Origin of the sequence: Flavobacterium fragile (assembly GCF_023634865.1) — a bacterium.
In the GTDB taxonomy this organism is placed as follows: Bacteria; Bacteroidota; Bacteroidia; order Flavobacteriales; family Flavobacteriaceae; genus Flavobacterium; species Flavobacterium fragile.
Genome location: NZ_JAMLJN010000003.1, coordinates 230,687 through 279,649, shown reverse-complemented (window position 1 = coordinate 279,649; position 48,963 = coordinate 230,687). Strand labels below are relative to the sequence as shown.

Sequence of the window (48,963 nt, the reverse complement as noted above, 5' to 3'; positions counted from 1 at the left end):
GAAGAACAACTTCCATTATTTGCTGAAACTACATAAGAAGTGCCAAAAGTCATTCCTGAAATTAATCCTGTTGAATCAACAGTTGGTCCTACTGGTGTAAAGTTATAGGTTAAACCTGTAACATAATTAGTAATAGTCGCAAATCCATTAGCTGAACATGTCGGAGCAGTAACTGAAATAGTAGGAACCGCTGGTGTTACTAACATTGGATTATTAACAAAACTATTTGAAACTAGTGAAGTACATGATGAAGCATTCGTACTCGTTACTTGATAACTAGTACCTAAAACCATTCCTTGAACCAATCCCGAAGCATTAATTGTCGGTCCTGCTGGTGTAAACGTATAAGTTAAAGTAGCATCATAATTTGTAATAGTACTAAATCCATCTGCTGCACATGTAGGTGCTGTAACACTTACTGTAGGTGCAACTGGTGTTGGTAAAATCGAATTAACAACAAATGAAGAAGAATCAGTCGAAGAACAACTTCCATTATTTGCTGAAACTACATAAGAAGTGCCAAAAGTCATTCCTGAAATTAATCCTGTTGAATCAACAGTTGGTCCTACTGGTGTAAAGTTATAGGTTAAACCTGTAACATAATTAGTAATAGTCGCAAATCCATTAGCTGAACATGTCGGAGCAGTAACTGAAATAGTAGGAACTAAAGGAATACTTAAAGTAGCCGTGTTAGAAAATGAACTTGAAGCTTGTGAAGTACATGTGCCGTTACCTGCAGTAACTGTATAAGATGTTCCGAAAGTCATTCCAGAAATTAATCCTGTAGAATCTATTGTCGGTCCTGCTGGTGTAAACGTATAAGTTAAAGTAGCATCATAATTTATTATAGTACTAAATCCATCTGCTGTACATGTAGGTGCTGTCATCGTAATCAATGGTATTGCAGGTGTTGGTTGAACAACTACAGTAGCTGTATTAGTTAAGACAATATCACAAGTACCTAATTCTATCTCTATTAAATTTATTGTTACATTCGATGTAGCTGCAAGTATGGTAACTGTAGCAGATCCTGAAGAACTATCTAAATTTGCAATTTGAACCGAACCACCATCGATGCTGTATAATACAATCGCACCAGGAGTACCTACTAAAGTAAATACAGCATCTTGACCAATACAAATAGGTCCATTTGCAGCTAAGGAAGTAAAAGTTGGGTTTGGATTAACTACTATAGAACCCGTTAAAGTTAAATTTGGTGTACAACCAACTGTTTCAACGGTGTAATTAAATGTTCCTGTTTGTGTCGGATTCCCACTTATTGTTAAAACACCTGCAGTGTAAGAAGAAGACAAACCAGATGGTAAACCTGTAACGTTTGCATTAGTTGCATCTCCAGATGTTTGATAAGTAATATTGACTATTGGATCATTTAAGCATAAATTTTGAGATGATGTAGCTGGAGCTGATGTTAAATCCAAATCACATGTTGCAGGTACACAATCTACATAAAATTCAACTATATCAAAAACACTGCAAGGTCCTGCACTAATATTAATACCTATGAAAGTGTCATCTGCAGGCGAAAAATTTGCTGGATCTGTAATTATATCCCCATTTTCATCGTAATAAACAAAAGTAAAACTAGCTGGGTCAAATGGGGCCACTAAACTAGCTTGATAAGATAATAAATTAAAAACAGGATCACACTCTCCAGCAGCACCTGAAAATGGACCAATTGAATTAAAAGGCACAGCTCCAATAAATTGAACAATAATATCATCAGTAGCCACATCAGAACATCCAGGCCTAGTAACACTCACTGTCCATGTTCCACTTTGATTAACAGTCGTTGTATTTGTTGTTGTTGTATATTGAAGTACACCATTAAGATACCAAGAGTAAACTGGAGAACCAGGAGTAGTAGGTGGATTTAAAAACGTTGCAGTTAGGGTAACACTTGTTGTAGCCCCACATAAATATCTATCTGGTCCTAAAGTAACACCACACACAATTTCACAACTTAATGCCCCTGCTCCTCCAGATTGATTAAGAGTGTAAGTACCCGCTTGGTTTGAATAATTTGTTACCAATAACATATAATATTGACCAACTACTGCGTTAGGTATATTAACAGTTTCAGTAGCAGAAGCTGAATAACTACAATCGACAACATTATTAGGCCCTGAATATCCTGGAGAATATAATGACAAATTATTACAAATATTAGTCAAAGAATTAAATGGTCCCCATAAAATAAAATCCACATCAATTGGATTCCCATTACTATTTCTAATTTGAGATAATGTCATGTCAATGTTTCCTGAAGTACCAACCTGTAGATAAAACCAAGCAGGATTAGGAGTACTTCCTAAACACCCTAAATTGCCAAAACTAGGTACGCTTGTAGTGTTATTAAATGGCCCCTGATTTCCAGAACACATTGCTTGCGCATTAGCACATGTAGATGATTGAGCAAACAAATTAGATAATCCAGAAAGCAATAGGAATGATAGTATTAATAATTTCTTCATCTTAATTTATTTTAGGAATGAAAAATATGACCAATCAGAAACTTGAATTCCGTTAGTACCTTGAAGTATAATTCGCCATTTAAAACATTTAGCCATCAAATCTAAATGAATCAAATCGTGACTTCCTTTAATTTTAAAATTTTCTTTATTAAGAATTGTGAACTGGGATTTAAAATCAGAAGCATTTTCTCCATTAAAACAGTCATAAATGGTAACTAATTCTATAGCTACATATTTACCTTTTAAATCAATTTTCGAAAAATCCCATGAAATCTTTGCATTATCTATAAAATCAAGTTTGGTGTCTTGATGTTTTTCTAATTTAATTACTTCTAAAATTGAAGACATTGAATGATTTTTTGTTTGCGAAAAACTAAGTTGAAACAAAAAAATCATAACAAATAGTAAATTTTTTTTCATTATTGATTGTTTGAAAGTTAATATTGTAAAAAACAAATTTAACAAAAATTTAAAACGAAATACTTTTTTTCCAACAATTAACATTAAAAAATATTTTTTAAACTTTATTACTTATCTTTGCAAGACTTAAAAAAATTGCAAAAAAAATCATAAAACATGGAACAAAACCAGGATTTTCAGAACGAAATAGGAAACGACCATATTGCAACAAGTGCACAAACTCCATTAAGAGATGATGCATTTTCTATTTCTGATGATCAGAAAATTGAATTGATTAAAAAAGACGTAGAAAATATCTTAAACACTCTTGGACTAGATTTAACTGACGACAGTTTAAAAGGAACACCAAATAGAGTTGCAAAAATGTTTGTCAAAGAAATTTTTGGTGGTCTAAATCCAAATAAAAAACCTAGTTCATCCACATTTGATAACAAATACAAATATGGTGAAATGTTGGTTGAAAAAAACATTGTAGTATATTCAACATGTGAACATCATTTATTACCAATTGTTGGACGTGCTCATGTAGCCTACATTTCTAATGGAACCGTAGTTGGTTTATCTAAAATGAACCGAATTGTTGATTACTATGCTAAACGCCCTCAAGTTCAAGAGCGATTAACCATTCAAATTGTACAAGAATTACAAAAAGTTTTAGGCACTGAAAATGTTGCTTGCGTTATAGATGCGAAACATTTATGTGTCAATTCTAGAGGCATTCGCGATATTGAAAGTAGTACCGTTACCGCAGAATTTGGAGGGAAATTTAAAGAAGATAAAGTTCGTAGAGAATTTTTAGATTACATTAAATTAGACACTCAATTCTAATTAAAATTTACAAAAATAAATTCTAAAATTTAATTAAAATCTAAACATAGACCAATCACAAAATGGAATTATATAAAAATCAAACGTTAAAAATATACAATACACTTTCCGGCGAGAAAGAAACCTTTACTCCTATTCATGAAGGAAATATTGGAATGTATGTTTGCGGTCCAACAGTGTACAGTAATGTGCACTTAGGAAACGTTCGTACCTTTATGTCGTTTGATGTGATTTTTAGATATTTATTACATTTAGGCTACAAAGTTAGATACGTTAGAAACATTACCGATGCTGGACATTTAACAGATGATGGTGATGTAGATAACGACCGTTTTGTAAAACAATCGCGCTTGGAGAAATTAGAACCTATGGAAATCGTACAGAAATATACGGTAGATTTTCACAAGGTTTTGGATACTTTTAATTTTCTTCCGCCAACGATTGAACCAACTGCAACGGGACATATTTTAGAGCAAATCGAGTTAACTCAAAAATTGATTGATACTGGATTTGCTTACGAAAGTAATGGTTCGGTTTATTTTGACGTGTTTGCTTACAACCAAAAAGGAATGAATTATGGCGAATTGAGTAACCGTAACATCGAAGAACTTTTTGCAAATACACGCGATTTAGACGGACAAAACGAAAAGAAAAATCCACAAGATTTTGCCCTTTGGAAAAATGCTTCTCCAGCACACATTATGCGTTGGAATTCACCTTGGGGTGAAGGTTTTCCAGGTTGGCATTTAGAGTGTACAGCTATGAGTACGAAATACTTGGGCGAAACATTTGATATTCACGGAGGGGGAATGGATTTGAAATTCCCGCATCATGAGTGTGAAGTAGCACAAGGAAAAGCTTGTAACGGACATTCGCCAGTGAATTTTTGGATGCACACTAATATGTTAACCATGAACGGTTTGCGCATGAGTAAATCAACTGGAAATTACATTCTTCCGATGGAATTAGTTACAGGTGAAAATACGTTTTTTGAAAAACCATTTGCACCAAATATTGTACGTTTTTGTTTCTTACAAGCGCATTATAGAAGTGTTTTAGACATTTCAAACGATGCGATGTTAGCTAGTGAAAAAGGCTATTCTCGTTTGATGGAATCTTACAAGCTAATCCAGATGTTGAAAGCAAGTAAAATTTCTACTTTAGATATTGCAACTTGGAAAAAAAGTTGTTATGATGCAATGAATGACGATTTCAATACACCAATTTTAATTGCACAATTGTTTGAAGGCGCACGTTACATCAACTTGGTAAACGACGGAAAAGAAACGTTAACTACTGAAGATATTCAACTATTAGAAAATACGATTTCAAGTTTCTTGTTTGATGTGTTAGGAATTAGTAACGAAGCATCTGGAAATTCAAATACAACTGAAAAATTAAGTGGCGTAGTCGAAATGTTAATAGGCATGCGAAACGAAGCTAGAGCGAATAAAAATTTTGCTTTATCGGATCAAATTCGTGACCAGTTATTGGCTTTAGGCATTCAATTAAAAGACGGAAAAGAAGGAACTAGTTTTACCTTTTAACAATACAAAGAATCTCAATTGAGATTCTTTTTTTTAATAAAAACCATGTGTAGCCAACATAAATTGAAATATCCAAAAACACTAAAACAATGGGTAATTTATCCATTTGTTTTATTGGTTCGATTTTATCAGGTTGGTATATCTCCTTTCACACCAGCAACATGTCGTTTTGAACCAACGTGTTCCACTTATACCATTCAAGCGTTGCAGAAACATGGCTTGTTTAAAGGCGGTTGGTTGGCTCTGAAACGAATTTTTAGTTGCCATCCTTGGGGAAGAAACGGTTATGATCCGGTACCATAATTTTTATAAAGTTTAATGGAAATTTTTGGAGTTTATTCTTTAGAATCGGGATACACAAAGCACCTCTCTTTACTTATTTTAAAAATTATTTAAATTTATTAAATCTGTATTCCTAAAATTGAATTTTGAACTTGAAGTTGTTCTTGCACTTGAAAATTTCTTATCGGAATTTTAACAAGTTTCCCAATAATAATATTTATTTTTACACTTTAATCAGAAACAAAAATTATGATTCACGCACTTAATATGGTTTGGAATCCTTCAGAAGGAATTGATTTAGGATTTTTCATGTTACGTTTTTATAGCCTAACATGGGTTTTAGCTTTTGGTTTAGGTTGGTATATTATGAAACCTATTTTTATTAGAGAAAACGAATCAGTAGAATCTTTAGACAAATTATTCGTATACACTTTAGTAGCCACAATGCTTGGAGCTCGATTGGGACACGTAATTTTTTATCAACCCGAATTATTTCAACAAGATCCATTGAGTATTTTATTACCAATTAGTACCAAACCTTCACTACATTTTACAGGTTTTGCTGGATTAGCAAGTCATGGCGCAGCTATTGGGATTATAATCACCATGTTGTATATTCAAAAAAGAGTAATCAAACGATCTTTTTTATGGATTTTAGACCGAATCGTAATTCCTGTATCTTTAGGTGCGATTTTTATTCGCTTAGGAAATTTCTTTAACTCAGAAATAGTAGGAACTGAAACTACTTCAGCTTTCGGAATTAAGTTTTTAAGAGACAAGTATAGTGCAAGCGACGCAATGCAAATAACACAAATTGGCGATAAAAACGAGGCTTACAATAGTATTGCTACAAACCCTCAATTTGCGGAATATTTAGCTGCTGTAACTCCAAAACACCCTGCACAATTATACGAAGCTATCTGTTATGTTTTTGTTTTCGCTATTCTAATGTTTTTATATTGGAAAACCGAAGCAAGAAATAAAGCGGGATATTTATTTGGACTATTCTTAATTCTACTTTGGTCGATTCGTTTTGTAGTGGAATTTGTAAAAGAAAGTCAAGGCGGATTTGAGCAATATCCAATTTTTAATGCACTTTCAACTGGACAATGGTTGAGTATTCCTTTTATAATTATTGGAATTTACTTTGTTTGGAAAGCAAAAGAAGTTAAAGAATAATAAAAAATTATATTCAAAAAAAGGCGGTTAGAAATTCTAACCGCCTTTTTTATTTTAGCTTTTCTATTACAATTCCAACACCGAGAACATTTGGTAAATAAGGACCTGCAAACTTACTTTTGACCGACACTATATATTTCCCTTTTTCAAGATTTTCAAACGTTTTTATAGTTTGAAACACATCACAAATATCATCAGCACAATCGCCTAAATCCTTTCCTGAATCATCAATAAGTTTTATAGCAACTGGAAGTATTTCTGTTTTACCATCAGGAGCTGTAATTTCGACTTCTAAAGGCACTTCTTTAAATTGAAACCCAATTATATGACCAAAATGTAGTTTTAAATCATAAACACCCTCAGGTTGCGTATTTTCAAATTCAAATACTCTAACATCCGATGTAACCCAACGATTGTTATCAAAATTGGAATCAAAATCATCATGGATTATGTTTTTATTACATGATAACAGTGCAAAAGCAATCAAAATGAATTTTGTTTTCATTGTTCTTTATTTAAAATAAAAAAACGTAAAATTTTAAATAAAATTACATTCATTCTTATAAAAAAAAAAGCTGTTCATTTCTGAACAGCTTTGTATCTAAAAAAATAGCAAATTAAGATTGCTCATGTAATCTTTCAATTTCTTCTCTATCTGCTTTAGGCATAGTGTCAACTAAAATTGGTGTAGCTAGGAATAAAGATGAATAAGTTCCAACTCCAATACCAATTAACATCGCAAATATGAAACCACGAATAGACTCACCTCCAAAAACGAACATGATTAATAATACCATAATCATAGTTAAAGATGTATTGATAGTTCTAGACATTGTAGTATTTACTGAGTCGTTAACAATTTTATAGAAATCACCTTTTGTTTTCCCAGCAATAAACTCACGAATTCTATCAAATACAATTACGGTGTCATTCATAGAATAACCAATAACAGTTAAGATTGCAGCAATAAAGTGCTGATCCATTTCCATATGGAAAGGCATGAATTTATAACATAATGAATAAATACCAATTACAAAGATAACGTCATGTAATACTGCAGCAATAGCTCCTAATGAATATTGCCACTTACGGAAAGAAACAACAAGATATAAACCTACAACAATCATTGCTCCAATTACTGCCCAAAAAGAATTTGTTTTAATATCTGCAGAAATGGTTGGACTTACCTTTGAACCATATAAAACTCCATGAACTTTACCTGGATAAAGATTAATGAATTTTTCATAAGTTATACCCTCATTGAAGTATTTTTTTAAAGCATTAAATAACTTTTCATTTACCTCTTTATCTACTTCTAAACCTTCTTCTTTAATTTTATATTTAGTTGTAATCTTTAATTGATTACCATCACCAAAAACTTTTGCTTCTACTGGAATTCCAAATTCACTTGAAAGTTCTTCTGATACAACTGAAGACTCTACAGGTTTCTCAAACTTTATTTGATATGTTCTACCTCCAACAAAATCAGTTCCTTCATCTAATCCATTTACAAAAAGAGAAGCCACACTCACGATAACTACAATTGAAGAAAAAACGTAAGCATATTTTTTTGATTTTATATAATCTAAATTAAACTTCGTAAACCAATTTTTGGTTAATGGGGTAGTAAAACTTAATTGCTTGTTTTTCGCAATATCTCTGTCAATAAAAATTCTAGCAATAAAAATTGAAGTAAATAAAGAAGTTAAAATACCAATTAACAATGTTAAGGCAAAACCTTGAATAGGTCCAGTACCAAAAACAAATAATATAATACCAGTTAAAATATGAGTAACGTTAGCATCTACAATAGAACGCATTGCACCTTTCCAACCATAAGATAATTTAGTAACTTCTTCTAATGATTTACCTAATCTTAGTTCTTCTTTGGCTCTTTCATAAATAATGATGTTAGCATCTACTGCAGTACCTAATGTTAATACAATACCTGCAATACCTGGTAATGTTAAAACAAAACCAAAACTTGCCATAACACCAAACAAGAATAACACATTTAATAATAAAGCAACGTTTGCATACCAACCCGCTCTACCATAATAGAATACCATCCAAAAACAAACTAATAAGAAAGCAACTACAGAAGAGATAATACCTGCGTCAATTGCCTTTTGACCTAATGATGGTCCAACTTCTGCAGACTGAATAATTTCAGCAGCAGCAGGAAGTTTACCAGCTCTTAAAACGTTGGCTAAGTCTTTAGTTTCATCGATTGTAAAATTACCAGAAATTTCAGATTGACCACCTGTAATAGCACCTTTACTTACACCTGGTGCAGAATAAACTACGTCATCCAAAACAATCGCAATAGCGTTTCCTTCTTGAGAAACAGCGCCTGTAATTTGCTCCCATTTTCTAGCCCCATTACCGTTCATTTGCATAGAAACAGCTGGTTTACCAAATTGGTCAAAAGTATCTTTTGCATCAACTATAACACCTCCACTCAAAGGAGCTACGTTATCTCTAGTCCCTTTTAAAGCATATAAATCTGTAAATTCAGGAGTTTTTGCATTAGTTTTACCCCACACAAATTTTACGTTAGCCAAATTTGCTGGCAATAGTGCTTTAATATCTGCTCTTTTAAAGTAAGCATTAATAACAGCAGTATCTTTAATTCTAAAAGTACCTATATGAGGGGCGCCTTGTTGACCAGGAGCTACCATTTTACCTAAGAATGGACTGTTCTTCGCAGCAGTTGTATCGGCTTTATCTGTTAATAATGAATCGATTCCTGTAGTTTTAGTTGGAGTAGCTTTTGCAACAACTTCAGTTTTCTTTAATGCTTCTTCAACAGACATTAAATATTGGCCAACTTCTTCAATTTTGTATGTCTCCCAAAATTCTAATTGAGCTGTACCTTGTAATAATTTTTTAATACGATCTACATCTTTAGCACCAGGTAATTCAACTAGAATTCTTCCTGAGTTCCCTAACATTTGAATGTTTGGTTGAGTAACTCCAAATTGATCAATACGTTTTCTTAATACTTCAAAAGCACTTTGAACAGATTCTTGTGTTTTGGTTTTAATGATAGACTCAACTTGTTTGTTCGTCATATCAAATTTAATAACATCATCTAAGTTTTTGTTACCAAAAACATCTGCTGCTGCTAATTTGATATTCGCTTTATTTGCTTCAATAAAAAAAGCATCAATGTAATCTTGATTTCCTTGTTGATTTAATTTTGCATCTGAAAGTGCTTTGTTAAAAGCAGGATTTTTAGTGTCATTCGCTAAACCTTTCAAAATATCTTTAACCGAAATTTGAAGAATAACGTTAATTCCTCCTTCTAAGTCAAGACCTTTGTTTAATTGATTCTGTCTAACATCTTCAAATGTGTGACCAAGAAATACTTTTTCTTTAGCAATTGAATCTAAATATGCAATTTCTTTTTTAGAATCTCCTTTTGCAAACGCTTTTGCATCTTCTTCGATACCGCTTGCAACAAAAGTAAAAGAAAGCTGGTAGATACACACTACAGCAAAAATAATTGCGAAAAATTTAATAAGTCCTCTATTCTGCATTAGTCTAAAATTTATTTATTCTATTTTATAAAAACGGACAAATATATAATTTAGAATAGGATTTAGCAATTTTATTTTAAAATTAAAAATTCTTTTTGTAAATGCATTTGTATAAAATTTTAATCTGCACTAAGAATGAATAAGTTACATGATAAAAAAAAATTAATTTTGTGTACTAAAAAATAATAAAATATTGATTAAAATCTTAAATTTTAGAAATAAAGAGCCGTAAAATAAAAAAAACCGCCAATTTCTTGACGGTTTTAAATTTACCATTTAAACAATTATAAAACTGATTTCAAATCAGCATTCATATTTCGAACTGCTTCTGCACTTTTAGCAAATAATGCTTTTTCAGCATCATTTAACTGTACATCAACAATTTTTTCAACACCATTTTTACCTATAATACAAGGAACTCCCATACAAATATCTTCTTGTCCATACTCACCTTCTAGTAAAACTGAACACGGAATCATACGTTTTTGATCGTTTAAGATACTATCCACTAAATACGCTACAGAAGCTCCTGGCGCATACCAAGCAGAAGTTCCCAATAAACCTGTCAAAGTAGCTCCACCTACCATAGTATCAGCAGCAACTTTGTCTAACTCAGCTTGAGATAAGAAATTAGAAACTGGCACTCCATTGTAAGATGCTAAACGAGTTAAAGGAATCATTGTAGTATCACCGTGACCTCCAATTACCATACCTTGAACATCATTAGCCGGTTTGTCTAAGGCTTTAGATAAGAAATATTTGAAACGAGAACTATCTAAAGCTCCACCCATTCCAATTACTCTATTTTTAGGTAATCCAGTAGCTTTTAATGTTAAATACGTCATTGTATCCATTGGATTTGACACAACTACGATAATTGCGTTTGGTGAATGTGTTAAAACATTGTCTGCAACCGATTTTACGATTCCTGCATTAATTCCGATTAATTCTTCACGAGTCATTCCTGGTTTTCTTGGAATTCCTGATGTAATTACTACCACATCACTTCCCGCAGTCTTTGAATAATCTCCAGTTGTTCCGCTTAATTGTGTGTTGAATACAGTTGTTGTAGCACATTGCATAATATCCATAGCTTTACCTTCAGCAAAACCTTCTTTAATGTCTACTAATACTACTTCGCTTGCAATTCCTCTGTACGAAATAACATCTGCACATGTTGCGCCAACGTTACCCGCACCAACTATTGTTACTTTCATTTTGTTGTGTATATAAAATTGTTAATTAAAATTGATATTGAACTCCAATATTTCCATTTACAAATTTACCAAAAGCAATTGAACTTTGCAGATAAATTTTGCTTATTTGATATCTACCCGAAATTTCTCCCAAAATATTAGTTTTATCTCTTGAAATTCGCTTTAAAAGTCCATTAATCACCTCTTGTACAGGAATTACATCTTCAATAGCTCCGCGCTCTCCTTTTACCAAATACTCAAAAGAACTACTATTCACTATCAAATTACCGATTATCTCAAAACGATCAAACTCTTTAGAAGCATTCAATTGAAAATGATAGGTATCTACCAAACTATTTAAGTTGTTGATTCCTAAATTTCCATAAGCAGTATTAATATCTAAAAAATCAAAACTAATATCTTCTTTAGAATAAATTGCTGCAACTGAAAGATTTATCTTTTTAGCTTCAACTTTTGGAAAATAATGGCTAAAATTATGTTTCAAACCTAAACCATACACCTGATAATCCCCTTTCTTCAGTTTTACTTTTGATGAATATCTGGCAATAAATTCAAAGCCATAAGGCAATCCAACACTTCCTTGTAAATAAGGATAAGCTATTGCTTCCTGATCAATACCCTTTGGAGTTTTTAAACGCACTTGATCACCTCCTAAATTTCCAATCAAATACACATAACTTCCATTTCCTAATGCCGTTGGAACTATAGCTGATGTCCCGTTTTCAATTTGAAAAAACTGAAAATCTTGATTTTGAATCTGAAAACTTCTATCTGATTTGGGAACAAAAAACACATTTGTATGCAAACCTAAATTCACACTCCATAACTTTTGCTTTTTTGGAGATGTAATCCAAGTAGAAGAAGCTTGGTAGACGGCAGCATCAGTTGCTGGAATTATGTATTTCTCTGAATACAAAAGGGCATCTGACAACAGATACCCTATTTGTTCTATTTCTTGAGAGGATTGAGCCTTACTTTTCTGCGTAAAAAAGAAAGCCATAATCAATCCTAATATGAAAACTATATTACGCATCAATTTTAGCGTAAGCAGCGTTTTTCTCAATAAATTCTCTACGAGGCGGTACTTCATCACCCATTAACATAGAGAAGATTCTATCTGCTTCTGACAAACTATCGATTGTTACTTGACGCAATGTTCTGAATTCAGGATTCATAGTGGTTTCCCATAACTGCTCAGCATTCATCTCCCCAAGACCTTTGTAACGTTGAATTGCAGCACTTCCACCCATTCTTTCGTTAGCTAAATCACGTTGATCATCATTCCAAGCGTATTCTTTTTTATTTCCTTTCTTAACCATATATAAAGGAGGAGTTGCAATGTAAACGTGTCCGTTCTCGATTAACTCTTTCATATATCTAAAGAAGAATGTTAAAATCAAAGTAGCAATGTGAGAACCATCGACATCGGCATCACACATTATCACTACTTTGTGGTATCTTAATTTACTTAAATTTAAAGCTTTACTATCTTCTTCCGTTCCAACAGTTACTCCTAATGCAGTAAAAATATTACGAATTTCTTCGTTTTCAAACACCTTATGTTGCATCGCTTTTTCTACGTTCAAAATCTTACCTCGTAATGGTAAAATTGCTTGAAACGCTCTATCACGACCTTGCTTTGCAGTTCCTCCTGCCGAATCTCCCTCTACAAGGAAAATCTCGCATCTTGCTGGATCTTGCTCTGAACAATCAGATAGTTTACCTGGTAAACCTCCACCGCCCATTACGGTTTTACGTTGCACCATTTCACGAGCTTTCTTAGCTGCATGACGAGCCTGAGCTGCTAAAATTACTTTTTGAACAATGATTTTAGCATCGTTTGGATTTTCTTCCAAATAATTTTCAAGCATTTCCGCAACCGCTTGTGAAACTGGAGAAACCACTTCTCTATTTCCAAGTTTAGTTTTCGTTTGACCTTCAAATTGTGGCTCTTGTACTTTTACCGAAATAATAGCCGTTAAACCTTCACGGAAGTCATCTCCTGAAATTTCAAACTTCAATTTATCTAACAATCCAGAAGCATCTGCATATTTTTTCAACGTACGAGTTAATCCCATTCGGAAACCTTGTAAGTGTGTTCCTCCTTCGTGAGTATTAATATTATTTACGTAAGAAAAAATGTTCTCTGTATAACTTTCGTTATAAATCAAAGCCACCTCAACTGGAATTTCGCCTTTTTCGTTTTCCATTGAAATTACGTGACCAATAATTGGTACGCGATTGCCATCTAAAAACTTAACAAATTCTTTTAAACCTTCTTGAGAATGAAAAGTTTCGGATCTTGGTTGCCCTTTATCATCAATATCACGTTTGTCAGTTAAAGTGATAGTAATTCCTTTATTCAAAAAAGAAAGTTCACGTAAACGAGCCGCTAACGTATCGTAAGAATACTCTAATGTTTGCGTAAAAATAGTTCCATCAGGTTTGAAAGTAACAATTGTACCTCTCTTTTCAGTAGTACCAATTTGCTTTACAGGATATAGTGCTTTTCCTTTTTCGTATTCTTGTTCGTAGATTTTACCTTCTCTATGAACCGTTGCTCTCAAATGATCTGAAAGTGCATTAACACACGAAACACCAACTCCGTGAAGACCTCCAGAAACTTTATACGAATCTTTATCAAACTTACCTCCTGCTCCAATTTTAGTCATTACAACCTCAAGAGCAGAAACCCCTTCTTTTTTGTGAATATCAACTGGAATCCCACGTCCGTTATCTTCAACAGAAATAGAATTATCTTCATTAATTGCCACATGAATAGTATCACAATGTCCCGCTAAAGCCTCATCGATTGAGTTATCTACAACTTCATAAACCAAATGGTGTAATCCACGAACACCTGTATCACCAATATACATGGACGGACGCATTCTTACGTGCTCCATTCCTTCTAACGCCTGAATACTATCCGCCGAATAATTACTTTTTTTATTTTCTTCGCTCATAATATTATGTATAAATAACATGTTTTGTATTCACAAATATAAGGAAATAGAAAAAAAGGGCATAGAAGAACTACAAGATTAACCCCTTAAGTTATCAACATTTGTTAATTTTAAATGAAAATCGCTTAAATCGAATAAAAAGTGCCTTATTTCAGTTTTTTGATATTTTTTCAATACAGCAAAAATAAAAAAAACTAAAAAAATACTTTAAAACGAATTTAAAAAGGGTTTTTATTTTAACAAAATCATGAATTTTCAAAAATTTTCGTCATATTTCAGTCAGTTAACTTGAAATTTATACATCTACGTTAATGCAAGCAGCATATACTTTTCCACTTTCATATATTTTTTTTTCTTGCCATTTTAAAATCCATTTAAGAATCTATTGTGTGGCACTTTCTTATGAAAAATACCTGCGGAATAAACTTTTACTACCCGTTGGTTAAGATCAAAAATTTAAAATAACAAGCTTATTTGGGTAGAAAACAATATAAAAACCACTCGATTGAGTGGTTTGAGAGTATTGCATTAACAATCAGAGCACTTCATGTATGGTAAAGGAATTTCCATTTACAACAATAACATCCAAAGGCTTTTTTCCCATTAATTCACTCCCTAAAGGCGATTGTGGTGAAATTGATAAAATAGTTACACCATCAATAGTAATTTTTGGCAACGCGGCACTGACAAATAATTGCATCGAATTAACTTTCACATAACTTCCTAAGGTAACAGTAGAAACATTTTTTGAAACATCTATCTTTTCGATAATTTCTTTAAAAACTATAGATTCTTTTAATTTATTAGTCAATTTTTCTTGTTCTAAATGCATCATCGACAAAGCAGTTTCATGCTTATCTCCAGCCGAACCTTTTGCATCGTTTTGCGCATCATCAGACAAACCTGATATCATATCTTGATACACATCGATCTTGTCTTGTAATAACAATAAATGTTGTTGTTTTATTTTTTGTTTAATTGTCATGATTAAAAATTAACTACAAAGAATACTAGTTAAACAATAAGAATTTAAACTTTTTGCACTTTATGGTTAAATATTAAAAATCAAACTTGTAATTAGCGCCCAACAACACCTGAATTCCTTGTACTGGGAAATTTGCCCAACGGTTGTATTGTTGATTGGCTAAGTTGTTTCCTTTTAAGAAAGCAGTTAATCTTGCGTTGTATTTATAGCCTACGTGCGCATTCAAATCAAAATAACTATCTAAAGTTACTTCTGTTGTATTGAAAGTTCCAGGATTAATTGTTAAATCCTCTTGAATGGAAATTAAATCTTTTCTTTCGCCAACGAAAAATACATTCGCTCCTGCATACCATTTTTCGTTGATATCAAAATCTACGGTTGAACCAATTTTTAATTGTGGTAAGTTCCACGCTTCTGCTTGTGTATCGGTTGAATAATTGTTGTAGGTTCCATTGATTCCGAAAGTTACATTTTTAGAGAAATCAGCTTTTAATTCCCCGAAAATACTTAGCGTGTTTAAATCGTCATACACCACTCCGAATGAATTTCCGTAAGCATAACCTTCTGTATTTGTTGATATAACATCAAATCTATTATTCAAAAATAAAGCTCTATTAGCTTGATTTTTATTCGAAGCTCTCACGTTGAAAGCCACTGAATTCGCTAATTTACCTTTCAAGCCAATATAAATATCAAATTGATTGTCGGTTGGAGCAATGAATAATGTGGGTGACACGAATGGATTTTGATCTACGAAATCAGCATACGAATTTTGCTCTAAACCTCCTTCTGCTCCAGCATAGGCTACCAAAATATCACCTACTAACTTATATGAAGCTTTAATATTGGGATAAATATAAATACTTTTTTTATCTTTTGATTCTCCAATAACATCTCTTTTGTAAATAGAATAGAAAATACTCGCTCCAAATTGAACTGACAAATCATCTTTCTGGTATAAAATACTTGGACTCATACCAAAATTTAAAGAAGAATATGTAAAGGGTGAATTGATAACGTCTATACGTCTTTCAAAACTTCCACCAACATAATCCACTACAAAATCTGCCTTTACTTTTTGATTCATCACATCGAAATCAAAATTAGGCTTAATGAAAAATCGATTTTCTCCAGAATCAAATCCATCAGAAAAACGTTTGAATTGCATGCTAGCATCTCTGAAAACACCATCTTTGATACTCATTTTTCCGCCTAAAACAATGGTATTATAAGTTTGTTTCGAATCGATACTATTAACTACAGATTCTGTAAAAATGGAATAATTTGGTAAACCATACCAATTATATATTTGATTTTTTACACCTAAATCTACATTCCAACTCATATCGCGCTCACGCACTCCGTACGTTACATCTAAGCTAGTATTGGCATATTTATCATCTAAAACCAAATCTTTAATTCCGCCTTGAGACGACAAATGACGCAACATTCCACCCACATAACTAGTTCTACTTAAGTTTTGTGTAATGAATAATTCCGCATTGATGGTTGGGTAATTTCCGAAACCTAAAGTTGCGTAATTGTTGTATAATTTTTCTTTTTCTGTTTTATCTACTCCTGCAGCTTTCCCTTTTGCTGGCGTAAATGTGGAAGCTACTGGAAACGAAAAAATGTTGTATTGAATTGGTTCCTTTTTTTGTTCTGCTTCGTCCTCCAAAACAGGTGTTTCTTTTACTTTGAAAGCATCTGAAATAGTGGGTGTATAAGGTTTGACAATGTTTACCACTTCTGAACCAATGTTTTCATCTTTTACTTGGGCAAAAGAAAATTGGATTCCGAATACGACTAAAACTATGGCGATTATATTTAATTTCTTCATGTTCTATATTTTTAAATGAGATACTGAAATATGTTCAGTATGACAATGAAATATGATTATTAATTTGTGATGGATGAATTACGTTTTGCTTCTTCTCCTTTGATGAAATCCAATTCTTTTTGAGCTTCTTCGATTACATCTTTATATTCTTGGAAGTTTTCAATTACACTTTCTAAAATGTAAGTTGCTTGGAAACTATCTTTTAATCCGTAGAAGTTTTTCGCCATAATTACCAAACTCTTCGCTCCAAAATATTTATATCCAGAGTAATCTTTAGCAATTTTTTGTACCACAACATTTGATGGTTCAAACTTGCCTTCTTTGTTTTTGAAATACGCATCGTAATACAAAGCTTCGGCTGCTAATTCTCCTTTTGCGATTTTTTGCAATTTAGCATACGCTTCTTTCGCTTTAGCTTCGTCATTTGTTTTGATTGCAGAACGCGCTACAATAATTTGAGCATCACTCTTAATTCTATCGTCGATTTTGTCGTTTTTCAACACTTTATCGGCATAAATAACGGCATTAGTGAAATCTTGTTTTTCGTAGTACGATTTCATCAAATTAGATTGCGCATAAGTAATGTTTTGTGGAAAATCAGCTTCTGTTTCCAAACGTTTTAAAACCGGAATTGCATTATCATAATTCTTAGCTTTCAAATGTACTTGACACAAACGTGCTAAGGCTTGCTCCGTAAATTCGCTTCTTGGTTTTGAAACAACAAATTCATAATGTTTCACTGAATTTACTTCCAAATTATCCGCAAAATACAATTGTGCTAAATAGAAATTCGCTTTTAATGCATGCAATCCGTTTGGAAATTTACTTACATAACTTGAAAATCCTGAAATCGCTTGTTTGGTGTTGTTTTGTAAGTATTGTTTTTCGGCAGATTCGTAAGTATCATTATCTAAATCAGCATCTGAAACTTCTACAAACGACAAGGTTTTTACCCAAGCCGCATATTCATCCACTTGACCTTTATCTACATAAATCAAACGCGCTGTTGAAACCGCTTCAATTGATTCGGGTGAATTTGGATATTCGGCTACTACTTTTTTGAATTTCGTTAACGCTAAATCTTCTTTGTTCGAATTATAGTAAATCAAACCTTGCTTTAAAATCGCTTTTGCTACATATGAACTCGATTTATAACCATTGATTAATCTATCGTAAGTGGTAATTCCTTTTTCGTTTTGGTTTTGATTCACGTAAGTATTTCCTAATTCATACAAAGCATCATCTGCATATTGCGAATTAGGAAACGTTTTTGAGAATTTCTCTAAATCTTCAATTTTACGATCTGGTTTGCTTACAAATCCGTAACTAATTCCTTTTTGGAACGCTGCGTAATCAGCATCAACACTTTTCATATCGATAGCTTTGTTGTACGCATCCATTGCTGGCCAATATTTTGCTGCCATGAAATTACAATCACCTAATCTCAAATACGCATCCGTTAAACGAACTCTGTCATCTTTAGAAAATTTGGTGTAAGCATCGAAATATTGAATCGCATTCTCATATTCTTTCAACTTGAAATACGAATACGCTAAGTTGTAATTCGCATTCTTAAATTCAGGCGTATTTGAAGCCTCTGATGAATTTAAAAACTGTTTGAAACTTAATTTTGCTTCTTCAAATTGATCTAAATTATATTCAGTTTCAGCTTTCCAAAAAGTAGCTCTTGCGGTGAATTTCGCATCTTTATTTTCGGCTAACGATTTTTTAAATAAAGCATAAGCCCCTTTGTAATCGCCATCGGTGTACAATTCTAAACCTCTGTAAAACGTTACTTTTTGATACGCTAATTTGTTTTCTGGAGATTTATTTTTTTCCAATAAAACTAATGCTTCTTTATAATTTTTTGAAGTGATATACGAACTAATCAATAACGTATTAATTTCCGATTTATACGGAGTATTTGGATATTTTGCCAAATAAGCATTCATGACTTCCGGAACCGATTTGTATGGATTTCCGATTTCGTAACTTAATTTTGCATAATTCAAATACGCATCTTCTTGAATTTTTAAATCAAATTCCATTTCAGAAGCTGTTTTGAATGCATTTAATGCTTGTTGCTTTTTATCAGTTTTCAAATAACTTTCTGCTAAATGATAGTAGGCGTTTTGGGCAACACCATCATTTCCACCAATGATTTTATTGAATTGTGAAATTGCGTTTTCGTAATCTTTTTGTTGGTAATACGTGTAACCTAATTGGTAAAAATCGGTATTGGTCCATTTTCCTTTTTTACCATTATAAGCCAATAAATAAGGAAGTGCTTTGTCGTATTGTTTTAGGTTGAAATAACTTTCTCCTATGATTTTCGACAATTCACTTTTCTCTTCTCCTTTCGATTTTGGCATTTGTTCTAAACCTAAATCGATAGCCTTTTGGAAATTTCCAAGTTTGAAATTCATATCAGCTTGAAAATAACCCATTTTTTCTTTGTATTTATCTTGGTCAGAAACCTGCTCAAAATATTGATTTGCACTTTTGTAATCATCGGTTTCATACGACATGTAACCTAAATAATATTTCGCCTGACTTCCAAAAGTCTTCGAATTCACTACTTGATTGAAGTATTTTGTAGCTTCTTTTGTGTTTTTAGCCGTGAAATACGCATACCCTTTCTGGAAATTATACTTTTCTCTTTCGGCTAGCGACATATTATTCGAATCTGCTTTATCGAACCATTCTAATGATTTTGGATAATTTCCTTGATCAAAATAGTAATGCGCTACTTCAATATATGCTTGATTTGTTTTCGTACTCGTCGGATAATCTTCTACAAAACTTTCTACCAAAACATCAGCTCCCATTTGATCCAAACGAATCGCACAATTGGCAATATAGTAAGCACAATCCGATGCTACTTCCATATTATCGGTTTTCGATTTTACTTTGTCGAATAGAATTTGGGCTGCTTGATATTGCTTGTCTTTGTACAATTCTACTGCGCGATTAAACTCGGTTAATTCGTGCGTGTATACAGAAGATTGTTGGGCTAAAAGTGTTCCTGAAAAGAACACCATTAAAAAAGAAAGTTTTAAATACTTTATCATGTGATTCGTTATTTATAAGTTCCAAATATAAGGCTTATTGTAAGTATTAACGAAGGTTCTTAACATATTATTGTACAATTTTTGAACATAGTTTTTAACCAAATACAATAATTTTTACCGAATTTGGTTTAAAATTTTGAATCGGAAGTTTAAGTTATTACTTTTACATTTTAAAATCCAATTTATATATGTCGCAATCAGTTCTATCCTTAAAAAATGTAACGATTTATCAAGATAAAAATCCTGTTTTAACCGATGTGAATATCGATGTGAAACATGGAGAGTTTATTTATTTAATTGGTAGAACCGGATCAGGTAAAAGTAGTTTCCTTAAGACACTTTATGCCGATTTAACTTTAACTGAAGGAGAAGGCAGTGTGGTTGATTACGATTTAAGAACATTAAAAGAAAATGACATTCCATATTTAAGAAGAAAATTAGGAGTTGTTTTCCAAGATTTTAAATTACTTTCTGACCGAAGTGTAAAAGAAAATCTTTTGTTTGTTTTAAAAGCAACAGGTTGGTCAGAACAAGAAGAAATGGATGTTAAAATTGAAGAAGTTCTGGATAAAGTTGGGATGAAAGGTTTTGCTCATAAAATGCCACACCAATTATCTGGAGGAGAACAACAGCGCGTAGGTATTGCCAGAGCTTTATTAAATGATCCTGAATTGATTTTAGCAGACGAACCTACAGGAAATCTTGACCCACAAACTAGCGTGGAAGTTATGGAAGTACTAAGAAAAATCAATGAAAATGGGAAAACCATTTTAATGGCGACTCACGATTACGCCTTGGTTTTAAAATATCCTACTAAAACATTAAAGTTTGAAGGTGGAAAAATGTTTGAAGTAGTTCAAAGAACAGTGTAAATGTTATCGGTTTTAATAACGATATACCATTACAATCTTTTACCATTAGTAAAAGAAATTCATCAACAATGCCTTGATTTAGGGATCGATTTTGAAATTTTAACGCAAGACGATGCTTCCCATTCGATTTATAATGTTGAGAACGAAAAAATAAATTTGCTATCTAATTGCAGTTATGTTTCTTTAGAGAAAAATGTAGGTTATCGTGAAAACAAAAACATTTTAGTTAGCCAATCGAAATATGAAAATTTATTGATTTTAGATGGTGATTGTGTTTTACCTTTTCCAAATTTTATAAAAAACTACATAGACCAAATTCCTGATTATGAAGTAGTTTATGGCGGGAGAATTCATGCTGAAAAAGCGCCTTCAAAACAACAATTACTACGCTGGAAATATGGCAAATTCATGGAAGACCAAACAGTCGACCAAAGAAATAAAAATGAGTACCGAGCTACTTTGTTCAATAATACTTTGATAAAAAAATCGGTTTTTAATCGCATTAAATTTGACAGTTCGTTTAAAAAATACGGTCATGATGACACACTTTTTTCATTCGAACTTCAAAAAATGAACGCTAAAGTTAGACACATTCATAATCCTGTTCAACATGATGATATTGACACGAATGCTGTTTATGTTGAAAAAACTAAAAACTCGTTAGACAATTTATTTTTACTCTATAAAAAACAACTAATTACAAAAGAATACAGCAAAATGGTTAACTTAGTTTCTAAGTTACATACTTTTAAAATCACATATTTATTAGCGGTTTTGTATTCGGTTTTCGGGAAATTTATAGAGAATCAACTTAAAGGAAATAGTCCATCATTGTTTGTTTTTAATGTGTTTCGATTGACTTATTTTAGTAAAATTTATATTGGATGAAAATACTGATAATCAATAATTTTAATAGTGAAAATCGCGTTGGCGGAGTCGAATACTATTTGCATGAATTGATTCAGTATGCCGAAAAAAACAATTCTGATTACATCTTCAAATGGTTTGGAAAGGATAAGATAAAAACCAATTGGGTTGAAAAATTCTATCATAAAACCATCACGCAGGAAATTATACGAGAAATTCAAAGTTTCCAACCCGATATCATTCATTGTCACAGTATAGGTGCGCCAGTTACGCCGCATTTTATGGAATTTGCTAAATCTAAAGGAATTGCAATTGTTTTTTCTTTTCGTGATTACTATTACATCTGTCCGAAAAATTATATGTTGAATGATAAAAACGACGTACTTCACACACATGAAAGTGCTTTGGAATGCATATTAAATCATCAACCAAAACGAAATATTTTATTTGATTCGTTGTTGTATTTAAAGCAATCGCACCATAAAAGTATCATCAAAAAATATATAAATTTCTTTTTGACGCCATCAGAAAATTTAACGCAATTTATTTCCAATCATTTTCAAAAAGAAGGAAAAACGCTACCTAATCCAATACTAATTGAACAAATTCAAAATTCAAAAACAGAAGGAAATTATATTTTGTTTGTAGGCCGATTGGTTCCTGAAAAAGGAGTTTTAACCTTATTAAAAACGTTTCAGAATATTTCTAAACAATTCCCAAAAGAACAATTATGGATTGTTGGCAAAGGAAGTCAATTAGAAGGACTTCAAAACTTTGCAAAAAATAACCAACTGAAAAACGTTTTATTTTTAGGAAATAAATCCCGTAAAGAATTGCAAGATATTTATGCTAATTCGAAATTTTCAGTGGTTCCGAGTGAATATTTAGAAGCATATGGAAATGTCATTTTAGAAAGTCTTGCTTTTGGAAAAACGGTAATTACAAGTGATTTAGTTGGGATTAAGAATGAAATTGAGCAACATAATGTTGGACTAACGTATTCCTACAAAAATCCAAAAGAGTTAGAAGAAAAAATAATTGAACTGCTTTCCAATTCAAATTTAAAAACAGAACTAGAAAGGAACATTCCAAATTATTTAGCTGCCAAAACGTTTTCAAAACATTTTGAAGATTTGGTAAGTGTTTACGAAGATTTATTGATTAGAAATCGCTAAAAAATCATCAAAATCTCTAATATAATCTACTTCTTCAAACACATCTGAAGCTACCACCAAACAAACCGCTCCTGAAGAAAAGTTTTTCAGTTCACGCCAAATTCCATTGGTAATTAACAAGCCTTCAAAAGGTTTATTTAAAGTAACTAATTTTTCAACTTTTCCGTCATTTAGAATCACATCAAAACTACCTGATAATGCTATCAAAAACTCTTTTTGTTCTTTATGCGAATGACCACCGCGTTCAGCTCCTGCTGGAACATCGTACAAATAATAAACACGTTTAATTTCAAACGGCACAACTTCCTTTTCGATAACGGATAAATTACCTCTCGGATCTTCTATTTTTGGGATATTTATGATTTTAATTTCCATTTTTTAAAATATGTAACCATTGCTTTACCACAACTTCTGACTGAAATTTTGCAACGCTTGAAATCGCATTAGATTTACAATTTTGATACAAAACCTCGTCTTCAACAAAGATATTCAATTTATGAGTTAATTCAGTAAAATTCTGATTTTCTACTAAAATTCCATTGTGATGATTGATGATCATTTCGTTTGGACCACTTTCACAATCAAATGAAATTATTGGAATTCCCAAATTTAAAGCCTCTAAAATAACCATTGAAAACCCTTCGTACTGACTTGATAAAACCAAAAACTTTGCTTTTGAAATATAATCATAAACATTTTCTTTGAAACCTAAAAGATGAACGACAGCTTGTAAATTGAAATCGGAAATCTTTTTTTCTAAATTAGCTAGTTCTTCTCCCGTTCCTAAAATTACCAAATGGATATTTTTTTCAGGTAAATGAGACTTGGAATAACTCTCAATTAATTTATCAAATTGTTTTAGTTTAACTAATCTTCCAACGGCAATTACATATTTGAAAGACAAAATTTCAGAATTGGAAGGTGTTTTAAAATCAAATGAATTCGGAATTACTTCAATTGCGCTGTTTTTAAACTCAATTTCTATCTTTTGTTTAACACCGTTTGAAACGGCAACAACTTTATACGCTTTTTGAAGTATTTTCTTTGCAATCCATTTATTTTCGGTTAAATAATTTTCTAATTTACTACTATGAATGGTGTAAATCGTTTTGACATTTCGATAAATAAAATGTAAAAATATCCATTCCATTTTTGGATTAATGCGATGACGAAAATCGATTACGTAATCAAATTTTTGATTTTTTAGATACTTTCGGAGTTTAAAGTATTTAATAAATTTCGAATACTTCCCAAACGAAACTAATTTTCCTGCAAATTCGAATTCAATTTTGTCTTCTAAAACTATTGTATAAACTTCAATTCCTACATCGTGAAGCATTTTTGTTGTTGTTCCAAAAACGCGTTCCAAACCACCTTCAGCCAATTTATAACCAACTACGGCTACTTTTAGTTGTTTTTTTGAGTGGTTTGTCATTTCGATTCGATTAGTTTCTTAATTTAGCATAAAAATAGATTTAAAAACCCAATATGCAAAATTTTCCGCTAGTTAGTGTTATTTGTTTATCGTATAATCACGAAGCTTACGTAGTGGAAGCCTTAAATTCTGTAATTAATCAAACCTATTCGAATATTGAATTGTTAATTGCGGATGATTGTAGTTCAGACCATTCGGTTGGAGTAATTCAAGATTGGTTGCAACATCATCCAAATGTCTATTTTTCGGCTAACGAAAAGAATTTAGGCAACACAAAAACCTTCAATCAATTAGCAAAAAAAGCAAAAGGCGAATTCATTATCGATTTAGCAGCTGATGATGTTTTATTACCCAATTGTATTGAAAAACAAGTAACAACTTTCCAAAATTCAAAGTATGAAAACTTAGGAATTGTATATGGAAATTTAATCGAAATCGATAAAAACGGAAATTCTATAAGAAATTATTACACGGAGGAAGACCATCCAGAAAGTGGAAATATCTACAAAATGGTGATTGGAAGAACAACTAAAATTTGTTCTGTTTCTTCTATGGTTAAAAAATCAGTTTTTGAAAAGTTAGGTTATTATGATGAAAATTTGGCTTACGAAGATTTAGATTTGTGGGTAAGAGCTTCAAGAGTTTATGAATTTGAATACATTCCTGATTTTTTGGTTAAAAAAAGAGAACTTTCTACTTCATTAAGTGCTTTTTTCACACAACGAAACAATAAAAAAACCAAGCGCTTGCATGAATCTTCTTTAGCTATTTTAAAAAAAGCATATGTTTTAAACCAAACCAAAGACGAGTATAAAGCTTTGTTGGGAAGAATTCGATTTGAGTTTTATAAGTTTCTGAAATCAAAAGAATATTTACTATTATTCCAATTGCTTATTTTAGGTTTAAAAACGAAATATAAATCGGTTTTCTAAGCCTTTTTGAGTTTGCTTTTTAATTTTAAAAATGAGAATCCTACTGAGATTAAAAAAGTAAGTAAAATTATTGGATTTTCGTAAGACATTTCAAACCAAAACAATGAAAATAAAGCTATCAATCCCGATAGAATTGAAAACAAAATAATGTACACTGTCTCGTTTGAAAATTGAAATTGATAGTTTTTAGAAACGGTGTAAAAATTATAGCCAAGAGAAAGAAAAAACATCATACTAAATCCAATTCCCAATCCAATTAATCCAAAATAATAAGTCAATATAACCGAACTTATTACATTTATAAAATCACTTACAAGATTTTGTTTAAAAAACAATTTTCTGTTACCTTTAACCAGTGAAATGAATCCAATTGGCCAAGCAATAGTTTTTAAAATCAATCCAAACAGCGCTATTTTCAAGATCAAAAGTACGTCAAGGAATTCTGTCGAATATAAAATAGTAACAATTTGTGGTGCAAACAAATACATTCCTAAAACCATAGGTACTACAAGAAAAAGTGCAAATTGTGTTTGCTGATTGATATATTTTTCAAAAGTAGATTTATCACCTTCTAAATTACATAATTGAGGATAAAAACTATTAGACATTACCACAAAAATTAAACTCAAATAACCAATTAAAATGGTCTGACTAACCTGAAAAATACCCAAAGCTTCTAAAGACAAAAAATCCTTTAAAAAAACACGAATAATGTAATATGCAATTTGATTTATTAAAGCTCCAATTGACAATATCAAACCTAATTTAACCATAGGTAATCCTTCAAAAAAGACTTGCTCTAATGAAATTTTTATTGAGCTTACATTGTTACCTCGCGTGTAAAAGTAAAGAATCACATAAGAAAAAATTGCTGAAAATAAAATTGCTAATGCTATGCCATTAATTCCAAAAAAATAATAGCAAAACAATCCCGAAACCATCTGAAAAATGGCACTCCAAACTTGAATTACAACCATTTTTTTCAACTCTCTCTTCCCTTGAAGAATGGCCATTTTAGCCGAGAATAATGAGAAAAACAAAAAATATAATGCTAATGTTGAAAACCAAAAAAAAGAAGCTTCTTCGGGGTAAAAATCATTAAAGAAAAAATAGGAAACAACTGCAAATAAAATTCCACCTAGAATCCCTGAAAAAATAGACCAATATTGAATAATCTTAATTTTACGATTTTCATTATTGGAATTCGTATCTGATTCATTTGTTAATAATGCAATTTCACGTACACTACTCGCCGGAATTCCAAAGTTGACAAAACCGTACAAAACACTCAATAAATTTTCAACCAATCCTATAATTCCAACACCAACAGTTCCTAAAAACAGAGCAGCAAACTTATTAACAATAACTTTCGCAACTATTTTCACAACATGAGAAACACCAAAAATTCCGGTGCTTTTTAAAATGGAAAAATGAAAATTTTTGTCTTGCATACAAACAATTAGTAACTTTTTTTAATTCAATTCGCGAATCACTTTTGCAGGATTTCCAACTGCTACAGAATTTGAAGGAATTGATTTTGTTACAATACTTCCATTTCCTACAACTGCATTATCTCCAATAGTAACACCTTTTAAAACTGTTACATTGTCGCCAATAAAAACATTATTTCCTATACGAATTGGGGCTACATTTGGGATTCCATTCTTACGTTTATCAATGGCTAAATTATGACCATCGTTATCTAAAAAAGAACAATTAACACCAACTAAAACATCATTACCAAATTCAATTCGAACATTTGCTTCAATTCTACAATTATTATTAAAATGATTATTCTTACCAAAAATAATTTCTGAATCTGTATTTCTTGCCTCGATATAGCAATATGATGAATAAAACATAGGAGATGCTTGATATCCAAATTTACAATTTGTATCAAAAGATATTTTCCCTTTACCATTTAAAAGCAAAGGTTGATGTAACACTGGCTTACCAAAAACATTTTGACAATCAGACAAAAAGCGATATTTCCAAACCCTCAAGCTAACAAAAAGAATATTTTTCAAACTCATTTAAAACTTATTTAAAACGGTTATAATATGTTGGATTTCAGAAGCTTTTAAACCCGAATTCAATGGAATACTCAAAACCTCACTATGAATTTTCTCTGTAATTGGAAATGATAATTGATTCCAATTAACTAAAGCTTTTTGCTTGTGTGGTGGAATGGGATAATGAATCATCGTTTCAATTCCGTTGTCCTTTAGATAATTTTGTAATGCTAATCGATCTGCTGTTCGAATTACAAACAAATGAAAGACATGGTTTTGAGAAAAATCCCAATTCGGAAGTGTAATCTTATCATTTTTTATTTCAGAAAGATAACGTTTTGCCATACTTCTGCGAAATTCATTTTCCGAATCTAATTGCTTCAATTTAATATTCAAAAAAGCCGCTTGTAATTCGTCTAATCTCGAATTTACTCCTATAATTTCATTTTCATATTTTACTTTCGAACCATAATTTCGCATCGAAAACAAAACCTCTGCCAATGCATCATCGTTAGTAGTGATTGCACCTCCATCACCTAAAGCGCCTAAATTTTTACCCGGATAAAAACTAAACGCTGCAGCATTTGATAAATTTCCTGCTCTTTCATTTTCAGAAAATTGACTTCCATGTGCTTGCGCTGCATCTTCAATAACTAATAATTTATACTTCTGTGCTATTTCATTTATCGCTTTCATTTCGCACAATTGACCGTACAGATGAACAGGTAAAATGGCTTTAGTTTTGGAAGTTATTTTGGCTTCAATCTCTTCTGGATTGATATTGTACGTTTCCAATCGAGGTTCCACTAAAACAGGAATTAAGTCGGCTTGTAAAACGGCAAGAATGCTAGCAATATAAGTGTTGGCTGGAACGATTACTTCATCTCCTTTTTGCAGTTTTCCTAATTGAATGTAGGCTTTAAAAATCAAAACTAAAGCATCTAAACCATTTCCTACTCCAATACAATATCTTGTTCCGCAATATGCTGCAAAATCGGTTTCAAATTGCTTGACTTCATTTCCTAAAATATACCAACCGCCCTCTAAAAATTGCTTCATTTTTTCTTGAAAAGCAACTTCAAAAGGTTGGTTTATTTTTTTTAAATTTAGAAAATGTATCATAATAAAACGTTGTCTAACAAGGTGTAATTTTTAATTTCAACTTCGTAAAAATCTTGTGTAATGCTTCTGGCTCCAAAACTTTCTTTCCAGTACAATAAGCCTTCGTTTATATTTCTTCCTTGATTTTCATTTGAAATTCCAAAGTCGAAATAATTTTTGTTTTTAAAAACATTGGAAATTAAATAATCGTGTAAAAAATCCAAACTTCCCAATTCATTTTTGTCAGAATTTCCAGAAATATATTGTGAATGCGCTACTAAATCGGTTTCAAAAATAGTAGTTCCAGCAACAATTGTATCATTTTGATACACATTAAATTGTCGAATATTTTTTGGAAATTTATTATGTAAATATTGAATTTCTTCTAAAGAATGTACGGGTTTAACCTGGTGTTTTTGAGCTAAATTGGGTATTAAAATTTCGTTCCAAAAAGAATCAAAATTAGATTCTTCTTTTACAACTAAATTGTGTTTAATTCCACGTTTCACGCCATTTTTTCTATCACGTGAAAAAGTAAATGAAGATTTTAAATCTACTACCGATAAAACATCTCTTCTGGTCAAATTACCTTGCATCAAAAACATTAAATATTTTAATTCGCCGGATGGGATTTGGTTATAAATTGTTGGTATTTCTTTAAAAATTAATTTTTTAAACCCTAATGCATTCAAATATTCAAAAATAGATTTTAAAATAAAAATAACTTCCGAAAGTTTTGTCTTCTCTAGAAGTAAAATACCTCCATAGGTTAAACCTTGATGTGAAAAAAGGGTTTCTTCAACTTTATTAGCAGGTAAAACCGCTATTAATTGCTGATTTTCATCAAATACTAAAAGTGAAAAATCTTGAAATCGGTCTTGATGATATTCCATGAAATCTCGATGAAACAAAAAAGTAGCATTTTTGGATTTAGCTACAAATTCATTCCATAAAGCAGTGTGTTTTGAGTGGTATTTTTGTACTTGAAACTTCTTCAAAACTAATTTTTAAAGCGGAAAATTACTAATTTTTTATGGGTTCTATCATCTTTAATAAGTTTTTTAAAAAAATATAGTAAATTTATGACCGTATTTTCACTAAATCAGTATGTTGAAAAAATTACTTTGCCTCATTTTTCTAACACAAATAATTACTCCAACTTTCACCAAAGCACAGGATATTTCAATATTTACTCAAATCAACGGTAGATACGATTTTACTTTTATTGGGAATACGATGAACCCTTATGAAAATAATTTCATGTTTCCAGATTACTTATTAACGCAATCATCAGCTAATTTAAATTTATCAAGTAACGATAGAATTGAAAGAGCCTATTTATATTGGGCTGGCAGTGGTTCTGGTGATACTTTAGTTAAGTTGAACGGAACGGATATGACACCAGATATCTTAAATACAATACAAGGAACCTCAAGTAGTTTAGATTACTTTAGTGCATTTAAAGACATTACAACATTTGTACAAAATAATGGTAATGGAACTTACACATTATCCGATTTTGATCTTAACAGCTTAGTTACAACTTACTATTTAAATGCTACTCAATTTGCTGGTTGGGCAATTCTTGTGGTGTATGAAAATCCAAACTTAACATTAAATCAAATTAATATTTATCAAGGCTTAGAAGCACTTTCTCCAAATCCATATGCTTCTCCACCAATAATTGACAATATGACAATTGAATTAAACAATCTTTATTTGATCAGTAATACCGGTGCAAAAATTGGATTTATCGCTTGGGAAGGTGACAGAATGATACAAGAAAGTGAACGTCTAAGTTTTTCTGCAAATGGCGTAACAACCATACTCAGTAATTCTCTAAATCCTAGTAACAATGCATTCAACGGAACCAATACTGAAATAAACGAAACAAATCTATACAATATGGATTTGGATGTTTACTCTATTGAAAATTATATCGTTCCAGGAACTACTTCTGCAACGGTTTCACTCCAATCAGCTCAAGATTATGTGATGTTAAGTACTATAGTTACTAAACTAAACAGTCAACTTCCAGATGCTACTATAGTTTTGGAAAATCCATCATCTGAATGTAATTCAAGAGAACTTACCCTTGCCTTTACTGTTTCCAACATAAATAGTACCGAAGTTTTACAAGCCAATACACCTATTACTTTTTATGTGGGAAGCGAAGTTTTGGCTACAACTTATACCCAAAATGTTATTCCTATTGGTGGTAGTGAATACGGAACTATCAATTTAACAATACCAAATACAATACCTTTAAACTTTACTTTAAAAGCCGTCGTTGATGATACCGGAAGTGGTATAGGAATTAGACCAGAATTAATAGAAAACAATAATACATTTGAAATTGAAATAACATTAATTGTATCTCCTAGCTTTAATACATTAGAAAATTTAACAACGTGTAATTTAGGTCTTAATAGTGGTGTTTTTGATTTTTCAAGCTATTCTGAATTAGTCAAAACTAATGGTAATCACGTTGTTTCTTTTCACGAAAGTTATGATGATGCTTTACAAAATAACAACCCTATTTTAAACACTAATAACTTCCAAACAACAAACTCTCCCAAAGAAATTTTTGTTCGAATCGACAATGGGTGTATTTCCGTAACTTCTTTCCTATTATTAACAAAAAACTGTCCTCCAACTGTTTACAATGCTGTTTCACCAAACAATGATGGAGCAAACGATTCCTTTTTCATAGATGGATTAAGGGATGTATTTTTGAATTTTGAACTGTTCATCTACAATCGTTGGGGAAGATTATTATGGACAGGTAATAATACTAAACCAGACTGGGATGGTTATGTTGAAGATGGCATATTGAGTAATAAAGCTCCAAGCGGTACTTATTTTTATATTCTACAATTAAACGATTCCGATTATCCTGAACCTTTAACAGGATATTTATATCTATTGCGTTAATTGAATCATCAAAAGTTAAAATTTTACAAATTCTGATTCATGAATTATTAAATCGAAGATAATTTTTATCTTTAGCCATTACAAAACCCTAAAAACATGAGATACTTATCGTTATTGTTAGTATTCTTGCTTTCTTTATCAACGAATGCACAAGAATATTTTCCAAAAAATGATGGCGTAAAACAAAGTTTTAAAAACTTTACCGCAATTACAAACGCTACTATTTATGTATCAGCAACGCAAAAAATTGAAAAAGCAACGCTGTTAATCAAAGAAAACAAAATTGTAGAAGTAGGAACTAATGTTACCATCCCAAAAGGAGCTACACTTGTAGACGCAACAGGGAAAACAATTTATCCATCATTCATCGAATTGTATAGTGAATTTGGAATAAACAAACCTACTCCAAGACCAAATGGTAATTTCACGCCTCAGTATGACACTAATCGTGAAGGTTATTATTGGAACGATCACATAAAACCAGAATACAATGCCTACGAAAACTTAAATTATGATTCAAAAGTAGCCGGAAGTTTGAGAGAAGCTGGGTTTGGAACCGTTTTAAGTCATCATAATGATGGTGTGATTGCTGGAACTGGTTTACTTTGGACCTTAAACGACTTCGGCACTAACGCTGATAGAATGTTAAAAGATAAAGTATCACAACATTTTACATTCAGCAGAAGTAAATTTACAAAGCAAAGCTATCCTTCTTCAGTGATGGGAAGTATGGCTTTAATTCGTCAGGTATATCACGATGCAAAATGGTATGCACAAGGCAGTGCTACTACCAAAGATTTGTCCTTAGAAGCTTTCAATGCGAACAAATCTTTATTGCAAATCTTTAATGCTGGTGATAAACTAAATGCATTAAGAGCAAATAAATTAGGGAATGAATTTGGAGTAAAATACCTAATTAAAGGAAGCGGAAACGAATTTGAACGCATTGACGAAATCAAAAAATCAGGCGCTACTTTCATCATACCATTAAATTTCCCTGATGCTTATGATGTTTCTGACCCTTATTTAGCGCAACAAGTAAGCTTGAGCGATATGAAGTTTTGGAATCAAGCACCATTCAACTTGAAAATCTTGGCTGAGAATAATGTCCCTTTTGTGCTTTCTACAGCTGATTTAAAAGATACAAAATCGTTTTTATCTAATTTAAGAAAAGCTGTGAATTATGGTTTACCAAAAGACAAAGCGTTATTAGCCTTAACAGAAACTCCTGCTAAATTGGTAAATCAATTTGATAAAGTAGGTTCTATTTCAAAAGGAAAATTAGCGAACTTCATCATTGTTTCAGGTGATCTTTTTGAAGACAAAAGCAACATCTTAGAAAACTGGGTGCAAGGAAATAGAAATATCATCGACAAAATCAATCCTACTGATATTAGAGGAACATACGATTTAGTTTTTGATAATCACAAATTCGAATTAAAAATCGAAGGCGAAACTTCAAAATTTGAAGCTAAAGCAGTTAAAGATAGCATCAACTTTGGAACAAAGATTCAATTCAATGATCCTTGGATAAACTTGGTAATCAAAAATCAAGATACTACAAAAGCGAATTTCGTTAGACTTTCTGGAACTTTCGTAAAAGACATGATGCAAGGAAAAGCTGTTTTAGAAAATGGAAACGAAACGTCTTGGACCGCTACAAAAAGAGCTACTGAAATTAAAGAAGATAAAAAGAAAGACGACAAAAAAGACGAACCAAAAGTTCCTTCCATGTATGCTGTAACGTATCCAAATATTTCGTTTGGAACGACTGAAAAACCAAAACAAGAAACTATTTTATTCAAAAACACAACCGTTTGGACAGGTGAAAAAGACGGAATTCTAAAAGAAACCGATGTTTTAATCCAAAACGGAAAAATTGCAAAAATTGGCAAAAACTTACCTTCAACTGGAGCAAAAGTAGTTGACGGAACTGGAAAACATTTAACGGCTGGAATCATTGATGAACACTCACATATTGCTATTTCAAATGGAGTAAATGAAGGTGGTCAAAATTCATCAGCAGAAGTTACCATTGAAGATGTTGTAAATTCAGATGATATTAATATTTACAGAAATTTGGCGGGTGGCGTTACTTCGGCTAACTTATTACATGGTTCTGCAAATCCAATTGGTGGTCGTGCGGCATTCATCAAATTAAAATGGGGGTATTCTCCTGATGAAATGTTAGTAAAAGATGCTCCAAAATATATCAAATTTGCTTTGGGTGAAAACGTAAAACAATCGAATTGGGGAGATAATGCTCGTAATCGTTTCCCACAATCGCGTATGGGTGTAGAACAAGTTTATGAAGATTATTTTACTAGAGCTATCGAATATAAAAACGAATGGGATGCTTACAAATCTGGCAAGAATAAAAAAATGCCAAGATTTGACATCGAAATGGAAGTTTTAGGCGAAATTTTAGCTAAAAAACGTTTCATCACTTGTCACTCTTATGTACAATCGGAAATTAATATGTTGATAAAATTAGCTGAGCGTTACGGATTCAAAATCCAAACGTTTACACACATTTTAGAAGGATATAAATTAGCAGATAAGATGTCAGCTCACGGTGTTGCTGGTTCAACATTTGCCGATTGGTGGGCTTACAAATATGAAGTTAACGATGCTATTCCATACAACGCTTCAATCATGATGAACGAAGGTGTAAAAGTTTCTATCAATTCAGATGATGCTGAAATGTCAAGACGACTAAACCAAGAAGCAGCTAAAACAGTGAAATACGGAAACGTAACAGAGGAAGAAGCATGGAATTTCGTATCCTTAAATCCAGCAAAAATTCTTCAAGTAGATAATAAAGTAGGAAGTATTAAAGTGGGTAAAGATGCCGATGTGGTACTTTGGTCAGACAGTCCTTTGTCTATTTACACAAGAGCAGAAAAAACTTTAGTAGACGGAATCATTTTCTACGATTTAGAAAAAGAAAAAGAGACTTTAGCCTTAATTCAAAAAGAGCGTGCTGAACTAATCAATTTCATGTTAGACGCTAAAAACAAAGGAATGAAAACGCAATTGCCTAAGAAAAAAGAAAACGGTCACTACCACTGTGATACTTTAGGAGAATATTGCAAAGAGTCGCACTACAAATACAACTAATTATGAAAAAATATATAGTTCTTTTACTTATTTCTTTTTTTGGGTTTGCCCAACAAACGCCAGCACCAAAACAAAGCAAATCGATTTTAATCTTAGGTGCCAAAGCACATTTAGGAAACGGACAAGTAATCGAAAACAGTTTAATTTCGATTATCGATGGAAAAATTGCCACTATTGGCGATGCAACCGTAATGAAACCAGCCAAACACGATATTGTGATTGATGCTTCTGGAAAACATGTTTATCCAGGATTCATTGCGCCAAATTCAACATTAGGTTTAGTTGAAATTGATGCGGTAAGAGCTTCAGATGACGAAAGTGAAATTGGAGAATTCAATCCTCACGTAAGAAGTATTATTGCTTATAATGCTGAATCTAAATTGGTAGAAACTACGCGTCCAAACGGAGTTTTATTAGCGCAAATTACACCAAGAGGCGGAAGAATTGCAGGTACTTCATCAATTGTTCAATTAGATGCTTGGAATTGGGAAGATGCTACAATAAAAGCTAACGATGGTATTCACTTAAACTGGCCAAGAAGTTATTCAAGAGCGGGTTGGTGGGCAGAACCAGGAGGAATTGAAATGAACAAAAACTACGATCCTCAAGTGAAAGCGATTCAAGAATATTTTGAAAATGCTTTTGCTTATTTGGGAAGTAAAAATGCAAAAAAAGACATTCCTTTTGAAGCCATGAAAGGTTTACAAACTGGTGAAAAAACTTTATTTGTAAATGCAAATGGTGAGAAAGAAATCATTGATGCGGTTTTGTTCAAAAAGAAAAACAACATCAAAAACATGACGATTGTTGGAGGTTATTATGCTTTTAAAGTAGGTACTTTATTAAAAGAAAATAACGTTTCTGTTTTATTGAATCGCGTACACAGTTTACCTTTATTAGAAGATGAAGATGTTAATTTACCATACAAAAATGCTAAATTATTAGTGGATGCAGGCGTTTTAGTTGGCTTACAAAATGCGGGCGACATGGAACGTATGCAAACCCGAAACCTTCCGTTTTATGCCGGAACTTGTGCCGCTTGGGGATTAACAAAAGAGCAGGCATTACAATTAATCACAGGAAATTCTGCAAAAATTTTAGGAATTGACAAGCAATATGGAACGTTAGAATCAGGTAAAAGCGCTACCTTATTTATTTCTGAAGGCGATGCTTTAGACATGAAAACCAATGTAATTTCATTCGCATTTATCGATGGAAGACAAATCAGTTTGGAAAGTCATCACACCGAATTGTACCAACGTTACAAAGGAAAATTCGAACAACAAAAAAAATAAGACCAAAAGCCTTTCAGTAAATGAGAGGCTTTTTTGTATTTTTGCCTTATAATTTCTTATTCATGAAACAAATCACCTCGGTTCAAAATCCGTTTATTAAATCGTTAGTTCAATTACAAGAAAAGGCAAAAGTTCGTAAACAAACGGGCACTTTTTTAATTGAAGGAAAACGCGAAATTGAATTGGCATTAAAAGGCGGTTATGAATTAGAAACTATTTTATTTTTACCTGAAATCATTTCGGAAAAAGAAATAAAAAATCTGGTAAAATCGAACTCAGTAGAACTTATCGAAATCTCGAAAGAGGTCTATCAAAAACTAGCCTATCGCGATACAACCGAAGGCATTTTAGCAATTGCCAAAACAAAATCATTAGCCTTATCAGATTTAAAACTTTCTAAAAACCCATTAATTTTAGTTGGGGAATCTTTGGAAAAACCAGGAAACGTTGGCGCTATTTTAAGAACCGCAGATGCGGCTAATATTGATGCAATTATCATCGCCAATCCAAAAAGCGATTTATACAATCCCAATATTGTTCGCTCAAGTGTTGGGTGTTTGTTTACCCGACAAATTGCAGTTGGAACTACGGAAGAAGTTATTGCTTATTTAAAAGCAAATAAAATCAATTTTTTTTCGGCTACTTTACAAGATTCAACAGAATATCATTCGCAAGACTACACCACTCCTACTGCTTTAGTTGTTGGTACAGAAGCAACAGGTTTATCTGAAAAATGGCGAACTGAAAGCACTAAAAATATTATTATTCCAATGCAAGGTGAAATCGATTCCATGAATGTTTCTGTCGCAGCCGCTATTTTACTATTTGAAGCGAAAAGACAACGCGGATTTTAATGTTTTTTCTTTTATCTGTTTTCTGTTTTCTAAACTTGTACAATTAGAAAAAAAACCTTACTTTTAATTAGTTAAAGAATAGATATGACAGAGCTAGAATTAGAAGCCGAAAACAAAGCCATTGCGCAAGAATACAAAGAACTACTTCGCATCAGTTATCAAACCCTTTCCGATGAAGATAAAAAAATCATACGTAAGGCATTTGATGTAGCTGTTGATGCCCATAAAGATCAGAGAAGAAAATCAGGAGAGGCATACATTTTTCATCCCATTGCAGTAGCTAAAATTGTGGCTAGAGATATTGGTTTAGGTGCCACTTCTATCGCCGCAGCCTTAATGCATGATGTAGTAGAAGATACTGACATCACCGTGCAGGATATTGAAAAAATGTTTAATCCTAAAATTGCACAGCTTGTAGAAGGATTAACAAAAATTGCAAAAGTTAAAACCGAACAAGAGATATCTGTTCAAGCTGAAAACTTTCGTAAAATGCTGCTAACATTAAACGATGATGTTCGCGTAATCTTGATAAAAATTGCAGACCGTTTACACAACATGCAAACCATGGAAAGCATGGCCGATTACAAACAAGCCAAAATTGCCTCCGAAACTTTATATATTTACGCACCATTAGCACATCGTTTGGGTCTTTATAACATCAAAACACAACTTGAAGACTTAGGATTAAAATATACCGAACCTGAGGTTTACAATGATATTGTAAGTAAGATAAAAGAGACCAAAGAAGAACAAGATGCATACATCAAAACGATTTCTGAGGTATTAAGTAAATCACTTACAGATGAAGGGATCGAATTTACCATGAAGGGTCGCCCAAAATCAATTTACTCTATTCGAAGAAAAATGAAGGCCCAAGGGGTAACGTTTGATGAGGTATATGATAAATTTGCCCTTCGAATTATTTACAAATCGAATCAACACGATGAAAAATTCCTAGCTTGGAAAATATATTCTATTGTAACCGATCACTACAGACCCTCACCTAGCCGATTGCGTGACTGGATTTCGTCACCAAAATCCACGGGTTATGAAGCTTTACACATTACCGTAATGGGGCCTAAAGGACGCTGGGTGGAAATCCAAGTTCGAAGTGAACGCATGGATGAAGTAGCCGAAAAAGGGTATGCCGCTCACTATAAATACAAAAACGGAGCTTCTGAAGAACACGGTTTAGAAATTTGGTTGAACCAACTTAAAGAAGCTTTGGAAAATTCGGCTTCAAATGCGGTTGACTTTGTTGAAGATTTTAAACTCAATTTGTATTCAAAAGAAATTTATGTTTTTACCCCTAAAGGAGAAATAAAATCCCTTCCAAAAGGAGCCACTACTTTAGATTTTGCGTTCAGTATTCACTCTGAAATTGGAGTAAAAACTAGAGGAACAAAAGTTAATGGAAAATTAGTACCACTGAATTATGAACTTAACAGTGGTGATCAAGTGGAAATAATAACTTCTGCGAATCAAAAACCAACATCTCAATGGCTAGATTATGTTACTACCTCTAGAGCAAAAACCAAAATTAAAAATGTATTAAATGAAAATACAAAGAAAATTGCTGAAGAAGGAAAAGAATTATTGGAACGCAAACTTCGCCATTTAAAAATTACACTTAACGAAAATACAATTAATGAATTAGTTAACTTTTTTAAACTTCAAACCAGTTTAGATTTGTTTTATCGAACTGGAATTGGAGCCATTGAAAACCAACAATTAAAAGATTACGCAGCTCAAAAAAGTAATACCCTGGTTAACTTCTTCAAGAAGACAATCAAGCGCTCTCCTTCAACAGCATCAGATCAAATTCAAAAAAATGAAATAAGCAAAAAATATGATTTATTGGTTTTTGGAACTGAACAAGACAAGCTAGATTATAAACTTTCTACTTGTTGTAATCCGATACCTGGAGACGATGTTTTTGGATTTGTAACAATCAACGAAGGAATTAAGGTACATCGAAAAAACTGCCCAAACGCTATTAGTATGCGTTCCAATTACGCCTATAGAGTTATTCCAGCGAAATGGATTGATTCGTCTCAAGAAGAGTTCAAAGCTGTTTTAAAAATTACAGGAATGGATGTTTTAGGACTTACTAATGAATTAACAAAAGTAATTTCCAATCAAATGAATGTAAATATCCAAAGTATTTCCTTAAATAGTGAAGCGGGAATTTTTAATGGTCAAGTAGCGGTAGTAGTTCAAAATAATACTATCTTAAAAAAACTTATTGAAAACATTAAAAAAGTTGACGGGATTGATAAAGTAACAAGAGTTTATAATAATTAACAAAAGTTAATAACTTAGAAACCTAAATAAAACTAGAATTTTACACAAAGCAAAAATAACACTATCTTTGCGAATATTTCATTTTTCAATACGATGGAAAACAATAATCAAGAAATTGTAAAGAACGTTTTTACTAAATTTTTAGAAGAAAAAGCACACCGAAAAACACCGGAGCGCTATGCCATTCTTCAAGAAATTTACAATACTCCGGAGCATTTTGATATCGAATCTTTATATATCAAAATGAAAAACAAAAACTATCGAGTGAGTAGAGCAACTCTTTACAATACAATCGAACTTTTGCTAGAATGTGGATTGGTACGTCGCCATCAATTTGGACAAAATCAGGCACATTACGAAAAATCATATTTCGACAAACAGCACGATCATATTATTTTAACTGATTCTGGTGAAGTTATTGAATTTTGTGATCCAAGAATTCAACAAATAAAACAAACTATGGAAGAGATGTTTGGCATTGAAATCTCAAATCACTCTCTTTATTTCTATGGAACAAAAAAACAACAATAACTGATATTCTTAAATAAAAAAAAACGTACAGACAAGTCAATGACTTGTCTGTACTATCCAAAAAAAAACAATACAACTAACTACAAATAATAAACAACAACACAATGACTGTAGATTTACTACTTGGATTACAATGGGGAGACGAAGGAAAAGGAAAAATCGTCGATGTTCTTACCTCTAAATATGATATTATTGCTCGCTTTCAAGGAGGTCCAAATGCGGGACATACTTTAGAATTTGACGGAATTAAACACGTTTTAAGAACTATTCCTTCTGGGATTTTCCATAAAAATGCAATCAATATCATCGGAAATGGAGTGGTAATCGACCCAGTAGTTTTCCAAAAGGAAATTGAAGGTTTGGCAAAATTCAACATGGATGTGACTGCTAAATTATTCATTTCTAGAAAAGCACACTTAATTTTACCAACACATCGTTTACTTGACGCTGCTTCTGAAGCATCAAAAGGAAAAGCAAAAATTGGTTCTACTTTAAAAGGTATAGGTCCAACATACATGGACAAAACAGGTAGAAATGGACTTAGAGTTGGTGATATCGAATTAGAAGATTTTAAAGAAAGATACAGAAGTTTAGCTGACAAGCACGAAGCTATGATTGCTTTCTACGATGTAGAATTACAATATAACTTAAAAGAAATGGAAGATGAGTTTTTTGCAGCAGTAGAAGACTTGAAAAAATTAACTTTCATTGATAGCGAAGAATACTTAAACAAAGCCTTAAAAGAGGGAAAATCAATATTAGCAGAAGGAGCGCAAGGCTCTTTATTGGATGTTGATTTTGGTACGTATCCTTACGTAACTTCTTCAAACACAACTGCAGCTGGTGCTTGTACAGGTTTAGGAATTGCACCTAACAAAGTAAAAGACGTTTTCGGGATTTTTAAAGCGTATTCCACTCGTGTTGGTAGTGGCCCTTTCCCAACAGAAGATTTTGAAGAAGCTGGACAAACGATGGCAAAAGTAGGAAACGAATTTGGTTCGGTTACCGGACGTGCTCGTCGTTGTGGTTGGTTAGATTTAGTAGCTTTAAAATATGCCGTTCAAGTTAATGGTGTAACACAATTATACATGATGAAAGGCGATGTTCTTTCTGGATTTGATTCTTTACAAGTTTGCACTGCTTACAACTACAAAGGGCAACAAATTAAACATTTACCCTACAATATTGAACCCGAAAATGTTACTCCTGTTTTCACAGAAATGAAAGGTTGGAAAGCAGATTTAACAGGAATGACAACATATGATGAATTACCGAAAGAATTAAAAACATATATCGAGTTTATTGAAAAAGAAGTCGAAGTACCAATCAAAGTAATCTCAGTTGGTCCAGATAGAAAACAAACGATAATGAAATAAACACCAAAAACGCTTTCAATTGAAAGCGTTTTTTTTATCTTTACTAAAATCAATCATCAAAATAATGAAAAAAATAGCATTTTTATTTCTTTTAATAATTATCTCATCATGTTCAGATGACACAGATGACAATGTTATCCAAAATCAAAATCGAGAATTAACAATCTTAAAAGTTGATTTTTTAACCCATACCTTTGAAGGTGGAAATAGCTTTGAATTTAACAACATTGCTATGACAAACACTTTACCTATTGAAGAAATTTATGTAGCTCCTAGTGATTTTGGAAATTACACTCTAAAATATACTCCTACAAACGAAGTAATTTTTGATGGCCCAATCGCCTGGATGGGAGGTTCTTATGACTTACCTTTAGATTTTGATTCATCTGATTATGAAACTACCACATTAAATCCAACAATCGATTTAAATGAAATAGAATATTTCATGCCTACTGCAGATATTTTGGCAGGCGAAGGTTACACTAATTTCGATTACGCTAATGTTTGGAATTCCATTAAAAACCTTCAAGTTACCAATGATTGTCTAAATAATAATGGAAAAATTGGATTTGTTCTTTACACACCCGGATTAGGTTTATTTCAACCCGAAAATGCTTATTGGTTAGTAATTCTTTACAAGTAAACTAATTTTCAAATACTATGAAGTGATAAAATATTCTTAATTATCAGTGGCTTTTATAGTTTTTACTTAAATTTGGCTCAAAATAATTTTAAGTTGAAAAACACATTTTTTTATATAGCCTTTTTGTTGCTGACAGTAAGTTTTTTATCAGCACAAGAAAAGAAAAAAATCATCATTGAAAACTCCGATTTCGTAGATATGAATCAGACCGAAATTCCTGGAGCTACTGTATTTACAGGAAATGTTCGTATCATTCACAATGGAGTTAAAATGTTTTGCAACAAAGCTTATCATTTTAAAAGTGAGAATTATGTAAAAGCATTTGGAAATGTTCAAATGAACCAAGGCGATACTATCACAATGAATAGTAAATATGCTGAGTACAATGGTGATAAAGAATTTGCTTTTGCTACAGGAGATGTTGTGTTACGCTCACCAGAATCAACTTTAACAACTGATACGGTATATTTCGACAAAAAAAACCAAGAGGCATTTTATAACACTTACGGCACTATTCGTAATAAAGAAAATACATTGAGAAGCAAATCGGGTCGTTACTACGTAAATCAAAAAAAATACAAATTTACCACTGCCGTTACCGTTACAAATCCAGAAAGTAACATCAAAACAAACAACCTTGATTATTATGAAAATTCAGGCCATGCCTATGTTTTTGGACCTTCAACTATTACAAACAAAGGAAATATAATTTATACCGAAAACGGGTTTTACGATACAACAAATAACATCGGTAAACTTTCCAAAAACTCCAAAATTACGCTCGATAATAAGATTATTGAAGGTGATGATTTGTATTACGATCGAAAGAAAAACTATTCTAGAGGTATTAACAATGTAAAAATTACCGATACCATCAACAAAGTAATCGCAACAGGTCATTATGCTGAATTATATCGCAATGCTGCCACCAAAAAAGATTCAATGATTTTAACAAAAAAGGCATTAGTAAAAACTTTGGTTGAAAAAGATACAATGTACATGCATGGAAAAAAAATAATAGTTTCGGGGCCACAAGAAAATAGAATAATTCGAGCTTTTAACAATGTTCGATTTTACAAATCTGATATGAGTGGAAAATGCGATTCTTTATGGTCAAACAATAAAACCCAACTTACAAAACTTATTGGAAAACCAATCCTTTGGAACAATGAAAACCAAATGACAGGAGATGTAATGCATTTAATTGGGAATAATAAAACACAAAAATTAGATTCATTAAAAGTACTGAACAATGCCTTTATTATTCAAAAAGATAGCCTTAGCCAAAATGGGTACAACCAAATAAAAGGAGTAAATCTTTATGGGAGATTTATTGATAGCAAATTAAAAGAAGTTGATGTAGTAAAAAACGCTGAAGTTATTTATTACATGTATAATGATGCTAATGAATTCATTGGAATTAACAAAACCGTTTGTAGTAAAATCAATCTAGAATTAGAAGAAAATAAAATTGATGCGATAACTTTCTTTACCAAAACAGATAGTCATATTTACCCAGAAAGTGAATTCCCAGAAAACGCTAGAAAACTAAGAGGCTTTAATTGGCGAGGTGATGAACGGATTTTATCTAAAGATGCTATTTTCCCAGCAGATGAAATAGCGTTAGATGATAAAATTCAGGTAGAAGCTAAAAAGAAAGCAGTTGCCGCTCAAAAACCTATGGAAATTCAAAAAGAAACACTAGAGTTTGATAAAAACACTAAAGTTGAAGATAAAAAAATCAACAAAAACCCTGAATCAAAAAAGAAAATAACCACAAAAAAATAATAATCAGTCTATGATTGAAGATTTTTTTAAATACCAAGCACAAACCTCACCTCACCCATTAGCTATGGAAATTTCCCATGCAAAGGGTTCTTATATTTATGACACCGAAGGCAATGCCTATTTAGACATGGTAGCTGGAGTTTCTGCAAATACATTAGGGCATCAACCAAAACGGGTTCATGATGCTATAAAAAAACAACTAGACACTTATTCTCATGTAATGGTTTATGGCGAATATGCCCAACATCCAGCTACAGAATTGTGTAAATTATTGGCTAAAAATCTTCCTTATCCACTAACGAAAACATATCTGGTAAATTCAGGAACGGAAGCCATTGAAGGCGCATTAAAATTAGCACGCCGTGTAACAGGAAGAAGTCAATGGATTTCATGCCACAATGCTTATCATGGTAATACCATGGGGAGTATGAGTGTGATGGGATTTGAAGAACGCAAACAAATTTTTCGACCTTTGATTCCTGATGTCGATTTCATTACGTTCAACAATGAAGTAGATTTAGAAAAAATTACTACTCGAACTGCTGGAGTTTTATTAGAAACGATTCAAGGTGGTGCTGGATTTATCGAACCACAAAATGATTTTCTTAAAAAAGTACGTCAACGATGTGATGAAGTGGGTGCCATAATGATATTAGACGAAATTCAACCCGGATTTGGACGTACAGGAAAACTTTTCGGATTTCAAAACTATGATGTTGTCCCTGATGTAGTGGTAATGGGAAAAGGAATGGGTGGCGGAATGCCTGTCGGAGCTTTTACTGCCTCTGAAAAAATGATGGATTTATTAAGCCATGATCCAAAACTTGGTCATATCACGACTTTTGGCGGACATCCTGTCATTGCGGCAGCGAGTTTGGCAACATTACAAGAAATAACGGAGACCAATTTAATGCAAGAAACTTTAGAAAAAGAACAACTTTTCAAAAAGCTTTTAGTACATCCGTTAATCAAAGAAATTCGAGGCCGCGGACTTATGTTAGCGGCAATGACCGATGCTCCTGAGATTACTAATGAAGTAATTTTACGTTGTCATAAAAGAGGTGTTATTTTATTCTGGCTTCTTTTCGAAGGTTGTGCTATTCGCATAACACCTCCATTAACCATTAGTAATGAAGAAATTACAAAGGGTTGTGGCATTATTCTTGATGTGCTTAATGAAGTAGAAAAAGAAATAAAACAAAATATTTTACAAAAGGCTTAATTTTAATTTCAAAAAGAGGTAATAATTGTTAATTATTTTGTTTAAAACAATTCCTTTAGAAACCTACTTCCCCAATATAAATCCTTAATTTTATTTAGGATAAAATCATAAAATGAAGCGCTATGAATTTGAGCAACGAAGAAGAAGAAAACAGCTTATCCTTATCTAAATTTGAATCCATGTTAAAAACTAATAAAGTTTTTTTCTTTGATTCAGAAGAGTTTGAAGATATCATTCTTCATTACATGGATACAGGCCGATTAAATTTAGCTAAAAGAGCGCTGAAATTAGGTTTAGAACAACATCCTAAATCTACGGGATTAAAATTAGTTCAAGTAGAGATGTTGGTTTATGAAGACAAACTCGATATTGCTGAAAAATTGCTAAACGAGTTATATGCTATCGAACCCACTAATGAAGAAATCTATATTCAAAAAGCCAATATCTGTTCTAAAAGAGACGAACATGAAAAGGCTATTTCTCATTTAAAAACAGCCTTAAAATATACAGATGATTATGCTGATGTCTATTCGATGATAGGAATGGAATATCTTTTCATGGATAATTTAGAAATGGCTAAAGAAAATTTTATTAAGTGTTTAGATGAAGATACAGAGGATTATTCTGCATTATATAATGTTGTATATTGTTTTGATTTCCTTGACCAAAATGCAGAAGCGATTGTTTATCTAAGCCGATTTATTGATAAAAATCCCTACAGTGAAGTAGCTTGGCATCAATTAGGAAGACAATATTATGCCTTGAAAAACTACGAAAAAGCAGTTTGGGCATTCGATTATGCTACATTAATCGATGACACCTTTCTAGGAGCTTACATGGAAAAAGCAAAATCGTTAGAAAAACTAAAAAAATATCAAGAAGCAATTGACTGTTACAATGTTACATTAGAATTAGACGATCCTTCTTCATTTGTTTTACTTCGCGTTGCTAAATGTTATGAGCGTTTAGGCAATAATGAATTTGCATTAAATTACTATTTAAAAACAGTTCATGAAGATCCTTTACTAGATAAAGGGTGGATTGCAATCACTGACTTTTATATTCGTCAAAAAAACTTCCAAAAGGCACTTTATTACGTGAATAAAGCTTTAGGAATAGATAATGATAATTCAATGTATTGGAAACGATTTGCAGCTGTAAATAGTGCTTTGCAATATTTTGAAGAGGCAGAATATGGATACAGAAAAGCTTTTGAGTGTGGTGATATTAATTTAGATACTTTTACACTATGGACTGACGTTCTTCAACACCTTGGCGAATTTGATACTGCCATCGAAATTCTCCAAGAAGCTAATCTAGTACTACCAAATGAATATGAAATTGAATATCGATTAGCCGGATTATATTTCTTGACAGAAAATTCCAGTAAAGGCAATCTTCATCTAGTGAACGGAATGAAATTAGAACTAAAACATTTATCTTTGTTCCAAGAATTATTCCCTAGCGTTTGGACAAAAACCGAGGTTCTAAGCACTATCGAAAAATTTAAAACAAGAAAAAAACAATAATGGAATTAGTAACTTTTCTACTAGAATTTTTAAAAGACCCTTTAACCGTAATCCAAGAATTAATTCATCAATACGACAACCTAATCTACTTTATTTTATTTATGGTTGTCTTTGTTGAAACAGGTTTTGTAGTGATGCCCCTACTCCCTGGCGATTCAATGTTGTTTGCTATTGGTGTAATTGCTGCAACTACAGGTCAATTAAGTATTGCAATTATAATTCCACTACTAATCGTAGCCGCGCTGTTAGGCGATAACCTTAACTATTTTGTGGGTAATAAATTTGGAGTATTCATTAAACAAAAGGAAAAAATACTTTTTTTAAAAAAAGAATATATAACTCAGACAGAAACTTTCTTTGAAAAAAATGGTGGTAAAGCCGTTATTATGGCTCGTTTCGTTCCTATTGTTCGTACCATTGCCCCATTTGTTGCAGGTGCTGGAAGCATGAAATATTCTAAATATATTTTCTTTTGTATTACTGGAGCTATCATTTGGGTCACTAGTATTACTTTTTTAGGCTATTTCCTAGGACAAGTTCCGTGGGTTAAGGCTAATTTTGAAAAAGTCGTTTTAGCTATTATTATTATTTCAGTTTTGCCAATTTTCATTAAAATGTTAAAAAAGAAAGAGTCAAACAATCTTCAGGCTTAAAACATTTTAATTCTTAAACAATTACATAAACCAAAATCTCAAAATTTTAAACAACTTACAATCCAAATGGAAATTATTGATTTTTTATCTGCCTTTTTAAATGATCCTTTAACTGTAATCCAAGATTTAATTCATAAATACGATTATTTAATTTATTTTATTTTATTCTTAGTAATTTTTGTTGAAACAGGCTTTGTTGTAATGCCTCTATTACCCGGCGATTCGCTTCTCTTTGCTATTGGTGTTATTGCTGCTTCAACTGGACAATTAAGCATGGGAATCATAATCCCTTTGCTTATAGTTGCAGCACTATTAGGTGATAATTTAAATTATTTTGTGGGTAATAAATTCGGAAATCTAATCAAACAAAGAAAAAAAATATTATTCCTTAAAAAAGAATATATTACACATACTGAAACTTTTTTCGAAAAAAACGGTGGAAAAGCAATCATCATGGCACGTTTTGTACCTGTACTAAGAACAATTGCTCCTTTTGTAGCTGGTGCTGGTAGTATGCCTTATTTAAAATACATCGTGTTCTGTGTTCTAGGAGCTTTTATTTGGGTAACCAGTTTAACTTTTCTTGGCTATTTCCTTGGTCAAGTAGTATGGGTTAAAGAAAACTTTGATGCTGTGATTTTAATTATTACCATTTTATCTGTGTCACCTGTAATAATCAAAGCGTTAAAAAAGAAATTTGCAAAAAACTAAACTTTAAAAAACTTTAACTTAAGTTATAACAGAAAAATCTCACTAAATTTGTTATTCAACATTTAATATTTTTTAAAATGAAAAAGAAACAAAAAAAACAGTTGAAATTTGGCTTAATAGGTCGAAATATTAACTATTCTTTTTCAAAAAAATACTTTAGCGAAAAGTTTGAAATAAGTCATTTTGATAATTGTGAATACAAAAACTACGATATCGAAAGCATAAGAGAATTTCCAAAAATTATTTCTGAAGTTAAACGATTGAAAGGTTTAAATGTCACCATTCCATACAAAGAGGAAATCATTCCTTTCTTGAATAAATTATCAAAAACAGCCCAAAAAATTGGAGCAGTTAATTGCATAACGATTTCTAAAAATAAAAAACTTAAAGGTTATAATACAGATTATTACGGATTTAAAAAATCAATAAAGCCTTTATTAAAAGAATACCACAAGAAAGCTTTAATTTTAGGAACTGGCGGAGCAAGTAAAGCTGTTGCTTACGCTTTACGAACTTTAAAAATCGAATATGATTTTGTTTCTAGAACTGCTGACGAATTTCAATACAAATACGAAGAATTAGATGCTTCCATCTTTGAAGAATATACGATTATCATCAACACCACTCCAGTAGGAACACATCCAAATGTGGACGATTGTCCGAATTTAGACTATAGTTTGTTTACTAAAAAACACATTGCTTACGACTTAATTTACAATCCAGAAGAAACCGCATTTTTAAAAAAGGCTAAAGCACAAGGCGCCGTGACTAAAAACGGCTACGAAATGTTGGTTTTACAGGCGGAAAAGGCTTGGAAGATTTGGAATGAGTAGGTTTTCTTAAACGCAAAGACGCAAAGGTTTACGCAAAGTTCGCAAATGTTTTTCACGCACAGTTTGTCATGCTGATAAGCATATCTTTTATGTCATCCTTACGGGATTTTTTCTATTCATTTCATTAAATTACTAGAATATCATGCCTAACGGCATTTAAGAAGAAACTTTTGAAAAAGTACAAAACCAAAACTTCTTCAAAAAACCACTCCCAAGAAAGCCATTTGATGGCAATCTAACCCCGATAGTAGCGACATCCCGTCTTTAGCGGATATAGCGGAACGCGGGAAAATGGAAAACAAGAAAGCCTAAAACACTCGTTTCAAAGAAAATAAGCGATTATTAGTCAATTTTTTTTGAATTTTCGGAGTGCTTTAGTATCTTCACACCATATTAGTAACCTTAAG

Annotated in this window: 37 protein-coding genes and 1 pseudogene; 22 read left to right on the top strand and 16 right to left on the bottom strand. The window is 32.0% G+C overall.

What is annotated here, in order from left to right; translation table 11 throughout:
- Both NAT47_RS05730 and NAT47_RS05725 read right to left on the bottom strand, forming a co-directional pair.
- A pseudogene (locus NAT47_RS05730) lies at positions 1–2,492 on the bottom strand (T9SS type B sorting domain-containing protein); the annotation flags it as partial.
- A gap of 6 nt (positions 2,493–2,498) precedes the next feature.
- Positions 2,499–2,840 carry a hypothetical protein gene (locus NAT47_RS05725; protein ID WP_250581332.1) on the bottom strand — a complete coding sequence of 114 codons (342 nt, stop codon included), beginning with the start codon at positions 2,838–2,840 and terminating at the stop codon, positions 2,499–2,501.
- 228 nt (positions 2,841–3,068) lie between these two features.
- Between NAT47_RS05725 and folE the strand changes: the two genes are divergently transcribed.
- From folE to lgt, 4 genes are all read left to right on the top strand, one after another.
- Positions 3,069–3,740, top strand: a complete 672-nt coding sequence (gene folE / locus NAT47_RS05720) for a GTP cyclohydrolase I FolE (RefSeq protein ID WP_250581330.1) — start codon at positions 3,069–3,071, stop codon at positions 3,738–3,740.
- Positions 3,741–3,802: 62 nt separating this feature from the next.
- Complete coding sequence (gene cysS / locus NAT47_RS05715) at positions 3,803–5,287, top strand: cysteine--tRNA ligase (RefSeq protein WP_250581328.1); 1,485 nt, start codon at positions 3,803–3,805, stop codon at positions 5,285–5,287.
- A 45-nt stretch (positions 5,288–5,332) separates the two neighbouring features.
- The gene (gene yidD, locus NAT47_RS05710) at positions 5,333–5,590 is read left to right on the top strand and encodes a membrane protein insertion efficiency factor YidD (protein WP_250581326.1); all 258 of its coding nucleotides are present in this window, start codon (positions 5,333–5,335) and stop codon (positions 5,588–5,590) included.
- 228 nt (positions 5,591–5,818) lie between these two features.
- The gene (lgt, locus tag NAT47_RS05705) at positions 5,819–6,748 is read left to right on the top strand and encodes a prolipoprotein diacylglyceryl transferase (protein ID WP_250581324.1); all 930 of its coding nucleotides are present in this window, start codon (positions 5,819–5,821) and stop codon (positions 6,746–6,748) included.
- 49 nt (positions 6,749–6,797) lie between these two features.
- On the opposite strand, the gene NAT47_RS05700 is transcribed toward lgt, so the two are convergent.
- The 8 genes from NAT47_RS05700 to NAT47_RS05665 form a co-directional block, all read right to left on the bottom strand.
- Positions 6,798–7,253 (bottom strand): gliding motility lipoprotein GldH, encoded by a 456-nt coding sequence (locus NAT47_RS05700; RefSeq protein ID WP_250581316.1) that lies wholly within the window; start codon positions 7,251–7,253, stop codon positions 6,798–6,800.
- 112 nt (positions 7,254–7,365) lie between these two features.
- Entirely contained in the window at positions 7,366–10,290 is a 2,925-nt protein-coding gene (gene secDF / locus NAT47_RS05695) for a protein translocase subunit SecDF (RefSeq protein WP_250581314.1), read from the bottom strand.
- A gap of 284 nt (positions 10,291–10,574) precedes the next feature.
- Positions 10,575–11,507 carry a malate dehydrogenase gene (gene mdh / locus NAT47_RS05690; RefSeq protein WP_250581306.1) on the bottom strand — a complete coding sequence of 311 codons (933 nt, stop codon included), beginning with the start codon at positions 11,505–11,507 and terminating at the stop codon, positions 10,575–10,577.
- A gap of 25 nt (positions 11,508–11,532) precedes the next feature.
- Positions 11,533–12,540, bottom strand: a complete 1,008-nt coding sequence (locus NAT47_RS05685; RefSeq protein WP_250581304.1) for a DUF6588 family protein — start codon at positions 12,538–12,540, stop codon at positions 11,533–11,535.
- Entirely contained in the window at positions 12,533–14,473 is a 1,941-nt protein-coding gene (gene gyrB, locus NAT47_RS05680; RefSeq protein WP_250581353.1) for a DNA topoisomerase (ATP-hydrolyzing) subunit B, read from the bottom strand. The genes NAT47_RS05685 and gyrB overlap by 8 nt, the downstream gene beginning before the upstream one ends.
- A gap of 535 nt (positions 14,474–15,008) precedes the next feature.
- Positions 15,009–15,458: a GreA/GreB family elongation factor gene (locus tag NAT47_RS05675; protein ID WP_250581302.1), complete on the bottom strand. Its 450-nt coding sequence runs from the start codon at positions 15,456–15,458 to the stop codon at positions 15,009–15,011.
- Positions 15,459–15,531: 73 nt separating this feature from the next.
- Entirely contained in the window at positions 15,532–17,298 is a 1,767-nt protein-coding gene (locus NAT47_RS05670) for a porin family protein (RefSeq protein ID WP_250581295.1), read from the bottom strand.
- A 59-nt stretch (positions 17,299–17,357) separates the two neighbouring features.
- Positions 17,358–20,369 (bottom strand): tetratricopeptide repeat protein, encoded by a 3,012-nt coding sequence (locus tag NAT47_RS05665; protein ID WP_250581293.1) that lies wholly within the window; start codon positions 20,367–20,369, stop codon positions 17,358–17,360.
- Between the two features lie 188 nt (positions 20,370–20,557).
- Here NAT47_RS05665 and NAT47_RS05660 point away from each other — a divergent pair, with 188 nt between their 5' ends.
- Genes NAT47_RS05660 through NAT47_RS05650 form a run of 3 tightly spaced genes read left to right on the top strand, consistent with a single transcriptional unit; the run spans position 20,558 to position 23,283 of the window.
- Positions 20,558–21,241, top strand: a complete 684-nt coding sequence (locus NAT47_RS05660) for a cell division ATP-binding protein FtsE (protein ID WP_250581286.1) — start codon at positions 20,558–20,560, stop codon at positions 21,239–21,241.
- Positions 21,242–22,129 carry a glycosyltransferase family 2 protein gene (locus tag NAT47_RS05655; protein ID WP_250581284.1) on the top strand — a complete coding sequence of 296 codons (888 nt, stop codon included), beginning with the start codon at positions 21,242–21,244 and terminating at the stop codon, positions 22,127–22,129.
- Entirely contained in the window at positions 22,126–23,283 is a 1,158-nt protein-coding gene (locus NAT47_RS05650; RefSeq protein WP_250581282.1) for a glycosyltransferase family 4 protein, read from the top strand. Before NAT47_RS05655 ends, NAT47_RS05650 begins: the two co-directional genes overlap by 4 nt.
- Here the strand turns inward: NAT47_RS05650 and NAT47_RS05645 are convergent.
- Positions 23,263–23,658, bottom strand: a complete 396-nt coding sequence (locus tag NAT47_RS05645; protein ID WP_250581280.1) for a sugar 3,4-ketoisomerase — start codon at positions 23,656–23,658, stop codon at positions 23,263–23,265. The two genes, NAT47_RS05650 and NAT47_RS05645, sit on opposite strands and share 21 nt — an antisense overlap.
- Positions 23,648–24,718 (bottom strand): glycosyltransferase, encoded by a 1,071-nt coding sequence (locus tag NAT47_RS05640; protein WP_250581278.1) that lies wholly within the window; start codon positions 24,716–24,718, stop codon positions 23,648–23,650. Before NAT47_RS05640 ends, NAT47_RS05645 begins: the two co-directional genes overlap by 11 nt.
- 53 nt (positions 24,719–24,771) lie before the next feature.
- Between NAT47_RS05640 and NAT47_RS05635 the strand changes: the two genes are divergently transcribed.
- Positions 24,772–25,650 (top strand): glycosyltransferase, encoded by an 879-nt coding sequence (locus NAT47_RS05635; RefSeq protein ID WP_250581276.1) that lies wholly within the window; start codon positions 24,772–24,774, stop codon positions 25,648–25,650.
- On the opposite strand, the gene NAT47_RS05630 is transcribed toward NAT47_RS05635, so the two are convergent.
- The 4 genes from NAT47_RS05630 to NAT47_RS05615 are packed head-to-tail and all read right to left on the bottom strand — an operon-like array spanning position 25,647 to position 29,761.
- Positions 25,647–27,101 (bottom strand): oligosaccharide flippase family protein, encoded by a 1,455-nt coding sequence (locus NAT47_RS05630; protein WP_250581274.1) that lies wholly within the window; start codon positions 27,099–27,101, stop codon positions 25,647–25,649. The genes NAT47_RS05635 and NAT47_RS05630 overlap by 4 nt on opposite strands.
- A gap of 21 nt (positions 27,102–27,122) precedes the next feature.
- Positions 27,123–27,683 carry an acyltransferase gene (locus NAT47_RS05625; RefSeq protein WP_250581271.1) on the bottom strand — a complete coding sequence of 187 codons (561 nt, stop codon included), beginning with the start codon at positions 27,681–27,683 and terminating at the stop codon, positions 27,123–27,125.
- Complete coding sequence (locus NAT47_RS05620; RefSeq protein ID WP_250581269.1) at positions 27,684–28,784, bottom strand: DegT/DnrJ/EryC1/StrS family aminotransferase; 1,101 nt, start codon at positions 28,782–28,784, stop codon at positions 27,684–27,686.
- Positions 28,781–29,761 carry a GNAT family N-acetyltransferase gene (locus NAT47_RS05615; RefSeq protein ID WP_250581261.1) on the bottom strand — a complete coding sequence of 327 codons (981 nt, stop codon included), beginning with the start codon at positions 29,759–29,761 and terminating at the stop codon, positions 28,781–28,783. Before NAT47_RS05615 ends, NAT47_RS05620 begins: the two co-directional genes overlap by 4 nt.
- A gap of 109 nt (positions 29,762–29,870) precedes the next feature.
- Between NAT47_RS05615 and NAT47_RS05610 the strand changes: the two genes are divergently transcribed.
- The 14 genes from NAT47_RS05610 (at position 29,871) to NAT47_RS05545 (ending at position 48,556) form a co-directional block, all read left to right on the top strand.
- Positions 29,871–31,697 (top strand): gliding motility-associated C-terminal domain-containing protein, encoded by a 1,827-nt coding sequence (locus NAT47_RS05610; protein ID WP_250581259.1) that lies wholly within the window; start codon positions 29,871–29,873, stop codon positions 31,695–31,697.
- A 96-nt stretch (positions 31,698–31,793) separates the two neighbouring features.
- A complete protein-coding gene (locus tag NAT47_RS05605; RefSeq protein WP_250581257.1) occupies positions 31,794–34,817 on the top strand; it encodes an amidohydrolase family protein in 3,024 nt (1,007 codons plus the stop codon).
- A 2-nt stretch (positions 34,818–34,819) separates the two neighbouring features.
- Positions 34,820–36,112: an amidohydrolase family protein gene (locus NAT47_RS05600; protein WP_250581250.1), complete on the top strand. Its 1,293-nt coding sequence runs from the start codon at positions 34,820–34,822 to the stop codon at positions 36,110–36,112.
- A 62-nt stretch (positions 36,113–36,174) separates the two neighbouring features.
- Positions 36,175–36,966 (top strand): TrmH family RNA methyltransferase, encoded by a 792-nt coding sequence (locus NAT47_RS05595; RefSeq protein ID WP_250581243.1) that lies wholly within the window; start codon positions 36,175–36,177, stop codon positions 36,964–36,966.
- A gap of 84 nt (positions 36,967–37,050) precedes the next feature.
- Positions 37,051–39,270, top strand: coding sequence for a RelA/SpoT family protein (locus tag NAT47_RS05590; protein ID WP_250581236.1), 2,220 nt, complete (start codon positions 37,051–37,053; stop codon positions 39,268–39,270).
- A gap of 93 nt (positions 39,271–39,363) precedes the next feature.
- On the top strand, positions 39,364–39,801 hold the full coding sequence (locus tag NAT47_RS05585; RefSeq protein ID WP_250581234.1) for a Fur family transcriptional regulator: 438 nt from the start codon (positions 39,364–39,366) through the stop codon (positions 39,799–39,801).
- Between the two features lie 104 nt (positions 39,802–39,905).
- Positions 39,906–41,177 carry an adenylosuccinate synthase gene (locus tag NAT47_RS05580; RefSeq protein ID WP_250581232.1) on the top strand — a complete coding sequence of 424 codons (1,272 nt, stop codon included), beginning with the start codon at positions 39,906–39,908 and terminating at the stop codon, positions 41,175–41,177.
- A gap of 64 nt (positions 41,178–41,241) precedes the next feature.
- Positions 41,242–41,820 (top strand): hypothetical protein, encoded by a 579-nt coding sequence (locus NAT47_RS05575; protein WP_250581225.1) that lies wholly within the window; start codon positions 41,242–41,244, stop codon positions 41,818–41,820.
- A gap of 93 nt (positions 41,821–41,913) precedes the next feature.
- Entirely contained in the window at positions 41,914–43,608 is a 1,695-nt protein-coding gene (locus NAT47_RS05570) for an OstA-like protein (RefSeq protein WP_250581223.1), read from the top strand.
- Positions 43,609–43,618: 10 nt separating this feature from the next.
- Positions 43,619–44,830, top strand: a complete 1,212-nt coding sequence (locus tag NAT47_RS05565; protein WP_250581221.1) for an aspartate aminotransferase family protein — start codon at positions 43,619–43,621, stop codon at positions 44,828–44,830.
- Positions 44,831–44,952: 122 nt separating this feature from the next.
- Entirely contained in the window at positions 44,953–46,359 is a 1,407-nt protein-coding gene (locus tag NAT47_RS05560; protein WP_250581219.1) for a tetratricopeptide repeat protein, read from the top strand.
- Positions 46,359–47,012 carry a VTT domain-containing protein gene (locus NAT47_RS05555; protein WP_250581217.1) on the top strand — a complete coding sequence of 218 codons (654 nt, stop codon included), beginning with the start codon at positions 46,359–46,361 and terminating at the stop codon, positions 47,010–47,012. Before NAT47_RS05560 ends, NAT47_RS05555 begins: the two co-directional genes overlap by 1 nt.
- A gap of 66 nt (positions 47,013–47,078) precedes the next feature.
- The gene (locus tag NAT47_RS05550; RefSeq protein WP_250581210.1) at positions 47,079–47,723 is read left to right on the top strand and encodes a VTT domain-containing protein; all 645 of its coding nucleotides are present in this window, start codon (positions 47,079–47,081) and stop codon (positions 47,721–47,723) included.
- A 77-nt stretch (positions 47,724–47,800) separates the two neighbouring features.
- Complete coding sequence (locus tag NAT47_RS05545) at positions 47,801–48,556, top strand: shikimate dehydrogenase family protein (protein ID WP_250581203.1); 756 nt, start codon at positions 47,801–47,803, stop codon at positions 48,554–48,556.
- Positions 48,557–48,963 lie beyond the last annotated feature (407 nt).

What these genes read in the sequence shown, in the direction of transcription:
- NAT47_RS05725 (WP_250581332.1), bottom strand. Translation starts at nt 2,840, where the DNA reads ATGTCTTCAATTTTAGAAGTAATTAAATTAGAAAAACATCAAGACACC.
- folE (WP_250581330.1), top strand. Translation starts at nt 3,069, where the DNA reads ATGGAACAAAACCAGGATTTTCAGAACGAAATAGGAAACGACCATATT.
- cysS (WP_250581328.1), top strand. Translation starts at nt 3,803, where the DNA reads ATGGAATTATATAAAAATCAAACGTTAAAAATATACAATACACTTTCC.
- yidD (WP_250581326.1), top strand. Translation starts at nt 5,333, where the DNA reads ATGTGTAGCCAACATAAATTGAAATATCCAAAAACACTAAAACAATGG.
- lgt (WP_250581324.1), top strand. Translation starts at nt 5,819, where the DNA reads ATGATTCACGCACTTAATATGGTTTGGAATCCTTCAGAAGGAATTGAT.
- NAT47_RS05700 (WP_250581316.1), bottom strand. Translation starts at nt 7,253, where the DNA reads ATGAAAACAAAATTCATTTTGATTGCTTTTGCACTGTTATCATGTAAT.
- secDF (WP_250581314.1), bottom strand. Translation starts at nt 10,290, where the DNA reads ATGCAGAATAGAGGACTTATTAAATTTTTCGCAATTATTTTTGCTGTA.
- mdh (WP_250581306.1), bottom strand. Translation starts at nt 11,507, where the DNA reads ATGAAAGTAACAATAGTTGGTGCGGGTAACGTTGGCGCAACATGTGCA.
- NAT47_RS05685 (WP_250581304.1), bottom strand. Translation starts at nt 12,540, where the DNA reads ATGCGTAATATAGTTTTCATATTAGGATTGATTATGGCTTTCTTTTTT.
- gyrB (WP_250581353.1), bottom strand. Translation starts at nt 14,473, where the DNA reads ATGAGCGAAGAAAATAAAAAAAGTAATTATTCGGCGGATAGTATTCAG.
- NAT47_RS05675 (WP_250581302.1), bottom strand. Translation starts at nt 15,458, where the DNA reads ATGACAATTAAACAAAAAATAAAACAACAACATTTATTGTTATTACAA.
- NAT47_RS05670 (WP_250581295.1), bottom strand. Translation starts at nt 17,298, where the DNA reads ATGAAGAAATTAAATATAATCGCCATAGTTTTAGTCGTATTCGGAATC.
- NAT47_RS05665 (WP_250581293.1), bottom strand. Translation starts at nt 20,369, where the DNA reads ATGATAAAGTATTTAAAACTTTCTTTTTTAATGGTGTTCTTTTCAGGA.
- NAT47_RS05660 (WP_250581286.1), top strand. Translation starts at nt 20,558, where the DNA reads ATGTCGCAATCAGTTCTATCCTTAAAAAATGTAACGATTTATCAAGAT.
- NAT47_RS05655 (WP_250581284.1), top strand. Translation starts at nt 21,242, where the DNA reads ATGTTATCGGTTTTAATAACGATATACCATTACAATCTTTTACCATTA.
- NAT47_RS05650 (WP_250581282.1), top strand. Translation starts at nt 22,126, where the DNA reads ATGAAAATACTGATAATCAATAATTTTAATAGTGAAAATCGCGTTGGC.
- NAT47_RS05645 (WP_250581280.1), bottom strand. Translation starts at nt 23,658, where the DNA reads ATGGAAATTAAAATCATAAATATCCCAAAAATAGAAGATCCGAGAGGT.
- NAT47_RS05640 (WP_250581278.1), bottom strand. Translation starts at nt 24,718, where the DNA reads ATGACAAACCACTCAAAAAAACAACTAAAAGTAGCCGTAGTTGGTTAT.
- NAT47_RS05635 (WP_250581276.1), top strand. Translation starts at nt 24,772, where the DNA reads ATGCAAAATTTTCCGCTAGTTAGTGTTATTTGTTTATCGTATAATCAC.
- NAT47_RS05630 (WP_250581274.1), bottom strand. Translation starts at nt 27,101, where the DNA reads ATGCAAGACAAAAATTTTCATTTTTCCATTTTAAAAAGCACCGGAATT.
- NAT47_RS05625 (WP_250581271.1), bottom strand. Translation starts at nt 27,683, where the DNA reads ATGAGTTTGAAAAATATTCTTTTTGTTAGCTTGAGGGTTTGGAAATAT.
- NAT47_RS05620 (WP_250581269.1), bottom strand. Translation starts at nt 28,784, where the DNA reads ATGATACATTTTCTAAATTTAAAAAAAATAAACCAACCTTTTGAAGTT.
- NAT47_RS05610 (WP_250581259.1), top strand. Translation starts at nt 29,871, where the DNA reads ATGTTGAAAAAATTACTTTGCCTCATTTTTCTAACACAAATAATTACT.
- NAT47_RS05605 (WP_250581257.1), top strand. Translation starts at nt 31,794, where the DNA reads ATGAGATACTTATCGTTATTGTTAGTATTCTTGCTTTCTTTATCAACG.
- NAT47_RS05600 (WP_250581250.1), top strand. Translation starts at nt 34,820, where the DNA reads ATGAAAAAATATATAGTTCTTTTACTTATTTCTTTTTTTGGGTTTGCC.
- NAT47_RS05595 (WP_250581243.1), top strand. Translation starts at nt 36,175, where the DNA reads ATGAAACAAATCACCTCGGTTCAAAATCCGTTTATTAAATCGTTAGTT.
- NAT47_RS05590 (WP_250581236.1), top strand. Translation starts at nt 37,051, where the DNA reads ATGACAGAGCTAGAATTAGAAGCCGAAAACAAAGCCATTGCGCAAGAA.
- NAT47_RS05585 (WP_250581234.1), top strand. Translation starts at nt 39,364, where the DNA reads ATGGAAAACAATAATCAAGAAATTGTAAAGAACGTTTTTACTAAATTT.
- NAT47_RS05580 (WP_250581232.1), top strand. Translation starts at nt 39,906, where the DNA reads ATGACTGTAGATTTACTACTTGGATTACAATGGGGAGACGAAGGAAAA.
- NAT47_RS05575 (WP_250581225.1), top strand. Translation starts at nt 41,242, where the DNA reads ATGAAAAAAATAGCATTTTTATTTCTTTTAATAATTATCTCATCATGT.
- NAT47_RS05565 (WP_250581221.1), top strand. Translation starts at nt 43,619, where the DNA reads ATGATTGAAGATTTTTTTAAATACCAAGCACAAACCTCACCTCACCCA.
- NAT47_RS05560 (WP_250581219.1), top strand. Translation starts at nt 44,953, where the DNA reads ATGAATTTGAGCAACGAAGAAGAAGAAAACAGCTTATCCTTATCTAAA.
- NAT47_RS05555 (WP_250581217.1), top strand. Translation starts at nt 46,359, where the DNA reads ATGGAATTAGTAACTTTTCTACTAGAATTTTTAAAAGACCCTTTAACC.
- NAT47_RS05550 (WP_250581210.1), top strand. Translation starts at nt 47,079, where the DNA reads ATGGAAATTATTGATTTTTTATCTGCCTTTTTAAATGATCCTTTAACT.
- NAT47_RS05545 (WP_250581203.1), top strand. Translation starts at nt 47,801, where the DNA reads ATGAAAAAGAAACAAAAAAAACAGTTGAAATTTGGCTTAATAGGTCGA.